This window comes from Pseudaquabacterium rugosum, assembly GCF_038066575.1.
GTDB lineage: Bacteria > Pseudomonadota > Gammaproteobacteria > Burkholderiales > Burkholderiaceae_C > Pseudaquabacterium > Pseudaquabacterium rugosum.
This window is the reverse complement of record NZ_JBBUTF010000017.1, coordinates 57,672-112,543: the sequence shown is the minus strand read 5'-3', so window position 1 is coordinate 112,543 and position 54,872 is coordinate 57,672. Positions and strand designations below refer to the sequence as shown.

The following is a 54,872-nucleotide window of genomic DNA, read 5'->3' as shown; positions in this document are numbered from 1 at the left end:
GTTCCTGAAGCTGCGCGAACGGCGGCTGGACCCGGGCTCGCAGCTCGACGGCGCCCGCCGCGCGATGCGCGCCAGCCTGACGCGCGAGCTCGACGCGATCGAGGGCAACGTCGGCTTCCTGGCCAGCGTCGGCTCGGTCAGCCCCTATGTCGGCCTGTTCGGCACCGTCTGGGGGATCATGCATGCCTTCGTCGGCCTGAGCCAGCTGCAGCAGGTCTCGCTGGCCACGGTGGCGCCGGGCATCGCCGAGGCACTGGTGGCCACCGCCATCGGCCTGTTCGCCGCCATCCCGGCGGTGATCGCCTACAACCGCTTCGCGCGCGACATCGACCGCATCGCGATCCAGCTCGAGAGCTTCATCGAGGAGTTCTCCAACATCCTGCAACGCAACGCCGGCGCGCAGACGCCGGCCGCGCGCTGAAGCCCGGCGCCGAGGTCCGATCCGATGCCCGCCGTCGTCAGCCGCTCGTCCGGCCGCCGCAGCCGCCGCGCCATGGCCGAGATGAACATGGTGCCCTTCATCGACGTGATGCTGGTGCTGCTGATCATCTTCATGGTCAGCGCCCCGTTGATCACCACCGGCGTGGTCGACCTGCCCAGCGTGGGCAAGGCCGCTGCCAGGCCGAGCGCGGTGATCGAGGTGCTGATCGAGTCCGACACCGGCTGGCGGCTGCGCCGCAACGACGATCCGCCCGCGGACGTGAGCCCGGCCGAGCTGCTGGCCCGCGTGCGCACGCTGCAGGACGGCGACGCCCAGGTGCCGGTGGTGATCTCGGCCGACAAGTCGGTGCGCTACGAGACCGTGGTCAAGGCCATGGACCGGCTGCAGCGCGGCGGCGTGGCCCGGGTCGGCCTGGCCGTGCGCCAGGGTGGATGAGCCGCGCCGCCACGGAGTCCGGACGATGAGTGCCGCGATGCCGGGGACGGCCACGTCGGTGGCCGCCGCCGCTGCCCTGAGCGCCCTGCCGGGTGGACCGCTGCAGCCGCCGCGCAGCGACCGCATGGGCACCGGTCTGCTGCTGGCGCTGCTGGCGCACGCCGGCCTGATCGGCGCGCTCAGCCTGCAGCTCGACTGGAAGCTCGACCGTCCCGAGCCGGTGGTCAGCGCCGAGCTCTGGGCCGCCGTGCCCAAGGTGGCCGCGCCGGGACCGCGGGCCGTCACGCCGGAGCCGGCGCCCAGTCCGCCGCCCGAGCCGTCCCCGGCGCCCACACCGCCACCGTCGCCGGTACCGCCGCCGCCCCCGGCACCGAAGGCGCCGCCCCGCCCGGCCCCGCCGCCACCGCCGCCGGTGCCCGACCGTCAGGCCGAGATCGCACGGGAAAAGGCCGAGAAGGCCGAGCAACGCGAACGCGAGCGCGAGGAAGCCGCGCGCGAGGCCAAGGCGAAAGCCAGGGCCGAGGCCCAGCGCCGCGACGCCGAGGCACAGGCCAAGGCCCGCAAGGAGGCCGAGGCCAAGGCAGAGGCCCGCAAGGAAGCCGACGCCAAGGCCCGGGCGGACGCGAAGAAGGACGCCGAGGCGAAGGCCAAGGCCGAGGCCCAGCGCGAGGCCGATGCGAAGGCCAAGGCCGACGCGAAGAAGGAAGCCGACGCCAAGGCCAAGGCCCGCCGCGAGGAAGAGGCCAAGGCCAAGGCGCAGGAAGAGGCGCTGGCGCGCCAGCGCGAGGAGAACCTCAAGCGCATCCTGGGCGCCGCGGGGGCGGCGGCCACGTCGGCCCAGGCCACGGGCAAGGCCGATGCCGGCAGCGGCGGTGGCGCCACGCCCGGCGGCACGGCCGACCGCGACGCGGCACCGTCGGCCGCCTACGCCGGCCGCATCCGCTCGGCGATCAAGCCCAACATCCGCTTCCCGGCGGACGACATCGGCAATCCGGTGGCCGAGGTCGAGGTGCGCACCGCGCCCGACGGCGCCATCGTCAGTCGCCGCCTGGTCAAGCCCAGCGGCACGCCGGCCTGGGACGCGGCCCTGCTGCGGGCCATCGACCGCACCGAGCGCCTGCCGCTGGACAACGGCCGCATCCCGGCCGTGATGATCCTGAGCTTCCGGCCGCGCGACTGAGGGCGGCCCGCGGAGGGCCGGCCCGCGGCGGGGCACCGAGGCCCCTGCCGCCGATCAGTGGTGCTCGCGCGCGTGGTTGATCGTGTACTTCGGGATCTCGACCACCAGGTCCTGGTCGGCGACGATCGCCTGGCAGCTCAGCCGCGACTGCGGCTCCAGGCCCCAGGCGCGGTCCAGCAGGTCCTCCTCGGTCTCGTCGGCCTCGTTCAGGCTGGCGAAACCCTGGCGCACGATCACGTGGCAGGTGGTGCAGGCGCAGGACTTGTCACAGGCGTGCTCGATCTCGACGCCGTGGTCGAGCAGCGCCTCGCAGACGCTGGTGCCGCGGGCGGCGCGGATTTCCTTGCCCTCGGGACAGAGTTCGGCGTGGGGCAGGATCTTGATGACGGGCATGGGCGATGGCTCCGGATGCGGAAGGCGGGGGTCAGGTCACGGGCAGCCGGGACGGGCCTGGGCCGGCCACCCCGGCGGTGCTCACAGCGCGTCGACGCGACGGCCGGTCAGCGCGACCTGGATGCTGCGGTTCATGCGGCGGGCCGCGAATTCCTCGGTGCCATGGGCCAGGGTCTCGACCGCGGTGTCGATGGCCGCATGGTCGTCGGCCGCGGCGGTGGTCGCCAGCGCTTCCAGCAGGCGCTCGACGGCCAGACGCTCGTCCTCGTCGAGCAGCGCGCCATCGGCCTCCAGCGCGGCGCGCGTGGCCAGCGTCATGCGCTCGGCCTCGACGCGGGCCTCGCGCAGACGGCGCGCGGCCATGTCCTGCTCGGCATGGCCGAAGCCCTCCTGCAGCATGCGGGCGATCTGGTCGTCGGCCAGGCCGTAGCTGGGCTTGACCGTGACCTCGGCCTGCACGCCCGAGGTCAGCTCCTCGGCGCGCACGCCGAGCAGACCGTCGGCATCGACCTGGAAGGTGACGCGGATGCGGGCCGCGCCGGCGGCCATCGGCGGGATGCCGCGCAGTTCGAAACGGGCCAGCGAGCGGCAGTCGGCCACCAGCTCGCGCTCGCCCTGCACCACGTGCAGCGCCATCGCGGTCTGGCCGTCCTTGAAGGTGGTGAAGTCCTGCGCCTTGGCCACCGGGATGGTGCTGTTGCGCTCGATGATGCGCTCGACCAGCCCGCCCATGGTCTCCAGACCCAGCGACAGCGGCGTCACGTCCAGCAGCAGCAGCTCGCCATCCTGGGCATTGCCGGCCAGCGCATTGGCCTGGATGGCGGCGCCGAGTGCCACCACCTCGTCGGGGTTCAGATCGGTCAGCGGCGCGCGGCCGAAGAGCTCGCCCACCGCCGTGCGCACGGCCGGCATGCGGGTCGAGCCGCCGACCATCACCACGCCCTCGACCTCGTCGCGCGCCACCTTGGCATCGCGCAGCACCTTGCGCACCGCCGACAGCGTGCGCGCGATCAGCGGCGCGCAGGCGGCGTCCAGTTCGGCCCGGCTGACGGGCACGGCGAGCGCTCCGTCCGCCAGCGTGCAGCGCAGCTCGACCGCATCGGCCGCGCTCAGCGCCTCCTTGGCGGCACGGGCGGCGACCAGCACCGCGCGCTTGTCCTGCGGCGTGACGGTCCGGCGGCCGGCGGCAGCCAGCGCCCAGTCGGCCAGCGCATGGTCGAAGTCGTCGCCGCCGAGCGCCGCGTCACCGCCGGTGGCCACGACCTCGAACACGCCGCGGTGCAGGCGCAGCAGGCTGATGTCGAAGGTGCCGCCACCCAGGTCGTAGACGGCGTAGAGGCCCTCGCGGCCGCTGTCCAGGCCGTAGGCCACGGCCGCGGCGGTCGGCTCGTTGATCAGGCGCAGCACGTGCAGGCCGGCCAGCTGCGCGGCGTCCTTGGTCGCCTGGCGCTGGGCATCGTCGAAATAGGCCGGCACGGTGATGACCACGCCGTAGAGCTCGTCGTCGAAGGTGTCCTCGGCGCGCTGGCGCAGCGTGGCCAGGATCTCGGCCGAGACCTCGACCGGCGACTTCACGCCGTCACGGGTGTCGATGGCCACCATGCCCGGCTGGTCGACGAAGCGGTAGGGCAGACGGTCGGCGCCGGCCACGTCGGCCAGACGGCGGCCCATCAGGCGCTTGACGCTGACGACGGTGTGCTCGGGATCCTCGGCCTGGGCCGCCAGCGCGTCGGCGCCGATCTGGCGCCGGCCGCCGTCCAGATAGCGCACGGCCGAGGGCAGGATCACCCGGCCCTGGCCGTCAGGCAGGCACTCGGCCACACCGTGGCGCACGGCGGCCACCAGCGAGTGCGTGGTGCCCAGGTCGATGCCCACGGCGATGCGACGTGCGTGCGGGTCGGGCGACTGCCCGGGTTCGGAGATCTGCAGCAGGGCCATCGGTCAGCGCTCGCGGGTCGGATACGGAAGGAAGACGGATCAGGGAATCGGGATCGGGCGGTGACGGTGCAGGCCGGGCTCAGGCGTCGTAGGCCTCCAGCCGGCGGCCGATGTCCTCGCGGAACTTCGCGACGAACATCAGCGCCCTCACCTGCTGGGCGGCCTGGGCCAGATCGACGCCGGGTTCGTCGAGCGTGCGGCCGAGAGCGGCCAGCAGCGCCTTCTCGTGCGCGGCGACCTGCCCGTCGATGTGCTCGACGGCCTCCAGGCCGCGCGCCTCGTCCAGCGCTTCACGCCATTCCATCTGCTGCATCAGGAAGGCCGGCGGCATCGCCGTGTTGCGCTCGGCATCGATCGCCCCGCCGCGCAGCTCGACCAGGTAGGCGGCCCGCTTCAGCGGATCGCGCAGGCGCTGGTAGGCCTCGTTGATGCGCACGGCCCACTGCATGGCCAGGCGCTGGGCCGCGGCGCCCTCGGAGGCGAAACGGTCCGGATGGGCGGCGGCCTGCAACTGGCGCCAGCGCTCGTCGAGCAGCGGGCGCTCCAGCGCGTGGCGCTGCGGCAGGTCGAACAGCGTGAAGTCGTCGTCGTCGAGTCTCATGTCGGTCACACCCGGGTGTCGCGGAAGCTGCAGGAGCGGGCCCCACGGCCCGCATCGCACTCAAGGCCAAGCAAGCCCGGGGCCGCCATGCCGGCCCGCGCACCCCGCCGCGTCAGACGCGGAACGACTCGCCGCAGCCGCAGCGGTCCTTCTCGCGCGGGTTGTGGAACTTGAAACCCTCGTTCAGCCCCTCGCGCACGAAGTCCAGCTCAGTGCCGTCCAGGTAGGGCAGGCTCTTGGGATCGATCAGCACCTTGACGCCCAGGTGTTCGAACACGATGTCCTCGGGCGCGATCTCGTCGGCGTACTCCAGCTTGTAGGCCAGACCCGAGCAGCCGGTGGTCTTGACGCCCAGGCGCACGCCCACACCCTTGCCGCGACGGCTCAGATAACGGGTGACGTGACGGGCGGCGGCTTCGGACAAGGTGACGGCCATGGCCGTGGACTCCTGGTTGGGCAAAAGAGCGGATGCGGTGCGATCCCGGACGACCTTCAGGCCGCGTCGGGCGCGCCGGCGTGGCGCGCGCGGTAGTCGTCGACGGCCGCCTTGATCGCGTCCTCGGCCAGGATCGAGCAGTGGATCTTGACCGGCGGCAGCGCCAGTTCCTCGGCGATCGCGGTGTTCTTGATCTCGAGGGCCTGGTCCAGCGACTTGCCCTTGACCCACTCGGTGACCAGCGAGCTCGACGCGATGGCCGAGCCGCAGCCGTAGGTCTTGAACTTGGCATCCTCGATCAGCCCGGTCGCCGGGTTGACCTTGATCTGCAGCTTCATCACGTCGCCGCAGGCCGGCGCGCCGACCATGCCGGTGCCGACGTCGTCGTCGCCCTTGTCGAAGGCGCCGACGTTGCGGGGATTCTCGTAGTGGTCGATGACCTTGTCGCTGTAAGCCATGAGCGGACTCCGGAAGTCAGGGGATCGTCAGCGGGACGCGTTCAGTGCGCCGACCACTGGATCGAGTTCAGGTCGATGCCGTCGCGGTACATGTCCCACAGCGGCGAGAGTTCACGCAGGCGCGCGACCTGTTCACGCAGCACGCGCACCGCCTCGTCGATCTCGGCCTCGGTGGTGAAACGGCCGATGGTCATGCGCAGGCTGGAATGGGCCAGTTCGTCGGAGCGGCCGAGCGCGCGCAGCACGTAGCTGGGCTCCAGGCTGGCCGAGGTGCAGGCCGAGCCCGAGCTCAGCGCCAGGCCCTTGACACCCATCAGCAGCGACTCGCCCTCGACGAAGTTGAAGCTGATGTTCAGGTTGTGGGGCACGCGGCGTTCGAGGTCGCCGTTGACGAAGGTCTGCTCGATGTCGGCCAGACCGTCGCGCAGGCGCTGGTGCAGCGCGCGGATGCGCGCGCCTTCGCTGGCCATCTCCTCGTGGGCGATGCGGAAGGCCTCGCCCATGCCGACGATCTGGTGCACCGGCAGCGTGCCCGAGCGCATGCCGCGCTCGTGGCCACCACCGTGCATCTGCGCTTCCAGGCGCACGCGCGGCTTGCGGCGCACGTACAGCGCGCCGATGCCCTTGGGGCCGTAGGTCTTGTGCGAGGCCAGGCTCATCAGGTCGACGGGCAGGTTCGCCAGATCGATGGCGATCTTGCCGGTGGCCTGGGCCGCATCGACGTGGAAGACGATGCCGCGCTCGCGGCAGATGCGGCCGATGGCGGCGATGTCCTGGATGACGCCGATCTCGTTGTTGACCAGCATCACCGAGACCAGGATGGTGTCGGGCCGCAGCGCGGCGGTGAACTTCTCCAGGTCCAGCAGGCCGTCGGGCTCGACGTCCAGATAGGTGGCCTGGAAGCCCTGGCGCTCCAGTTCACGCACGGTGTCGAGCACCGCCTTGTGCTCGGTGCGGACCGTGACGATGTGCTGGCCCTTGCCCTTGTAGAACTGGGCGGCGCCCTTGAGCGCGAGGTTGTTGGACTCGGTCGCACCCGAGGTCCAGACGATCTCGCGCGGGTCGGCACCGATCAGCTGGGCGACCTGCACACGGGCCTTCTCGACGGCTTCCTCGGCCTCCCAGCCCCAGGCATGGCTGCGGCTGGCGGGGTTGCCGAAGTGCTCGCGCAGCCAGGGGATCATCGCGTCGACGACACGCGGGTCGCACGGGGTGGTGGCGCCGTAATCGAGGTAGATCGGGAGATGCGGGGTCATGGCTCGGGCGCCGGAGGGGCGCAGTGCGGAAAACATCGGTCCGGGCCCGCACACAGACACGGACCGGACGGGGTCATCGGATGGCCGGCGCGGCGCGCCGGCCGGAACTCACTTGGTCAGCACGCTGCCGAGCGCGAACACCGAGTTCGGCGCGGTGACCTTGATCGGCTTGACGACCGGGACGCTGGAGATCGCGCGCTTGATCGGCGCCTCCTCGATCGACACGCCCTTGGCCAGCTGGTCCTCGACCAGCTTCTTCAGCGAGATCGAGTCCAGATACTCGATCATCTTCTGGTTCAGGCTGGCCCACAGGTCGTGCGTCATGCAGCGGCCGGCCTCGTCGCCCATGCAGTTCTCCTTGCCGGAGCAGCCGGTGGCGTCGATCGGCTCGTCGACGGCGACGATGATGTCGGCCACCGTGATCTCCTCGACCTTGCGGCCGAGGGAATAGCCGCCGCCGGGACCCCGGGTGGACTCGACCAGCTCGTGGCGACGCAGCTTGCCGAACAGCTGCTCGAGGTAGGACAGCGAGATCTGCTGGCGCTGGCTGATCGCCGCCAGGGCCACGGGCCCGTTGTTCGAGCGCAAGGCCAGATCGATCATCGCGGTGACGGCGAAACGGCCCTTGGTGGTCAGACGCATGGAATTCTCCTGTGGTGCTCCTGGACGAGCAGCCTGCGTGCCAACCCGCGGGAGGCGGGCTTGCGGCTGGCCTGACGACAGAAGCGGCCCCGCGGACGGTCATCCACGGGCGGCGGCCGGATCCCGACCGCAGGACTCAACTATACCATAGACCCACTAAAACACTCGACATTGATCCGGCTCAGCCGGCGTCGACGCGGGCCGTGGTGGCCGCCGGTTCAATCCGGCACGGCGGCGCGGGCCAGCGCCTCGATGCGGGGCATCCAGGCATCGCAGCCGGACTCGATCAGGGTCAGCGTACGGTCGAAACCGGCCTCGGTTCCGTAGTAGGGATCAGGCACCTCGGCGCCGCCCGCCGGCTCGCCGGGCAGGGCCGACAGCAGCAGCGCGACCCGGTCGAGCCGGTCCTGTGGCCAGCGGTCCTGCAGGGATTCCAGGTTGCGGCGGTCCATGCACAGCACGAGGTCGATGGTCGACGGATCGACCTCGCGCAGGCCGCGGGCGCGCTGGCCCTGCAGGTCGTAGCCGCGGGCCTCGGCGCGGGCGACCGCACGCGCATCCGGCGGCTCACCACGGTGCGACGAGGTGGTGCCGGCCGACTCCACCGCCACCACCGCGTCGAGCCCGGCCGCCTGCAGGCGCTGCCGCAACACGGCCTCGGCCATCGGCGAGCGGCAGATGTTGCCCATGCAGATCATGAGGACGCGCACGCGCGGCGCAGGAGAGCGACGGAACCACTGCCGAATCATGGCGTCGAGCATACCGTGACCGGGTTTTCACGGCCTGCCGCAGGATGCGCGGCTCCGCACGGTGGCTGTCAAGAATGTCCGACAGGCGACGGCTTGAGCGCGGGCCGTCGGCTGCCGATACCGCCAACAGGAACAGGCATGGCGGCGGCAGGGTCTTGCGCAGTGGTGGCAAGGGAGGCGCCGCATCGAGCCTGTCAGTTCATGTCCAGGAATCCACCACCATGCGCCACAACGGACCGGTCACCCAACGCGAGTACCTGCTGCCCGAAGGCACGACACTGGTTTCGACCACCGATCTGCAGAGCCACATCACCTACTGCAATCCGGACTTCGTGCGGGTCAGCGGCTACACGGTCGAGGAATTGATCGGACAGCCGCACAACCTGATCCGCCACCCGGACATGCCGCCGGAAGCCTTCCGCGACATGTGGGCCACGCTGAAGACCGGCGAGCCCTGGACCGCGCTGGTGAAGAACCGGCGCAAGGACGGCGACCACTACTGGGTCCGGGCCAACGTCACGCCCGTGCTGGAGCGGGGTCGCATCAGCGGCTACATGTCGGTGCGCACCACCCCGGGTCGCGACGAGGTGGCCGCGGCCGAACGGCTGTACGCCCAGATGCGCCAGGAGGCCGCCGACGGCCGCATCGTGCACCGCCTGAACCGTGGCGAGCTCATGCGCGACGGCTGGGGCCCGCGCCTGCGGCGCGCGCTGAGCCCGGACCACGGCCGCCTGCTGGGCGCCAAGGTGGTGGTCGGCACGCTGGCGGCGGTCGCGATCAGCCACGCCCTGGACCACAGTGGTCTGGGGGTCGGCCTGGGCACCGAGCTCGGTCTGGCGCTGCTGCTCGGTCTGGGTCTGGCGGCGTGGGTCCGCCAGCAGGCCATCGCGCCGCTGCACGAGGCGGTGGCCGTGGCCCGTCGCATGTCGGCCGGGGATCTGTCGCAGGCCCTGCCCCCGCGGCGCAACGACGAGGTCGGCCAGCTGACGCGGGCGCTGAACCAGCTCAACGTCAATCTGCAGGCCATCGTCGGCGATGTGCGGCGCCAGGTCGACGGCATCACGCTGGCGTCCGAGGAGATCGCCAAGGGCAACGCGGATCTGGGCTCGCGCACCGAGTCGCAGGCCAGCAGCCTGCAGCAGACGGCCGCGTCGATGGAGCAGATCACCGGCACCATCCGGCAGACCGCCGCGACGGCCCAGAGCGCGACGCAGCTGGCCCAGGAGGCCGCCACGGTCGCCGCGCGCAGCGGCCAGGCCGCCAGCGACGTGGCCGACCGCATGACCGAGATCCGCCAGTCCTCGCAGCGCATCGGCGAGATCATCGGCACGATCGAGGGCATCTCCTTCCAGACCAACATCCTGGCGCTGAACGCCGCCGTCGAGGCCGCCCGCGCCGGCGAGGCCGGCCGCGGCTTCGCGGTGGTGGCCGCCGAGGTGCGGGCCCTGGCCCAGCGCACCAGCGGTGCGGCCCGCGAGATCCGTCTGCTGATCGAGGACTCGTCGACCAAGGTCGAGGCCGGCAGCCGGCTGGCCGAGACCACGGGCGAATCGACGCGCCAGACGCAGGACGCGGTGCAGCGCGTGTGCACGCTGATCGGCGAGATCAGCAACGCGGCCGGCGAGCAGAGCAAGGGCGTGGCCCAGGTCAACGAGGCCGTGGCCGATCTGGACAACCTGACGCAGCAGAACGCCGCGATGGTCGAGGAGCTGGCGGCGGCCGCCTCCTCGCTGAACGGGCAGGCCGAGACGGTGGCCCGCTCGGTGCAGATCTTCGGTCAGGGCTGAGGCCATGCGTCAGGCTCCGGGCTCCGACGACGACGGCGGCCAACTGCCGCAGACCGCGCTCGCACGGCCGCTGGCCGCGACCAGCTGCCGGCTGTATCTGCTGGCCCGCCGGGGCCTGGCCCGCGACGCGCTGGCGCAGGTGCTGCAACGGGCCGGCCACCGCGTGATCGGCGCCGACGAGGACGCCGACATCGCGCTGCAGGAGCTCGGCGAACGCCAGACGGACCTGCTGCTGGCCGATCTGCGCTGGGGCACGGGCGCGCTGCTGCGCCTGCTCGGCCAGCTGGACGAGAACCAGGGCCCGCGGGTGCTGGTCTGGCGGCCGGAGAACCGGCCCGACGTGGTCGAGTCCCTGCTGCCGCGCGGCCGCATCTGGGCCTGGGTCGCACCGCTGGCCGGCGCCGGGCAACTGCTCGACGCGGTCCAGGACGTGGCCGACGGCCGCCGTCAGCCGCCGCCCTGGCCCGAGGCGACGGACGACGTCGCGCCGCCCAGCCTGAGCCCGCTCGACGAGACCCTGCTGCTGGGCATCGCCCAGGGCCTGAGCGCCGCCGACCAGGCCCTGGGCCTGGGCCTGACCGCGCGTCAGGTCGCCGAACTGCGGCGTGCGCTGACGCACCGCCTGAAGCTGCCGCACCTGGCGGCGGTGGTGCGCTTCGCGCTGCACCACGGGCTGATCACGTCGCGCTGAACCTGCGCGGCGGCATGACCGCCGGTGGCGCTCAAGCCGTGCGCCCCCCCGCCCCGACCAGCGGCACCACATTCGCGTCATGGGCCGCCCCGCCGCCGAAGGCCTGCTCGCGCAGCAGGGCGAGCTGGTCGCGGATGCGGGCGGCCTTCTCGAACTCCAGGTTCTTCGCGTGGTCGAGCATCTGCTTTTCCAGCGCCTTGATGCGCTTGGCCAGATCCTTCTCGTTCAGGCCCTCGACCTCGGCGGCCTCGACCATGGCCTTGACCTTGGAGCGGTCGTCGGCCTGCGAGACCACGCCGTCGATCAGCTCCTTGACCTGCTTTCTCACCGTGCGCGGCGTGATGCCCATCGCCAGGTTGTGGGCGATCTGCCGGGCGCGCCGGCGCTCGGTCTCGTCGATCGCGCGCCGCATCGAGTCGGTGATCCGGTCGGCGTAGAGGATGGCGTGGCCGTTGGCATTGCGCGCGGCGCGGCCGATGGTCTGGATCAGGCTGCGCTCGGCGCGCAGGAAGCCTTCCTTGTCGGCGTCGAGGATGGCCACCAGCGAGACCTCGGGGATGTCCAGGCCCTCGCGCAGCAGGTTGATGCCCACCAGTACGTCGAAGGTGCCCAGGCGCAGGTCGCGCAGGATCTCGACGCGCTCGACGGTGTCGACGTCCGAGTGCAGGTAGCGCACCTTGACCCCGTTGTCCGTCAGGTAGTCGGTCAGCTGCTCGGACATCTTCTTGGTCAGCGTGGTGATCAGCACGCGCTCGTTCTTCTCGACGCGGTCGCGGATCTCCTGCAGCACGTCGTCGACCTGGGTGCCGGCCGGGCGCACCTCGACGATCGGATCGACCAGGCCGGTCGGCCGCACCACCTGCTCGACCACCGCGTCGGCATGGGTCTTCTCGTAGTCGGCCGGCGTGGCGGTGACGAAGATGCACTGGCGCATCTTGCGTTCGAACTCGTCGAACTTCAGCGGCCGGTTGTCCATCGCGCTGGGCAGGCGGAAGCCGTACTCGACCAGCGTGGTCTTGCGCGCGCGGTCGCCGTTGTACATGCCGCCGAGCTGGCCGATCAGCACATGGCTCTCGTCGAGGAACATCAGCGCATCGCCCGGCAGGTAGTCGACCAGCGTGGGCGGCGGCTCGCCGGGCTTGGCGCCGCTGAGGTGGCGGGTGTAGTTCTCGATGCCCTTGCAGTGGCCGACTTCCTGCAGCATCTCGAGGTCGAAGCGGGTGCGCTGCTCGACGCGCTGGGCCTCGACCAGCTTGCCGGCGTTCACCAGCTCGGCCACCCGCTCGCGCAGCTCCTGCTTGATGGTCTCCATCGCGGCGACCACCCGCTCGCGCGGCGTCACGTAGTGGCTGGACGGGTAGATGACGAAGCGCGGGATCTTCTGCCGCACGCGGCCGGTCAGCGGATCGAGCAGGCTCAGGGACTCGATCTCGTCGTCGAACAGCTCGATGCGGATGGCCAGCTCGGAGTGCTCGGCCGGGAAGACGTCGATGGTGTCGCCGCGCACGCGGAAGGCGCCGCGGCTGAAGTCCACGTCGTTGCGCTGGTACTGCATGCGCACCAGCTGGGCGATCACCTCGCGCTGGCCGATCTTGTCGCCCACCCGCGCGATGAAGCGCATCTGCGTGTAGTCCTCGGGCTTGCCGATGCCGTAGATGGCGCTGACCGAGGCCACGATGATGGTGTCGCGCCGCTCCAGCACGCTCTTGGTGGCCGACAGCCGCATCTGCTCGATGTGCTCGTTGATCGAGCTGTCCTTCTCGATGAACAGGTCGCGCTGCGGCACGTAGGCCTCGGGCTGGTAGTAGTCGTAGTAGCTGACGAAGTACTCGACCGCGTTCTTCGGGAAGAACTCGCGGAACTCGGCGTACAGCTGCGCGGCCAGCGTCTTGTTGGGCGCGAAGACGATGGCCGGCCGGCCCGTGCGGGCGATCACGTTGGCCATCGTGAAGGTCTTGCCCGAGCCGGTGACGCCCAGCAGCGTCTGGTGCACCAGGCCGTCGGAGATGCCCTCGCACAGGGCCTCGATGGCGGTGGGCTGGTCGCCGGCCGGCGGATAGGGCTGGAACAGCTGGAACGGCGAATCGGGGTAGCTGACGAACTGGCCGGCGGGTGCGTCGGCGGCACCGGCGCTGGCATCGGTCACGGGGGCGGAACGGTCGTCGTCTGCAGGCATCGGGTTTCCCAGGGGGCGCCGGAAGGGGTGGCGCTAAAATCTCGCGCTTCGCGCCGGACGCGGCGGGCCTTCGGGCCCGCGCGGTGTCCGGCACCACAGCCGCCACAGCTTAAGGCCTGCGCGCCGTCCCTGCCGGGTGCAGCCCACCTGGCAGGCCGTGTGCCCGGGTCCCTCCAGCCGTCCTTCCTTCCCTCCCGCCACCGTCGAACGGATCTCCGCCATGACGCTCTTTGCCGCCGTCGAACTCGCCCCGCGTGACCCCATCCTGGGCCTGAACGAGCAATTCGCCGCCGACACCCACCCCGCCAAGGTCAACCTCGGCGTGGGCGTGTATTTCGACGACGCCGGCAAGCTGCCGCTGCTGGCCTGCGTCAAGGCGGCCGAAGCCGCGATGACCGAGGCCGCCAAGCCGCGCGGCTACCTGCCGATCGACGGCATCGCCGCCTACGACAAGGCGGTGCAGGGCCTGGTGTTCGGCGCCGACAGCGCCGTGCTGAAGGCCGGCCGCGTGGCCACCGTGCAGGCCATCGGCGGCACCGGCGGCCTGAAGGTCGGCGCCGACTTCCTGAAGAAGCTGAACCCGACGGCCAAGGTGCTGATCAGCGACCCGAGCTGGGAGAACCACCGCGCGCTGTTCACCAACGCCGGCTTCGAGGTCGGCACCTACGCCTACTACGACGCCGACAACCGCGGCGTGAAGTTCGACGCGCTGCTGGCCGACCTGGACGCGGCGGCCGCCGGCACCGTCGTCGTGCTGCACGCCTGCTGCCACAACCCGACCGGCTACGACATCACGCCGACCCAGTGGGACCAGGTCATCGCCACCGTCAAGGCCAAGGGCCTGGTGCCCTTCCTGGATATGGCCTACCAGGGCTTCGGTGACGGCATTGCCGAGGACGGCGCCGTGGTGCAGCAGTTCCTGGCCAACGGCGTCGACAGCTTCTTCGTCGCCACCAGCTTCTCCAAGAGCTTCAGCCTGTACGGCGAGCGCGTCGGCGCCCTGAGCGTGGTCTGCGCCGATGCCGATGAGCAGAAGCGCGTGCTGTCGCAGCTGAAGATCGCCATCCGCACCAACTACAGCAACCCGCCGACCCACGGCGCCCAGATGGTCGCCACCGTGCTGGACACGCCGGCCCTGCGCGCCCAGTGGGAAGAGGAGCTGGCCGGCATGCGCGTGCGCATCAAGCAGATGCGCACCCTGCTGGTCGAGAAGCTGGCCGCCGCCGGCGTCAAGACCGACTTCAGCTTCATCACCCGCCAGCGCGGCATGTTCAGCTACAGCGGCCTGAGCAAGGCCCAGATGGAGCGCCTGCGCGCCGAGTTCGGCGTCTACGGCGTCGATTCGGGCCGCATCTGCGTGGCCGCGCTCAACAGCAAGAACATCGACCACGTCGTCGCCGCGATCGCCGCGGTGGTCTGATCCCCGCCGGCGGCCAGCCCGCCGCCACCGTCCGGATCGGTCCGGACCCCGCGCACAGCCCGGCTCCGTCCGGGCTGTGTCGCATGCGCTGCTGCACGGCGGTCCTGCACGCGCGGGGGCCTGCGGGTCGATCCGCTGCCGCGCCGCGCGCCGCACGCGGTATCATCCGCCGCATTGCTGCACTGCAGCATGACGTTGACCGACGTCAGCCCACGTTCAGCGACGGCCGTACATGATGTGTTTCCCGGCCGCGCGACCACGCACCGGGTGATCCGTCGGCTGCCGCCCCCGCAGTCCTTGAAGCCCCGACGCGCGCTGCGCGGCAGGGACCGACCCCTCCGGAGACCGCCCCGATGCTCTACCAGCTCTACGAGACCCAACGCGCGCTGATGGCGCCGTTCGCCGAGTTCGCCGCCGCCTCGGCCAAGCTGTACGACCATCCGCTGTCGCCGTTCGCGCAGACGCCGATGGCCCAGCGCATCTCGGCGGGCTTCGACCTGCTGCACCGTCTGGCCAAGGACTACGAGAAGCCGGAGTTCGGCATCCGCACGGCCCAGGTCGGTGACCAGGAGGTGGCGGTGCAGGAGCAGCACCCGATCATCAAGCCGTTCTGCCGGCTGATCCGCTTCAAGCGCTTCACCGACGACACGGCGACGCTGGAGCGGATGAAGCAGCATCCGACGGTGCTGGTCGTCGCCCCGCTGTCGGGCCACCACAGCACGCTGCTGCGCGACACCGTGCGCCAGCTGCTGCAGGACCACAAGGTCTACATCACCGACTGGACCGACGCGCGCACCGTGCCGGCCGACATCGGCCCCTTCCACCTGAACGACTACGTCAAGTACGTGCAGGAGTTCATCCGCCACATCGGCCCCGACGTGCACGTGATCAGCGTGTGCCAGCCGACGGTGCCGGTGCTGGCCGCCGTCTCGGTGATGGCCACGCACGGCGAGTTCACGCCGCGCACGATGACGATGATGGGCGGGCCGATCGACGCCCGCCGCTCGCCGACGGCCGTCAACAACCTGGCGATGAACAAGAGCCTGTCCTGGTTCGAGAACAACGTCATCTACCGCGTGCCGCCGAACTTCGCCGGTGCCGGCCGCGCGGTCTACCCGGGCTTCATGCAGCACACCGGCTTCGTGGCGATGAACCCGGACCGCCACCTGAGCTCGCACTACGACTACTACCAGCACCTGATCCAGGGCGACGACGACTCGGCCGACGCCCACCGTTCGTTCTACGACGAGTACAACGCCGTGCTGGACATGCCGGCCGAGTACTACCTGGAGACCATCCACACGGTGTTCCAGGCCTTCAGCCTGGTCAACGGCACCTGGGACGTGGACGGCACGCGGGTCCAGCCGGCCGACATCTCGACCAGCGCGCTGCTGACGGTCGAGGGCGAGCTCGACGACATCTCCGGCGCCGGCCAGACGCGCGCCGCCCACGACCTGTGCACCGGCATCCCCAAGGACCGCCAGTTCCACTACGACGTGGTCGGTGCCGGCCACTACGGCATCTTCTCGGGCCGCCGCTGGCGCGAGATGGTCTACCCGCAGATCCGCGACTTCATCCGCCGCTTCGACGTCAGCGGCAAGCCCGCGGCCGATGCGCCGGCGGTGCCGGCCGCCCTCGTCGAGGCCGCGCCGGCCGCGGCGCCGCTGACCACCACCGCCGCCGTGGCCAAGGCCGCACCCGCGCCGGCCAGCCTGCCGGCCCGTGCGGCAGCCCCGGCGCGCTCGGTCGCACGTCCGGCCAGCACCGGACCGGCGGCCAAGAAGGCGGCCGCCCGCCGACGCAACGGGACCTGAGATGGACACGAGCGACCGGTCGGCCGCTCCGGCGGCCGGCCCGGTCGCCGTGACGCCGCTCTCCCCCGCCCAGGCCGCGCTCGCCGACGCGCTGGACGCGGCCCTGCCGCAGACCCAGTGCATGCGCTGCGGCTACGCGGACTGCCGGGCCTATGCCGAGGCGGTGGCCGTCGGCGAGGTCGGCATCGACCGCTGCCCGCCCGGCGGCGCCGAGGGCATCGCCCGTCTGGCGGCGATCGCCGGCCAGGCGCCGCGGCCGCTGGATCCAGCCTGCGGCACGGAAGGCCCGCGCCTGCTGGCGCGCATCGACGAGGCCTGGTGCATCGGCTGCACGCTGTGCCTGGACCCCTGCCCGGTCGACGCCATCGCCGGCGCCCACAAGCGCCTGCACACCGTCATCGAGGCCGACTGCACCGGCTGCGAGCTGTGCCTGCCGGCCTGCCCGGTCGACTGCATCGTGATGGTGCCGCGGCCGGCCGGTGACGCCGCGCCGTCGCCTGAGGCCAGCGGTTGGGCCGCCTGGAGCGCGGCGCTGGCGGAGCAGGCCCGCGCCGCCTACCAGCGCCACCGTGAGCGCCTGGCACGGCGGCCGGCCGAGGACGCCGCCCGCCTGGCCGACAAGGCCGAGCACAAGCTGGCCGACCTGGCCGCCGCCAGCCGCCTGACCGACGCCGACGCCCTGGCACGCAAGCGCAGCGTGATCGAGGCCGCGCTGGCCAAGGCCCGCGCCCGTGCGGCCGGCGGCCCGGGCTCCGGCCCTGCCGGCACCGACCGCGGATGAGCACGCCGACGCCCGGCCTGCACCGCTGGCAGGCCAATGCGCTGCTGCTGCTGGCGGCGGTGATCTGGGGCTCGGCCTTCGTCGGCCAGGCCCTCGGCATGGACGGCGTGGGCCCGCTGAGCTTCACCGCGCTGCGCTTCGCGCTCGGCACGCTGGTGGTCGCGCCGCTGGCCTGGCAGGAGCACCGGCGCCTGCGGGCGCAGCCGCGGCCCGCGGACAGCACGGCCGCCGGCCGCCTGGAGGGCCGCGCCGCGCTGCGCTGGATCCTGGCGCTGGGCACGCTGCTGTGCGCCGGCGTGGTGCTGCAGCAGATCGGCCTGATGTCGACCACGGTGACGAACGCCGGCTTCCTGACCGCGCTCTACGTGCCCCTGGTGCCGGTGGCCGGCTGGCTGCTGCAGCGCGTGCTGCCGCACTGGAGCGTGTGGCCGGCGGCCGTGGGCTGCGTGATCGGCACCTGGCTGCTGACCGGCGGCGCCGGCGCCGGCCCGCGGACGCTGTCGGCCGGCGATCTGTGGGTGCTGGCCAGCGCCCTGCCCTGGGCGCTGCACGTGCTGCTGGTCGGCCAGATCGCCAACCGACTGCGCGGCGCCTACCGCCTGGCCTGCGGGCAGTTCCTGGTCTGCACGCTGCTGTCGGCGGCGCTGGCCTGCGGGCTGGAGCAGATCACGGCCGACGGCCTGCAGCGCGCGGCCGGTGCGATCGTCTACACCGGCGTGCTGTCGGTGGGCGTCGGCTTCACGCTGCAGGTGATCGGCCAGCGCCATGCGCCGCCCGCCGATGCCGCCATCGTGCTGTCGTCGGAGACCGTCTTCGCCGCGCTGTTCGGCGCCTGGTGGATGGGCGACCGCCTGGGCCTGCAGGGACTGGCCGGCTGTGCCCTGATCCTGACAGGCATTCTGTGGGTGCAGCTGGCGCCGCTGCTGCGCCGTGCCGGCTGAGCGCAGGCCACGGGCCGGCCGCCCCGGCCAGGATGCAGACGGACACAAGCCGACACCCGGAACGAGGGGTCACGACAGGCCCTGGATATCGACAATCGCGCTCGACCATGCACGACGCCGACATCGAACCGTTCTTCGCCACGCTGGCCGCGGCCAATCCGCAACCGGCCAGCGAGCTGGAGTACAGCTCGGTGTTCGAGCTGCTGGCCGCCGTGCTGCTGTCGGCCCAGGCCACCGACGTCAGCGTCAACAAGGCCACGCGCCGGCTGTTCCCGGTCGCCCACACGCCGCAGGCCATCCTGGCCCTCGGCGAGGACGGGCTGGCCGAGTACATCCGCACCATCGGCCTGTACCGCAGCAAGGCGCGGCACCTGATCGCCACCTGCCGCATCCTGATCGAGCACCACGGCAGCCGGGTGCCCCGCAGCCGCGCCGAGCTGGAATCGCTGCCCGGCGTCGGCCGCAAGACGGCCAACGTGGTGCTCAACGTGGCCTTCGGCGAGCCGACGATGGCGGTCGACACCCACATCTTCCGCGTCGGCAACCGCACCGGCCTGGCGCCGGGCAAGACGCCGCTGGCCGTCGAGCAGCAGCTGGAGCGCCGCGTGCCGCAGGCCTACCGGCGCGATGCCCACCACTGGCTGATCCTGCACGGCCGCTACGTCTGCACCGCACGCAGCCCGCACTGCGGGGCCTGCATGGTCAGCCGCTGGTGCGACAGCGCGCCGGGCACGGCGGGATGACGGCCGCGAGGCTCGGCCTCAGGTGCCCGGCTGGCCGCTGATGGGCACGCGCATCAGGCGGGCGTAGCGCGGCGGCGCCGGCCAGTCGGCCGCCCGCTCGACCGTCGCGGGCAGGCCGTCGGCCCGGCGCTGCAGCAGGCGCATCGCGCCGGCATGGGCGACCACCCAGCGCCGGGCGCCGCCGTCCGTGCCGGCCGCCGCGAAGCTCCTCACCCAACCGTCCAGGCGCAGGGCCATCGCCTGCAGTGACTCGCCGCCGCCCGGGGCATGGCCCGCGAAGTCGGCCTCCCAGGCCGCGACCGCGGACCAGGGCACGGCCGACCAGGGCCGGCCGTCCCAGGCGCCGAAGTCCAGCTCCAGCAGCGCGGCATCGGTGCGCACCGTCCAGCCCCAGCGCCCCAGCCAGGCGGCAACATCGGCACAGCGCCGCAAGGGCGAAGTCCAGATCTCGGCCGGGCCACCGTGGCGACGCTGGGCGGCGCGGATGCGGTGGGCCAGCCGCTTGGCGCGGCGCGGATCGACCCGCACGTCGGTGCGGCCGATGCAGCGCCCGGCCACGCCGCGCGGCCGCGGATGGCGCCACAGCCACAGATCCAGCGTCGCGGCACCCGGCGACGATACCGACCACAACGGCCGCACCCTGCCCGCCCGGTCGCCGCTCATGCGGCCGCCAGTACCGCGTAGACGGCCAGCTCGGTCCACTGCTGGGTCGCGCCCAGGCCGTCGCCGGTGTAGCCGCCCAGGCGCCGCCGCAGCCAGCGCGCGCACAGCGCGGCCACCCACAGCACCGCGGCCAGCACCGCCGCCCAGCGCAGTGCGGACGGCCACAGCCACGCGACGGCCACCGCCGGGTCGGGTGCCGCAGCGCCGGCCTGCAGCACGGGTCCGCCCAGCGGTCCGGCCATCCCGTCGATCACCCCCTGAGCCAGCACCAGCCCGCCCCCCAGCACCGCGCACCAGCCCCAGGCCACGACCAAGCCGGCGCGCCGGATCGACTGCGCCAACGGCTTGGCCTTGGCATGGTCCGGATCACCGCCATAGGGCAGCACCGCCAGCAGCGAGACGGTGGCCGCCCGCGAGACGGTGTGGGCGACGACGAGGGCCAGCGCCGCCAGCGCCGGTGCGCGCGCGGCCAGCAGCCCCAGCAGCGCGACCTTGGCCGCCAGCGTCAGGCCCAGGCCGAGCGCGCCATAACTGCCCAGACGCGAGTCCTTCATGATCGTCAGCGCCCGTTCGCGGCTGACGGCGCCGCCCAGGCCGTCGCAGGTGTCGGCCAGGCCGTCCTCATGGAAGCCGCCGGTCAGCCAGACCGAGGCCGCCAGCGCGGCCAGCGCCGCCACCGTCGGCGACCACAGCGCGGCCGCCGCCAGCAGCACCAGGGCCGACACCGCGCCGATGCCCGCGCCGATCAGCGGGAAATGCCGCGCGCAGTCCTGCAGCCACTGCGGCTCGAAGTGGGCGAAGCGCACCGGCACCCGGGTCAGGAACTGCAGTGCGACACCGGCCAGCCGCAGCTCGTGCCGCAGCGCGGCCCAGGGCCCGCGGTGGGCGGGCGGCGGCGGCGGCGGCGGCGGCGGCGGCGGCGGCGGCGGCGGCGGTGGCGGCGGTGGCGGCGGTGGCGGCGGTGGCGGCGGTGGCGGCGGTGGCGTCAATGGCGTCGGCGGCGGGCGGCGGCCGCTCATGCGCGGTCGCTGACCTGGGCGGACTCGAAGCTGGCCATCTGGTCGAGCAGACGCAGCGACGATTCCAGCAGCGGCCAGGCCAGCGCCGCGCCCGAGCCCTCGCCCAGGCGCAGGCCCAGGCCCTGCAGCAGCGGCTGCGCGCCGAGCACCTGCAGCAGCGCCGCATGGCCCTGCTCGGCGCCGAGGTGGGCGAACACGCAGGCCTCGCGCACCGCCGGTGCCAGGCGCCAGGCCAGCAACACGGCCGCGCTGACGATGAAGCCGTCGACCAGCAGCACGCGGCGCTCGGCCGCAGCCTGCAGCGCGGCGCCGGCCATCATCGCGATCTCGAAACCACCGAACTCGGCCAGCACGGTCAGCGGGTCCTGCGCGTCGGGGGCGCGGTCGGCGCAGCGCTGCAGCACCGCGCGCTTGTGGGCCAGACCGGCGTCGTCCAGGCCGGTGCCACGGCCGGTGGCCGTCTCCAGCGGCACGCCGGCCAGGCGGTGCAGCAGCAGCGCGGCGCTGGCCGTGTTGCCGATGCCCATCTCGCCGAGCACCAGCGCCTGGCCCGGCCGCGCCTGCAGCAGGGCCGCGCCGGTGAGCAGGCCCAGCCGGGCCTGGCGCAGCGTCATCGCGGCCTGCGCGCTGGCGTCCTGGGTGCCGGCGCCCAGCTTGGCGTCGACCACGCCGTCGGGCAGGCCCGCGCCACGCGGCGCGCCCTGCACCGCCGCGCCCGGCAGCGCGGCGACGTCGTGCGCGACCCCGGCGTCGACCAGCGTCAGCGCCAGCGCGTGCTGGCGCGCCAGCACGTTGACGGCCGCGCCACCGCCCAGCATGTTGGCCACCATCTGCCAGGTGACCTCCTGCGGATAGGCCGACACGCCCTGCCGCGCCAGGCCGTGGTCGGCGGCGAAGACCATCAGCTGCGGATCCTCGATGCGCGGATGGGTGCGGCCCTGCAGCACGCCGATCTGCAGCGCCAGCGCCTCCAGTCGGCCGAGCGCGCCGGTGGGCTTGGTCAGGCGGTCCAGGCGCTGCTGCAGGCGCTGCGCCAGCGCCGCATCGGCGCGCGGCTGCACGCGGTCGAGCAGCGCGGCCAGACGGGCCTCCAGCGCCGCGTCGTCGAGCGCCTGCAGTTCGGTCAGCGGGGAAGTCATGGGCGAGGGTCTCCGGACGGGCAAGAAGAGGGAACGGGGGGCGGCCGCACGCACCGGCGGCGCGCACGGTCAGGACATCAGCGCAGCAGCCCCATCAGGGCACCGGGGCGGAAGCTGGCATCGAGCAGATCGGCCAGGTCGTCGAAGACCCGGTCCAGCGGCGGCACCGCACGGCCGAACAGCGCCTGCAGCACGGCCGGGTTCTCGAACAGGCCGTGCAGATAGACGGCCAGCACAGGGCCCTGCTGCCAGCCCAGATCGCCGCGGCCGGCGAAGGCCGGGCGCAGGGGTTCGGCCGGCTGCTCATCGCCGCTGGCCAGCGGCCGGGTCTGGCCGAGGTGGATCTCGTAGCCGTCGACGGCCAGGTCCGACAGCGGCGCCCAGGGCCCGTCGAGCCGGCCCAGGCGGTGCGCGGCACGGCTCAGGCCCTTGTGCGGCGCGTAGCGGGTGTGCAGCGGCAGCAGGCCCAGGCCGGCGGCGCTCCCGGCCGTCCCGCCCTCCAGGCCCTGCGGGTCGTCGACCACCGCGCCCAGCCACTGCAGCGCGCCGCAGACGGCCAGCAGCGGCCGCTGCGCAGCCACGTGGGCCCGGATCGCCTCGGCCATGCCGGTCTGCGCGCGCACCCAGGCCAGATCGGCCCGCGTGTGCTTGCTGCCGGGCAGCACCAGCCAGTGGCTGTCGGCCAGCGCCTCGCGCAGATCGGCGGTGCTGCGCACCCAGCGCAGGGCCAGACCGCAGCGCGCCAGCGGCTCGAACTCGTCGAGGTTGCTGGCATGCGGCGTGGCCAGGATCACCACCCGGCGCTGCGCGGGCAGGCCGTGGGCGCCGCGGGCGTCGGCCGGCACGGCGTCCTCCTCGGGCAGGCCGTGGCCACGGCGCATCGGGATCACGGCCAGCGTGGGCACGCCGGTGGCCGCCTCCAGCATCTCGGGCGCCGGTGACAGCAGGCGGGCGTCACCGCGGAACTTGTTCAGCACATAACCGGCCAGCTGCGTGCGCACCTGCGCGTCCATCAGCGCGGTCGTGCCGTGCAGGTGGGCGAAGGCGCCGCCGCGGTCGATGTCGGCCACCAGCAGGCAACGGGCCTGCGCCTCGATCGCGGTGAAGGTGTTGACGTAGTCGTTGGCGGCCAGGTTGATCTCGGCCGGCGAGCCGGCGCCCTCGATCACCAGCAGCTCGGCCTCGTCGCGCAACGCGTGCAGCGCGGCACGCGCCAGCGGCCACAGGCGGGCGCTGCGCTCACGCCAGGGCAGCGTCGTCAACGCGGGATCGACGCGGCCGCGCACCAGCACCTGGCTGCGCGTGTCGGCCTCGGGCTTGAGCAGGATGGGGTTCATGCGCACGTCGGGCGCGCAGCCGGCGGCCAGGGCCTGGAAGTACTGGGCCGAGCCGATCTCGCCCAGCTCGCCCGGCGCGCCGTCGTGCAGCGGCACGACCCGGGCATGGTTGCTCATGTTCTGCGCCTTGTACGGGCGCACGGTCAGGCCCTGGCGCGCATACCAGCGGCACAGCGCGGTGGCCAGCCAGCTCTTGCCGGCATCACTGGTGCAACCCAGCACCATCACGGCCTTGGCGGATCGGGTCATCGTGGCGGGGCGGCACGGGGCCGCGGCAGGGGGGTCGGATCGGCGGGGATGGTGAGCGGGGTGGCAGGCGCGGCGGACGCCGCGGTGGGTCGTGCCACGGCGGCCTCGTCCTGTCCCTGCCCGTCCGCCAGCAGCGCCGCCAGCGCTCGCAGCGCCCGCGGCGGGCGGGCGCACAGCCGCCAGGCGCCGGGCAGGCCCAGGCTGTCGGTGGCGCGCAGCGCGACGCCGGCGGCGCGGGCACGGTCCGCATCCCAGGGCCGGTCCACCGGCGCGCGCGCGACCAGGAAGGGGCTGACGCCATCGGGCTCGACCGACCAGCCGGCCCGCTGCAGCACACGCGCCAGATCGGCCCGCCAGCGCCGCACGCGGGCCAGGCTGGCGGCCAGCGCCTGCTGGGTGGCGGGCGCGGCCCAGGCCTGCAGCATCGCGCGGCCATCGGCCCCCAGCGGCCAGGACGGCTGGGCCGCCCGCAGCGCGGCAGCCACCGCCTGCGCGCCCTCGGGCGCCAGCGCATAGGCACCGCGCACGCCGGTCAGGCCGCAGGCCTTGTTCGGCGACCACAGTTGCCAGGCCCGGGCCGCGCCGTGCGGCAGACCGCGGGCCAGCCAGCCGGCGGGCGCCCAGGCGCCGGCGGCCATCGCCGCCTCGGCCGCCGGATCACCGTCCAGCCGCATCGGCTGATAGGCCAGATCCAGCAGCACCAGATCGTGCCCGGACGCGTCCAGCACGGCCCGCAGCGCGGCCGCATCACTGCGGCCGTCGGGGCTGGAGGGTTCGGCCCACAGGTGCAGGCGGTCGGGGTGGGGCCCGCCGGCGCGGAACGCCGCGGCCGCGACGCCCGCCGCCGCGCCCCATGCCTCGACCCGCCGCAGGCCGGCCGCGGCGCAGGCCGCGGCGTACTCGCCATAGCCGGGCGTCGGCCAGACCGCCTCGCCGAGGCCGGCCCAGTCGGCCGCCGCCCGCGCCAGCAGGTGCAGGCCGGCCGAGGCGCTGGGCAACAGCAGCACGCGGGCCTCGTCGACCGCGTGCAAACGGCCGATCGCCTGCCGCAGCGCAGGGTCGTCGGCCGGCGGATAGCGGTGGCGCGCGGCCGCGCGCACCGCCCGGGCGACCGCGGGCAGAGGCCCCGCAGGATGGGTGTTGGTCGAGAAATCGTGCGGCAGCGCATGCGCGCCGCCATGCAGCAGCGGCGCGCAGCGCTCGGGCAGGCGCCAGCGCAGGGCCTGTGGCGCGCGGGCGGCCGGGTCCGGGGTTTCAGGTGCGTCAGACAGGTCAGGCACGTCGAGCGCGTCAGGCGCGTCAGATGCAGCGGACACGTCAGGCCCGCCCTGCACGACGTGCACGTCGCACGCGTCCCGCAGCTCGCCGGCGTCGGGCGCACGGGACACAGCGGGCCGATCAGCGCGCGCAGGACGATCGGCCCCGCCAGCGCCAGCCGCGACGTCGGCGCCCACGCCACCATCGGCCCGGCCCGGGCGGTCCGACCGGTGGGCGCCGGCGATGTCGCCGCGCCTGCCCCGCGGCCGGCCGGGGCCGCACGGCCGATCGATCAGGCGATCCATGACGACACTCCGGACGCGGCCAGCCGCCACGCCGCCGACAGCGCGGTTCCCGGCACGCCGGCCCACAGGCCGCCGGCCAGCAGCGCCAGGCCCAGCAGCGGCACCAGGCTGCGCCGCAGCGCCCGCCGGGCCAGCTGCAGCGCGCGACCGATGTCGCCCGGCGCGGCGGCGCGGCCGGCGGCGTTCAGCACGTAGACACCGGGCTTGCCCAGGCGCACGCCGAGCACCAGCGCCATCGCCCCCATCGGCCAGCCGCCGTTGGGCGACGGCGTGCGGCGGGCCTCGGCGCGCAGCGCGGCGGCGCTGACCGGCCGGCCCGCGCCCGTCACCTGTGGCGGGGTGGACGCAGGATCCGCAGCCGCAGCGACCTCCTCGCCCGCACCGCCGGCCGATGCCGATGCCGATGCCGATGCTGGTGCCGGTGCCGACGCCGGACCCAGCCCCGCCGTGCGCAGCGCCCAGCCGGCCAGGCGCGCGGTCGGCGCACTGGCCACGTCGTCGCTGCGGGCGGCCCACTTGCCGGCCCATTCCCAGCGGCCGCGGTAGCCCCACATCGCGTCGGCGGTGTTCGCGTAGCGGTAGAGCGCGGCGCCGGGCAGGCCGGCCAGCGCGGCCCAGGCCAGCGGGGCCAGCACCGAGTCGTTGAGGTTCTCGGCCAGGGTCTCGATCGCGGTCTCGCGCACCTGCACCGCATCGAGCGCGGCGGTGTCGCGGCTGCACAAGCGGGCCACGCGGGCGCGGCCGGCGTCCAGCCCCTCGGCCAGCGCGGCCTCCACGGCCGCGACCTCGTCGTGCAACATGCGCCAGGCCAGCAGCGGCTTGAGCAGCAGGCCCTGCAGCAGCACGCCCAGCAGCACCGCCGGCCAGGGCCCGGCCCACAGCGCCCAGATGCCGATCTGCGCGGCCAGCGCCACGGCCAGCACCATCAGCGCGCCCGCCCACCAGGCCAGCAGGCCGCCGGTGAAGGCCAGGGCCGGCGCCCGGCCGGGCCAGGGCCGACCGGCCCAGCCCAGCCAGCGCCCCATCGCCACCACCGGATGCAGCGCCAGCGGCGGCTCGCCCCAGCGGCGATCGACCGCCAGCGCCAGCAGCAGCGCAGCCGGTGCGGCCAGGGCGACCACGGCCACGGGCGGAGCGACGACATCCAGGCTCATGGGCAGCAACGGCGCCTCAATCCTCGATGCCGCGCTGGGCCGGCACGCCGGCCTGGAAATGGTGCTTCTCGGCGCGCATCTCGGTCACGGTGTCGGCCAGCTCACGCAGCTCCTGCGGCGCCTGGCGGCCGGTCAGCACCACGTGGACATGGGACGGCCGCTCGCGCAGCGTGCGCAGCACCTCGTCCAGCGGGATCCAGCCGTAGCGCAGCGGATACATGATCTCGTCGAGCACGACCAGGAAGTGCTCGCCGGCGCTGATCCGTGCCGCGGCGCGGGCCCAGCCCTCGCGCGCCAGCTGCGCGCTGTGGTCGAGATCGCGGCTCTTCCAGCTGAAGCCGTCGCCCAGGCCCTCGATCGGCAGGCCGAGCTGGGCGAACACGCGGTGCTCACCGAAGCGCGCGCTCGGCACCTTCATGAACTGGTAGATGTGCACCGGCTTGCCGCGGCCATGGGCCCGCAGGGCCAGGCCGAAGGCGGCCGTGCTCTTGCCCTTGCCGTCGCCGGTGTGCACCAGCACCAGGCCGCGGCGCTCGCCATCGGGCTTGGGGGAGCTGCGTTCGGTGGGAGGCGTTTCGATCTGCATGGTGTGGCGCTCGGCAGCGGAGGGTTCGGGCCACCGGCATGACGCCCGTCCTCAGGGTCTGGAGGACGGCGGCACGGGGCCGGTGGGCAGGGGCATGAGGATGGACGTCAGAGACCGCGGCAAGACCGGCATCAGCCGGCGGATGGTGGCCGCATCGGCGGACCGTCGGCGGGCACGCATGGCGAGGATGGTGGCCACGGCGAGGGCGGCACGCCCCACGCGAGCTGCGGCACGACCAGCCAGCGGCAGGCTGTCGTCGCGGGGGTGGGCGCGGGGGTCGGTGCGGGGGTGGTCACGGAGCCCGCGGCGGCGGACGTGGTGGCCGCGAAGGACGCGCCGGCCACCTCGCTCTGCGGGTTGGGCACGATGGCGAAGGCATGGCGGAAGACGCTCACCAGGCGCGCCTGCACGGCCGGATCGGCAGGCGCACCGTCGGCCACCAGGCGGCCGGCCTCCAGCACCAGCAGGCGGTCGCACATCAGCGCCAGCGTCAGGTCGTGCAGCACGGCGGCCACGGCCGCGCCGGCGCGCGCGCGGCCCAGCAGGCTGCGCATCAGGGCCAGCTGGTGCGGCGGGTCGAGATGGGTGGTCGGCTCGTCGAGCAGCAGCAGCGGCGCCTGCACCGCCAGCAGCCGCGCCAGCAGCACGCGCTGGCGCTCGCCACCGGACAAGGCGCTGAGCCGGCGCTGCGCGAGCGCCGTGCACTCGGTCTCCGCCATCGCGGCAGCGACCACCGCGTCGTCCGCCGGCCCCGGGCTGCCGAGCAGGCCCAGCCGCGGCAGTCGGCCCAGCATCACCACGTCGCGCGCGGCCAGCTCGCCGCTGGCCTCGCCCTGCTGGGCCAGCCAGGCCAGGCGGACGGCCCGCTCGCGGGCGGGCCAGTCCGGCAGCGGCCGGCCGTCGAGCGCGACCGTGCCGGCGCCCGGCCGCTGCAGCCCGGCCAGCAGGCCGAGCAGCGTGGACTTGCCGGCCCCGTTGGGCCCGACGATGGCCACCGACTCGCCGCCGCACAGCGTCAGCGAGACGTCGTCGACGACCCGCCGTCCGCCCAGATCCAGTGTCAGGCCGCGGGCCTGCAGCCGCACGGCGGTGGCGGTGGTGCCGGTCGCGGCGTCCGGATACCGGTCGGCGGCGGCCTCGGCAGATGCCGGGGCCGGCCGGGCCGGCGACCCGCCACGTGCGTGCCCGGCCCTCATCCGGCCACCTCCTGCCGCCGCAGCAGCACCAGCAGGTACAGGCCGCCGAGGACGGCCGTCAGCACGCCCACCGGCAGCTCCTGCGGCGCGACCAGCCAGCGCGCGGCCAGATCGGCCCACAGCAGCAGGGCCGCGCCGGCGGCCGCCGACAGCGCCAGCAGCGGCCCGTGGGTGACGACCACCAGCCGCCGCACGATGTGGGGCGCGACCAGGCCGACGAAGGCCACCAGCCCGGCCTGCGACACCGCGCACCCGGTGCACAGCGCCAGCACCACGACCAGCGCCATGCGCAGCCGCGGCAGCGCCAGGCCCAGGCTGGCCGCCGTCTGCGGACCCAGCACCAGCGCATCGAGCACGCGCGCGCCGCGCAGGGCCAGCGGCAGCGACAGCAGCAGGACCCCGCCCAGCAGCCGCACCGCCTCCCAGCCGAGCAGCCCGGTCGAACCGAGCAGAAAGGCCTGCTTGCCGCGCAGGGCCTCGGGCGAGACCAGCATCAGCAGATCGGACAGCGCGCCCAGCAGCACGCCCACCACCACACCGCACAGCAGCAGTTTCAGCGGCCGCGCGGCGCCCCCGGCCAGCGCCAGCGTCAAGGCCACGCCGCCCAGCGCACCGACGAAGGCCGCGACCACCAGACCGGTGCCGGCCAGCAGCGGGCCCAGGCCGGCGGCCAGGCCGGCCGGCAGCCAGGCCGCGGCCGCACCGGCGGTCAGCGGCGCGGCCGCCAGCACCGCCACCACCCCCAGCCCGGCACCGGACGCGCTGCCCAGCAGATAGGGATCGGCCAGCGGGTTGCGGAACAGGCCCTGGGCCAGCGCCCCGGCCAGCCCCAGCAGCGCACCGGCCAGCGCCGAGCCCAGACCGCGCGGCGCGCGGATCTCGCCCAGCAACAGCCGGCGCGCCTCGGCATCCAGCGCCCACGGCGGCTCCAGCCCCAGCGGACCGACCGCCAGCCCCAGCGCCAGACCGGCCAGCAGCAAGGCCGCCAGCAGGGCGCCCAGGCGCGTCGAGGTGCCGGTCAGGCGGGCCGTCCAGGCCATCAGCGCCCCCCGGCCGGCGGCGCCAGCCGCTGCAGGCACTGCTGCAGATGGCCGGCGGCTTCAGCCAGCCGCGGACCGGGGCGCACCAGCGTGTCGTAGGCCGCTTCGTCGAAGCCGCAGAACCGGCCGTCGCGCAGGGCCGGCAGCGCAGCCCAGCCCGGACGCCCGGCCATCGCCTCGACCGCCCGGCGCGAGCCCAGCATCAGATCGGGTCGCGCCCGCACCACGTACTCGGGGCTGAGCTGGGGGAACGGCCCCAGCTCGGGCGGCACGATGTTGCCGACGCCGAGAACCGCCAGCAGCTCGCCGATGAAGCTGGCCGTGCCGGCCGCGTGCGGCGAGGACGAGACCTCGAAATACGCCTTGCGGCCGCGCCAGCCGGCCGGCACCCGGGCCGCCAGCGCCTGCAGCCGCTGCTGGATGCGCTGCACCTGGGCCTGCGCCGCCGCCTCGCGGCCGAGCGCGCGGCCGACCACGCGCATCACGCGCTGCGCATCGGCCAGGGTGCGCGCCTCCAGCGCCAGCACCGGCACGCCGAGGGCCTCCAGCCGCTCGACGGCCCGCGCCGAGCCCGAGGCCAGCACCAGATCCGGCTTCAGCGCGACGATGCGTTCGAGCTGCGCATCGTCGAGCCCGCCGAGCCGCGGCAGCGCGGCGATCGCGGCCGGCCAGTTCGAATAGCGGTCGGTGCCGACCAGCCGGTCGCAGGCTTCGAGCACGCACACCGTCTCGGTCAGCGAGGGCAGCAGCGTGACGATGCGCTGCGGCGCCCGCGGCAGCGTCAGACGGTGGCCGCGGTCGTCGCGCAGCGTCAGTGGCCAGACGGGGGCGGACGCCTGCCGCGCGGTGGCCGGCGCGACAGGCGGAGCCTCCGGTGCGGCCAGGGCGGCACCGGCCACGGTGGCCAAGGCGACCACGGCGGCCCAGGCCAGGACGCCGGCCTGCAGCGCACCGCGCAGGCGACCCGCCCGCCCGCCGCTCATGCCGGCGCCTTCACCACCAGCGGGCAGCCGGCGACCATCAGCGTGACCCGGCCGCAGGCGGCCGCCAGGCGCTGGTGCAGGCGGCCCAGCGCATCGACCCAGGCCCGCGTCTCGGCGCCCATCGGCATCACGCCCAGGCCGATCTCGTTGGACACCAGCACCACCGGCGCCGGGGCGGCGGCCAGCGCCTCCAGCAGCGCCTGCTGCTGCCGGGCCCAGGCCTGCGCATCGGGCTGCAGCGGCGGCAAGGGCATCAGCCAATTCGTCAGCCACAGCGTCAGGCAGTCGACGACGATCAGGCGCCGCGGATCGGCCAGCCGGCGCAGTGCGGCGGCCAGCTCGCGCGGCTCCTCGACGGTCACCAGGCCCGGCACGCGGACGGCGCGGTCGGCCTGATGGCGCGCGATGCGCGCGGCCATCTCGGCATCGCCGGCCTGGGCGGTGGCCAGCAGCACGGCCTCGCGCGGCACGCCGTCGGCGGCCGTGCCGGCCAGCCACTGCGCGGCCCGGTCCTCGGCCCGGCGCGACTTGCCGCTGCGCTGGCCTCCGAGCAGCAGCTCATGCATGGTCGGCTCCTGATCCTGAGGGCCGGTCCGGCACCGGCGCAGGACCGCCGTCCGGCAGGAACAGTCGCGCGGCCAGCGACGGCGACGAGGCGAACCACGGGTGGAAGTAGCTGCAGCGCAGCGCACCGTGGACGTAGAAGGCCTCGCCGTCCGCCGCCGCACCGACCGCACCGCCCCGCGCCGGCCGGGTGCGCGCCCGCGGTGCCAGCGGCGTCTGCAGCGTCGAATGGTGGAAGGTGTGGCCCCTCAGTCCGGGCGTCGGGTCCGTGGTCTCGGTCTCGGTCTCGGGCTGGGCCTCGGCCTGGGCATCAGCAGGCTGGCGGGTCGCGCCCGCCTGCAGCTGCGCCGTCGCCGGCCACGGTGCCAGCGCCTGCGGCCCGAGCGCGGCCAGCCGGCGGCCCATGCTCACCCGCCCCGGCAGCAGGCCCCAGAGCCGGTGGACGCCTCCGTCGAGGTCGACCAGTTCGTCGGCCAGCGCCATCAGGCCGCCGCACTCGGCCCACAGCGGACGCCCGGCGGCCAGGTGCGCGGCCAGCTGGGCCGCCAGATCGCGGCGGGCGGCCAGCGCGGCGGCATGCAGCTCGGGATAGCCGCCGGGCAGCCACACGGCGTCGCAATCGGGCAGCGGATCACCGGCCAGCGGCGAGAAGAAGACCGTCTGCGCCCCCAGCGCATGCAGCGTGCGCAGATTGGCGTCGTAGATGAAGGCGAAGGCCGCGTCACGCGCGACCGCCACCCGGCGGCCGGCCAACAGGCGCGGCACCGCCGGCACGGCCGAGGGGCCGCCCGCAGCACCGGACGTCGCCACGGCCGGCGACGCCTCAGCCGGCAGCAGGGCCGGAGACCCCACCGGCAGCGGCCAGCGCGGCCAGTCGGCCAGCGGTCGCGCGCCCAGCGGCGTGGCGGCCAGCGCATCGGCCAGCGCGTCGAGGCGGACCCGCGCGTCGGGCAGCTCATCGCTGGACAGCAGACCGAGGTGACGGCCGGGCAGCGCGCCGGCGGCCACCCGCGGCAACGCGCCGGCCCAGCCATCGTCGGCGCGCAGCGCCTCGGCCAGCATCGCCGCATGGCGCGCGCTGCCCACCCGGTTGGCCAGCGCACCGGCCCAGGGCAAGGGCCCGTGCTCGGCCGCCTGGTAGTGGCGCAGGCCGTGCACCAGCGCGCCGAAGGTGCCGGCCATCGCCCCGGCATCGATGACGGCCAGCACCGGCAGGCCGAAACGCCGGGCCAGATCGGCCGCGCTCGGCTGGCCGTCGTACAGGCCCATCACGCCCTCGACGATCACCAGATCGGCCGTCTCGGCCGCCGCCCGCAGCCGCTGCGCGCAGTCGGCCTCGCCGTTGATCCACAGGTCCAGAGCATCGACCGGCGCCCCGCTGGCCAGCGCCAGCCAGGCCGGATCGAGGAAATCAGGCCCGCACTTGAAGGCCCGCACCCGCGCCCCGGCACGCGCATGCAGCCGCGCCAGCGCGCAGGCCACGCTGGTCTTGCCCTGGCCGGAGGCCGGGGCGGCGACGAGGACGACGGCGGCGCCCGCGCTCATGGTCAGAAGGCGATGCGGGCAGAGCCGCCGACCGCACGGCCCGACTCCGGATAGATCGACGTCGTGCGACCGGTGGACACCTCGCAGCCGTAGGCCTGGGTGTAGTACCTGCGGTCGGTGAGGTTGCTCACGTCGACGGCCCACTCCACGTTCGACACGGCCCAGGCCCAGCGGGCATCGAGCACCGTGTGGCCCGGCACCCGGCAGGCATTGGCGATGTCCGGATGCGTCGTGCCGCCTTGATGCCGCACCGACGCACCCAGCGTCTGCTGTCCGCCCGGCACACCCAGGGGGCCGAGCTTCCAGAACGTCCCGACGGAGGCCGAGCGGCTCGGCACCAGCGGCACGTCCTTGCCCGCGTGCGCGCCGCGGGTGAAGGTCGCCTCGCGCCAGGCCAGCGTGGCCCGCAGATCCAGCGTACGGGAGACCGCGCGGGTGCCCTCGAACTCCACGCCGCGGCGACGCGTCGGGTCGAAGTTCACGTTGGCACCGGAGCCGTTCCAGGCATTGCTGTTGGCCACCGTCGGGTCGTAGCCGATCTCGTCGCGCAGCCGGCTGCGGAAGACCCGCACTTCCGCACGATCGCCCCCCTGCGCCCAGCGCAGGCCGAGCTCGACGTCGCGCGAGCGCTGGGGCCGCAACAGCACGCCGGGCTGGGTGAAGCTGAACTCGTCCGCATTGGCCAGCCGCCAGCTGGTGCCCATGCGACCGAAGGCGCGCAGGTTCGCACCCAGCGGATGCATGACGCCCAGCTCCCAGACATCGCTGCGGTCGTCCTGGCGCAGGCTGCTGTAGTCGTCCACCAGGGACTTCACACTGCGGTTCCAGCGCGCGCCGGCGCTGAACTCGGTGCCCTGCGGCAGCTTCAGCACATCGCGCAGGAACCAGGCATGGCTGCTCTGGCGTGCGATGCCGGGGTAGGACCGGATGTCGCGCTTCCACCACTGGTGTTCGTTGCCGAAGGTGACGGCATGGCGCAGGCCGGGCGCGATCACGGACTCGTGCTGCGCGCGCAGGCCGACCTCACGGGCATCGACATCGTGGTCATAGCCATGGCTCGCACTGCGTTGCTCGGCCGCCCGCAGGCCCCCGTCCGCGGACAGGGTCCAGCCCGCGACGCGGGTCTGGGCCTGCAGGGTCGTGCGCCGCCCCAGGCTGCGACCCCAGTCGGACGGCGACGACGCCTGGGCCGGATCGGCCGCGTACTGGTCGGCCGTCAAGGCGCCCGGCCAGCCCGAGCGCACCTCGTCCTGCGCGTGGCGCAGCGCCACCCGATGCGCACCACGCTGCCATTGCGCGGCCACGGCACCGGTGCTGACACCGGAGGCGAAGTTGTCGCGGTGGCCGTCGCTGAGCTTGCGGCTGCCGGACGCCTCCAGCGTGAGCTCGCCCAGATTCGCGTGCACGTTGCCGCGCAGCTGTCGCAGGTGATCCGAGCCGAAGCCGACCAGCACCTCGCCCCCGTCGGCCTGACGGTGACCGCGGCCCGCACGGGTGACGATGTGGATCACACCGCCCGTCGCGCCCTCGCCATAGAGCACCGCACCGCTGCCGCGCAGCACCTCGATGCGCTCGATCGCATCGATCGCGACACCGGCCAGACGGGTCGTGCCCAGATCCGCCTCGTTGACCCGCATGCCGTCGATCATGACGACCTGGTTCTGGCCCGCGGTGACCCCGTAGCCGCGCAGATCGAGCTGGTATTCCCCGCCGCCGGCCAGATCCATCCGCCCGGTGATGCCCAGCAGGCGCATCAGCGCCTCATTGACCGTGGTCGCGCCCGAACGCGCCAGCTCGCCCGCCGTGATCACGCTGACCCCGAAAGGCAGGCTGGAGAGCTCCTCGGCCGAACGGGTGGCCGTCACGACGACCCGCTCGGCGGGGGCCTGGGCGCGGGCCGGCATCGCGGCGAAGGCCAGCGCGACGCTCAGGGCCAGCACGGTGCGATCGGCAAGGCGGAGCCGCACGCCAACGGCATGGAAGTCAGGAATCATGGGAACGACACGGAAGATCTGGACAGGCCGACCGCTTCCCCGCGGGCACCTGCGACGCAGCCGGAACCCGCCCCGACGCACTGCCGGAACCGGACCGATCTGACCTTGCTGGCCGGTATCCGGGCTGGCGGAGACGACCCTCGCGGCCTTCCCGGTCGCCGCCCCAGAAGGCGGCCACCAGTGGCATGGAACACGAGAGCGGGCGCGGGCTCCGGATGGAGCCTGCACCGTCCGCTTACCGTTGCGGGGGCAGCGCAGGTTGGGCCGTGGCCCGTGGGGCCTGACCTTCCTGCTTCCCGTTTAACCCGGCGCGCGGAACACGCACCGGAGCACCAGCAGAAGCCGTCATCCTAACAGCCCCGCCCCGACGCCAATCTGACACCCGGGCGCCTACAATCGCGGGCATCCGCTCAGCCCCAGGGCGGCCGGGCCCGGCCCCCAGGCCTCCCGGGCGACCGCCGTGCCGGGTCGCCGACCGCCCGGCCCCCCAGACTCCTCCCCCATGAACCGACTCGACGAACTGGCCGAGCGCATCGAGCGTCTCGTGCAGCGCCACGACCTGCTGCGCGCCGAGCGCGACAGCCTGGTGCAGCAGCGCGACGCGCTGCAGCAGCAGCTCGACCACCTCCAGCGCGACCGCGACAGCCTGCAGTCGCGCCTGGCCGCCGCCCGCGCGCGCATCGACATGCTGGTGCAGCTGCTGGCCGCGCCGGGCGACGGCAGCACACGCCCGGTCGTCAGCCCGGCCATCCTGTCGCCCGCCGACCGCCCGGAGCCCCGATGAGCAGCGCGCCCGCCCCGACCTCGCTCGAAGCGACCATCCTCGGCCAGAGCTACGCACTGGCCTGCCCCCCCGGCCAGGAAGCCCAGCTGCGCGACGCCGCCGGTCTGGTCGACCGCGAGATGTGCGCGATCCGCGACGCCGGCCGCGTCAAGGCCCGCGAGCGCATCGCCGTGCTGACGGCCCTGAACCTGGCCTGGCAGCAGATCGAACTGCAGGCCCGGCTGAACGTGGCCGCCCGTCCGGTCGCCGCACCGGTGGCCGTCGCGGCGCCGGCCGCACAGCCCGCGACCGACACCGATGCCGATGCCGGCCGCAGCGCCATCGATGCCGCCACCGAACGCCGCATCGGCGCGCTGATCGACCGGCTGGACGCCGCGCTCGCCGCGATCTGAGCCCGCCGCGGGGGGCCGGCTCCACCGCCGTCCCGATCAAGCCCCCCGCACACGTGCGGTCGCTCCACAGAGCCGCTGCGCGTGGCTATACTGGATTCGTCCGTCGCGGTCCTGTGGGCTTGATTCCTTGAACCGATGCTCATTGAGCCAGGGCTTGGAACATTGCGGAGCTGGTGTGATCGTCTCGCGTCAGATGAACCCGAAGCACCGCTGACCTCGCCCACCTGAATCCGACCAACTAGGGTTCAGGATGCGGCCTCCGGGGCCGTGACGGACACCCCCCTTCCTCCTGCCGCGGCGCCCGCCGTCGCGGCTCCGGCCTGACGCCCACGGTGCGCGTCGGCCACCCCTCATGTCCGACGTCACTTCCACCGCCCACCCGGCCCCTCGGGTCGAGGCCCATGGCCACGGTCTGTGGCTGATGAAGAGCGAGCCCGACGACTGCTCGATCGATGACCTGGCGGCCGCCCCCGGCCAGTGCGTGCCCTGGGTCGGCGTGCGCAACTACCAGGCCCGCAACTTCATGCGCGACGCGATGCGCATCGGCGATGGCGTGCTGTTCTACCACTCGTCCTGCGCGCAGCCCGGCATCGCCGGTCTGGCCGAGGTGGCCAGCGCGCCCCATCCGGATCCGACGCAGTTCGATCCGGCCAGCCGCTGGCACGACCCCAAGGCCACGCCCGCGGCACCGCGCTGGATGCTGGTCGACGTGCGCCTGCGCGCACGCACCCGCCTGCTGCCGCTGACCGAGATGCGTCAGCGGCCGGAGCTGGCCAGCCTGCAGATCCTGCAGCGCGGCAACCGGCTGTCGATCACGCCGGTGACGCCCGCGCAGTGGCAGGCGGTGTGCGCGCTGCTGGGCCAGCCGGCCCGCTGAGCGACGCGCTCAGGCGCCGAAGTCGCAGCGGCCCTCGGCGGCCAGCGCGGCGAGCGGCAGACGGGCATTGGGCTGTTCGCGCGCCCGCAGCGCCTCCGGCAGCACGGCCGGATCACCACGGCGGCCGATCGCCACCACGGCCTCGATGGCCATGTGCGCCGGCACCTGCAGTGCGGCATCGAGCACCGTGCGCTCGAAGCCGCCCATCGCGTGCGTGTCCCAGCCGCTGGCGCGGGCCTGCAGCGCCAGGCTCATCCAGGCCGCACCGGCATCGAAGCTGGCCCAGGGATTGGCCTTGGGCTCGGTCTGGCCGGCCGGCACCTGGCTGCGCACCGACAGCACGACGACCAGCGCCGAGGCCTGGGCCGCCCAGCCCTGGTTGCCCGCCATCAGGCCGGCGTGGATGGCGTCGAAGGCCGGCGTGCCGGCCAGCGCCCAGACGAAGCGCCAGGGCTGCTGGTTGGAGGCCGAGGGCGCCCAGCGCGCGGCTTCCAGCAGGCTCATCAGCTGCTCGCGCGGCAGGGCCTCGCCGGTGTAGCCGCGCGGCGACCAGCGCTCGGTGAACTGGGGATCGACGGGGTGTTCGGCGGTACGGGCAGTGCTCATGGGGGGGGCAAGGTCAGGGTCCAGGGAAGGCGGAGCGCGCGGCGCGCGGAGAGGCGCCGCAGCGCCGGCGATGTTGCCAGCCCGCACAAGACCTTGCCGTGGCGCGGCAGCGTGCAGGGCCGCGCCTCGGGCCATGGCATCCCGACCAGAGATCCGGCGGACGCCGCGCGCGCGGGCCTCACGCCGCGCCCGCCCGCAGGCCGTCCCGCCGCCCGCTATAGTGCGCGCGGCCACCGCCGGCCCACGGCCCGGGCGGTGACCCGCGGCCGCCCGATGCCGCCTCCGTCGTCGTCGTGGAGTTCCGTCCTTGGATTACCTCAGCCAGCAGCGCCGTCCAGCAGGCCGCCAGGCCGTCGGCATCGGTGCCGTGCTCGCCCTGCATGCCCTGATCGGCTGGGCCCTGGTCAACGGCCTGCACCGCAAGATCGCCCAGCAGGTCTGGACGCCCGTCGAGGCGGTGCTGATCCAGGAACTGCCTCCCCCGCCACCGCCGCCTCCCCCTCCGCCACCGCCCGCCCCGGTGCCCCCGCCGGCCGCTCCCGCTCCCGCTCCTGCGGCCGCCCGGCCGCCGCCCGCGCCCGTTCCGCCCGTGGCACCGCCGCCACCGCCCACCTTCGTGCCACCGGCCGAGGTGCGGCCTGCCGCGGCGCCACCGGCCCCGCCGCTGACGGTCAGCCGCGAGGCGCCACCGCCCGCACGGACCGAGCCGCCCCCGGCGGCGGCCGCACCACCCGCGCCGGCACCGGCCCCGGCGGCGCCCCCCGCCCCGCCGAAGCAGCGGCCGGTCGGCGCCCGGGTCAACAACCTCTCGCAGTGCGTCTCGCGGGACGACTACCCGCCGGCCGCCGCCCGCGCGGAGGTCAGCGGCGTGACCCGCCTGCGCCTGACGATCGACGCCAGCGGACGCATCGTCAAGGCCGAGGTCATCGGCAGCTCGGGCCCGTCCCGCGAACATCGCCTGCTCGACCGCACCGCGGCCGAGAAGCTGAGTGCAGCCGGATGCGGCGCGACCGCCGCGCGCGACGACAGCGGTCATGCGGTAAGCTCCAGCACCGACGTCGAAGTGGCGTGGAGACTCGACGAGTGATCTCCGCACCCGCCGCGTGCGGCCCCTGGCATCCGGCCGGGGCCGTACCGCGGCCGCTGGACCAGCCATCGCCCGTGTCCAGCGACGACCGCGCAGCGCCTGCCGCTGCACGCGTTCCCGCGGGCACTCCGCCGCCGCTCGTGCCCCGTCCCGCCGCGATCCTGCACCCCCCACGCCACCGGCGTGGCGGTGCGCGCGTGCGGGTCCGAGACCTCGTCCGTACCGTACCGATCGTTCCTGGAGTGACCATGCCCCTCTCGACCCCGACCCGCACCGTCACCGCACGCCTGCGCCGCTGGGCCGCCCCGCTGCTGCTGAGCCTGGGCACCGCCCTGGCCTCCGGCGCCCTGCTGTGGCCGACGGCCGCCACCGCCCAGGCCTCCGAGCCGGCCATGACGGCCGCCAGCGCCACCAGCGCCGCCCCTGCGGTCGAGGCCGCCATGGCCTCCGCCCCCGAAGCCGCACCCGCCAAGATCGACAACCCCTACGGCCTGGAAGCGCTGTGGAAGCAGGGTGACTTCGTCGCCCGCGGCACGCTGATCATCATGATCATCATGTCGATGGGCAGCTGGTACATCATCATCACCAAGCTGATCGAGCAGCAGAAGCTGTTCAGGAGCGCCGCGGCCATCGGCGACAACTTCTGGAAGGCCGGCAACGTGCGCGCCGCCGCCGCCACGCTGGAGTCGACCAGCGCCTTCCGCTACATCGCCGAGACCGGCGTCAAGGCCGTCGACCACCACGAGGGCACGCTGGTCGAGGCCATCGACCGCCACACCTGGATCACGATGAGCGTCGAGCGCGCCGTCGGCACCGTGCAGTCGCGCCTGCAGGACGGTCTGGCCTTCCTGGCCACCGTCGGCTCGACCGCGCCGTTCATCGGCCTGTTCGGCACCGTCTGGGGCATCTACCACGCGCTGACGGCCATCGGCATCGCCGGCCAGGCCTCGATCGACAAGGTCGCCGGCCCGGTGGGCGAGGCGCTGATCATGACCGCCTTCGGCCTGGCCGTGGCCGTGCCGGCGGTGATGGGCTACAACTGGCTGATCCGCCGCAACAAGCAGGTGATGGAGCGCGTGCGCGCCTTCAGTGCCGACGTGCACAACGTGCTGCTGGCCGGCCCGCGCGCCTGATCGTCACCGGGGCCGCAGCGGCCGCACCGGATCGCCCACGCGGGCGGCCGGTCCGACGGCCGGTCGGCCCAGACCGCACAGGAGAGCGCCATGGCCATGTCCCTGGGGTCGCCCGACGGCGACGACGACGAGATGAACTCCGCCATCAACACCACGCCGCTGGTCGACGTGATGCTGGTGCTGCTGATCATCTTCCTGATCACGATTCCGGTGGTCACGCAGAGCATCGAGCTCAAGCTGCCGAAGGAACGCAACGAGGCGACGCAGACCAAGCCGGAGAACATCCTGCTGGCCGTCGCCCGCAACGGCGACATCTACTGGAACACCCGCCGCATCCCCGACGCCGCCACGCTGCTGGCCGAGCTGAAGAAGGAGAGCGTCAAGGTGCCGCAGCCCGAGGTCCACATCCGTGGCGACGAGGCCGCCGCCTACGAAGGCGTGGGCCGCGTGGTGGTGGCCTGCCAGCGCGCGGGCATCGCCAAGGTCGGCTTCATCACCGAACCTCCGGCCAACAACTGAGCGTCCCCAACGCCACATCCGAGGAGCCTGAACATGGCGATGCAAGTGGGACAGAACGACGACGACGGCGTGATGATGGAGATCAACACCACGCCGCTGATCGACGTGATGCTGGTGCTGATCATCATGCTGATCATCACCATCCCGGTCCAGACCCACGCGGTCAAGATGAACATGCCGGTGGGCCAGAACACGACCCAGCCCAAGCCGCCGGAGATCGTGCGCATCCACGTCGATGCCGGCGGCACGATCCACTGGAACGGTGAGGCGCTGGCCGACCGCGCGGCGCTCGAAGCCCGGCTGGGCCAGGTCGCGGCCCTGGCCGAGCAGCCCGAGCTGCACCTGCGCCCGGACCGCGCCGTGCCCTACAAGGTGGTGGCCATGATCATGGCCAGCGCCCAGCGCCTGGGCGCGAAGAAGATCGGCCTGGTCGGCAACGAGCAGTTCATGTGAGCGACGGCGGCATGCGCTGCGGCCGTGCCCACGGCGCGGGCAGCCACGCCGCCCGCCGCACGGCGGCGCGGCCGCCGCCTGCCGGCTAGACTGCGGGCCACGCCACCCGCTGCCGCCACGGCCCGCCGTCATGAACCTGCCCGACTGGCTCGTCCCGCTGTCCGACGGTGTCTTCCAGATCGACACCTTCTTCCACGGTGACCATTTCGACGCCGCCTACCTGATCGTCGAGCAGGGCCGCGCGGCCTTCGTCGACACCGGCACCAACCACGGCGTGCCGCGCCTGCTGGCCGCGCTCGACGCGCTCGGTCTGGCCGCCGAGGCGGTCGACTGGGTGATCCCGACCCACGTCCACCTCGACCATGCCGGCGGCGTCGGCCTGCTGATGCGGGCGCTGCCGGCCGCCACGCTGGTGGTGCATCCGCGCGGCGCGCGGCACCTGATCGATCCGACGGCGCTGTTCCAGGGCGCGCTCGCCGTCTACGGCGCGACCGCGATGGCGCGCGACTACGGCGTGCTGCTGCCGGTGGCCGCCCACCGCGTGCGCGAGGCCGGCGCCGACGAGACCCTGCCGCTGGCCGGCCGGCCGCTGCGTCTGCTCGACACCCCCGGCCATGCGCGCCACCACCTGTGCGTGTGGGACGCGGCCAGCGGTGGCTGGTTCACCGGCGACACCTTCGGCCTGAGCTACCGCTGCCACGACACGGCCGCCGGGCCCTGGATCCTGCCGACCTCCAGCCCGGTGCAGTTCGAGCCCGATGCACTGCACCGCTCGCTCGACCGCCTGCTGGAGACCACCCCGCGCTGGATGTACCTGACCCACTTCGGCCGCGTCGGCGACGTGCCGCGTCTGGCCGGCCTGCTGCACGAGCAGATCGACGCCATGGTGGCGCTGGCGCGCCCGCTGGCCGCCCTGCCCGCCACCGAGCGCCATGCCGCGCTCAAGCAGGCGCTGGCCGAGCTCTACCGCGCGCAGCTGCAGCGCCACGGCCTGCCCGATCTCGATCAGGGCCTGCGGGCGCTGAAGGTCGACATCGAGCTCAATGCCCAGGGCCTGGCCGTCTGGCTGGACCGCGAGCGCGGCGCCGCGCGCTGAACCCTCTTCCACCCGCTCCGCCCGACCGGGCGACCCCCCACGATGCGATTCCTCCACACCATGCTGCGCGTCGGCGACCTGCAGCGCGCGATCGACTTCTACACCCAGGTGCTGGGCATGACGCTGCTGCGCACGACGCGCCGCCCCGAGCAGCAGTACGACCTCGCCTTCCTCGGCTATGCCGGCGGCAATCCGGAGCAGGCCGAGCTGGAGCTGACCTACAACTACGGCGTCGAGCGTTACGAGCCGGGTACGGCCTACGGCCACATCGCCATCGGCGTACCCGACGTGGCGGCGACCTGCGCGGCGCTGCGCGAGAAGGCGGCCGCGCTCGGCGGCGCGATCACGCGCGAGCCGGGCCCGGTCAAGGGCGGCACGACGGTGATCGCCTTCATCACGGATCCCGACGGGTACAAGGTTGAATTGATACAGGACGGGACCATGCAGTGACCCTGCGGCGGCCGGCGTCCGCACGCCGGCCCCACCGCGTCACACGAGCCCCCCAACAGGCACCAGGCGCGGAAGAGCCGCAGGGGCTTCAAGGGCTCAGGGGCTCACGGCCACGGACAGGGCCGCAGGGCCTCAGCCGCGCAGCGCCGAGGCCTCGCGGGCCAGCGCCGTGATGCGCCCCCAGTCGCCGGCGGCCACCGCGTCGGCCGGCGTCAGCCAGGAGCCGCCGACGACCTTGACGTTGGGCTGGGCCAGGAACTGCGGCGCCGATTCCAGCGAGATGCCACCGGTCGGGCAGAAACCCACGTCCGGGAACGGACCGGCCAGCGCCTTGAGCATCGGCAGCCCGCCGGCCTGCACGGCCGGGAAGAACTTCAGGAAGGACAGGCCGTCGGCGTTGGCGGCCATCACCTCGCTGGCCGTGGCCACGCCCGGCAACAGCGGCAGACCGATGCGGCGGCACTCGGCGCCGATGGCGCTGGTGTAGCCGGGGCTGACAGCGAAGCGGCTGCCGGCGTCCAGCGCGGCCTGGGCATCGGCGGCCGAGCGGATGGTGCCGGCGCCGACCACGGCTTCGGGCAGCGCCTTGGCGATGGCCTCGATGCAGGCCAGCGCAGCCGGGGTGCGCAGCGTCACCTCCAGCACCTTGACGCCACCGGCCAGCAGGGCCTCGGCCAGGGGCACGGCGTCCTCGACGCGCTGCAGGACGATGACGGGGATGACGGGGCCGAGGCTCGGCAGGGTGGCCAGCAGGTCAGAGCTCATGATGGACGGAATCCGGGGGTTGCAGGGATCAGGGTAGGCAGGCCGCGACCGGAAACGGATCCGGATCGCGGTGCGGGGACTCCGGCGTCAGGCCGGCAAAACGGATGTCGCGCGCGGACGGCAGGACCGCGGAGACGGCGCCATGACACGGGACGCGTGCAGGACCGGGGCGCATCGCACGGCGCCTTCCGGGCGGTTCGCCCCGTCAGATCCAGGTGACGGCACCTTCCTCGGCGCTGCGCACGGTGCGGCGCATGCCGCCGAACAGCTCGCGGCCCAGGCCGTGGGCATTTTCCTCGGCCGCGGCCGGGTCGATCACGGCCAGCGCCCGGGCGTCCCAGTCGGCCGCATCGACCAGCGCCTGCAGCGTGCCGGCCACCGCGTCGAGGCGGATCAGATCGCCGTCGCGCACCTTGGCCAGCGGGCCGCCGGCCAGCGCCTCGGGGCTGACGTGGATGGCCGCCGGCACCTTGCCGGAGGCGCCGCTCATGCGGCCGTCGGTGACCAGCGCCACGCGCTGGCCCTTGTTCTGCAGCACGGCCAGCGGCGGCGTCAGCTTGTGCAGCTCGGGCATGCCGTCGGCCTGCGGGCCCTGGAAGCGCACGACGGCGATGAAGTCACCGGTCAGCGTGCCGGCCTTGAACGCGACCTGCAGCGCCTCCTGGCTGTCGAAGACGCGGGCCGGGGCCTCGATCACGTGGCGGTCCTCGGGCACGGCCGAGGCCTTGATCACCGCGCGGCCCAGATTGCCTTGCAGCAGCTTCAGGCCCCCGGTGGTCGAGAACGGCTGCGCGGCCGGCCGCAGCACGGCCTCGTCACCGCTGGCCACGGGCAGCGGCTCGAAGCGCACGCCGCCGCGCGCATCGCCGGCCGCCGCCAGCCGCGGCACCAGGCCGTAGGCCGACAGGCCGTCCCGGCCGCAGCGCGCGTTCTGCGCGACCGTCATCACCTCGCCGTGGGCCAGACCCGCGTCGACCAGCTCGCGCAGCACGAAGCCCGGGCCACCGGCGGCCTGGAACTGGTTGACGTCGGCGCTGCCGTTCGGATAGACGCGGGCCAGCAGCGGCACCACCGAGGACAGCTCGGAGAAGTCGGTCCAGTCGATCAGGATGCCGGCCGCACGCGCCACCGCCACCCAGTGGATCAGGTGGTTGGTCGAGCCGCCGGTGGCCAGCAGCGCGACCATCGCGTTGACGATGGTGCGCTCGTCGACCAGCCGGCCGATCGGGCGGAAATCACCGCCCTCGCGCGTCAGGCCCAGCACCGTAGCCACGCTCTCGCGCGTCAGCGCCTCGCGCAGCGGATCGTGCGGGTGGACGAAGGCGGCGCCGGGCACGTGCAGGCCCATCGCCTCCAGCAGCATCTGGTTGGAGTTGGCCGTGCCGTAGAAGGTGCAGGTGCCGGCCCCGTGGTAGGCCGCCTGCTCGGCCGCCAGCAGCTCGTCGCGGCCGACCAGGCCCTGGGCGGCCTGCTCGCGCACCTTGGACTTCTCGTTGTTGCTCAGGCCCGAGGCCATCGGGCCGGCCGGCACGAAGACGCAGGGCAGATGCCCGAAATGGAGCGCGCCGATCAGCAGCCCGGGCACGATCTTGTCGCACACGCCCAGCAACAGGGCGCCGTCGAACACGTCGTGGGTCAGCGCCACGGCAGTGGCCTGGGCGATCACGTCGCGCGAGAACAGGCTGAGCTCCATGCCGGGCAGGCCCTGGGTCACGCCGTCGCACATCGCCGGCACGCCACCGGCGACCTGCAGCGTCGCGCCCTGGCGCAGCGCCTCGGCGCGCAGCAGCTCGGGATAGCCGGCATAGGGCTGATGGGCCGACAGCATGTCGTTGTAGGCCGTGACCACGGCCAGGTTCGGCGCACGCCTGGCCACGATGCGCAGCCGCTCGTCCTGCGGCAGCGCCGCGAAGGCGTGCGCGACGTTGGCACAGCCCATGCGTTGGGCCCCGGGCGCGCGGCCGGCCAGGCGATCGACGCGCTGCAGATAGGCGCTGCGCAGCGATGCGCTGCGCTCGCGGATGCGGTGGGTGACCTGGTCGACGAGAGCGTGCATGGGACTCCGGGGCGCCTGGAGCGCGTCAGTAACTTGACATCCGATTATTGAGTAACCTGGTTACATCGTCAATCCGAGACGATGCCGGGCCGATCGCGCAGCCCGGCACGCTGGTGCACACTCGATCGCGCCGGCCCCTGCACGCCCACCCTGCCCTTGCCCCTCCTCCGGCCTGCCGCATGACCCTGCCGCCCAGCGCACGCCCCGTCCCGGATCTGCCGACCCTGCTCACACAGGCCGGCAGCCTGGTGCGCGACGAGGGCATCTGGATCCTCGGCTACGCCTCGCTGATCTGGCGGCCGGAGTTCGAATCGGTCCAGGCCCATGCGGTGACGGTCCATGGCTGGCACCGCGCACTGCGCATGCGCTCGACGCTGTGGCGTGGCACGCCGGAGCGGCCCGGCCTGGTCTGCGCGTTGATGCGCGGCGGCACCTGCCGGGCCATGGTCTACCGCCTGAGTGCCACGCAATGGGCGGACTCGCTGACGCAGCTGTGGGCGCGCGAGATGCCGCAGGACGTCTACCAGCCGCGCTGGCTGCGCTGCCGCTGCGCCGACGGCCCGGAACGGCGCGCGCTGGCCTTCACCCTGGCACACGACCACCCGGCCCATGTGCGCGGCCTGTGCGAGGCCGAACTGCACCGGCGCCTGCAGGCCTGCGGCCGGGCCGGCAGCACGGCCGAGTACCTGCGCCGTACAGCCGAAGCCCTGCGCCAGCACGGTCTGCGTGACCGCGGCATCGAGCGCCTGCACGCGCTGCTGCTCAAGCGCAGCGGCGGCCCGGACGGCGCCGGCTGAACGCGCCCCGCCGGCAGGACCGAGCGTTCAGCGCACGCCGCCCGCCGGACCTTCGCCCTGCGGCCGGTCGAGGGCCGGCCAGGACGCCGGGGCCTGAAGCATCCGCGGCAGATCCGCCACATCGAGCGTGACGCCCGGGTCATCCACCTCGACCGGGTCAGCCGGGAAGCGCGCCAGCATGCGCTGCAGGTCGTCATCGGCCCGCAGCCGCATCAGATCCGAATAGAACTCGGCCGCGAAACCCAGCGGCTGGCCGCCGATGCCCTGGTAGTGCGCACGCACCAGCGGCTGGTGCTCGAGTGCCCGCGCCACCGCACACAGCGTGGCGGCCTGGACCATCGGCGCATGGCTGGCCCACAGCAGCCAGCCGCGGGCCTGCGGACAGTGGCCCAGGCCGGCCGCCAGCGCCACGCCGAGCGATGGCGTGCCATCGCCCATGTCGGGCAGCGCGACGATGTCGCGCCGGGCCAGCCAACGCGCGGCCACCGTCAACTGTGATTCGGCGATCAGCGCCACCACCGGCAGGCCACTGAGCACCGCCTGCTGCAGGCACAGCTCGATCGTCTGCGTCGTCGGCAGGGGGCGCGCCTGGCCCCGGCGCACGGCGCCACGCCAGACCGAGGCCAGCACCAGCAACACCGGCGACGCGGCCTGCCCGGTCAACAGTGCGCTCATGGCCGCGGCGCCCGGCGTCACACGACGGCCGGCGGACAGATCGGTCATCACGGGAGCTGCCGGCATACGCTCATCATGGCCATCAGCATCGCGGCCGGCCGCACACGCGACAAGCGGACCGCCCCCTAGGGTCGAACACGCACACGACCCGCCGTGCGCTCCAGTCCGGCACAGCCACCGCACAACGGCATACTTCAGCCCCATGGATTCCCGCATTGCCGATCTGCGCAAGAGCTACGAGCGCGACACCCTCGACGAGAGCGCCAGCCAGGCCGACCCGCTGCAGCAGTTCGAACACTGGTGGCAGCAGGCGGTGGCCGCCGAAGTCCCGGAACCCAACGCGATGACGCTGGCCACCGTCAGCCCCGAGGGCCGGCCGTCGACCCGCATCGTGCTGATCAAGGGCTGGGACGCCCGCGGCCTGGTCTGGTACACCAACTACGACAGCCGCAAGGGCCACGAGTTGGCCGGCAACCCGTACGCCGCACTGCAGTTCCACTGGGTCGAGCTGGAGCGGGTGGTGCGCATCGAGGGCCGGGTGAGCCGCGTCGAGGCGGAGGAATCCGATGCCTATTTCCACAGCCGGCCGCTGGACTCGCGCATCGGCGCCTGGGCCTCGCCACAGAGCCAGGTGATCCGTTCACGTGCGGTACTGGTCACGCAGGCCGCACGTTATGCGGCGCAGTTCGCGCTGCAGCCGCCACGACCTCCGCACTGGGGCGGCTACCGCCTGCAGCCGACGGCCTGGGAGTTCTGGCAGGGCCGCAAGAGCCGCCTGCACGATCGGCTGCACTACCGCCTGGAGGCGGACGGAACCTGGCTGCGGGAGCGCCTGGCGCCATGAACGACCGCCTGCGGCACGGCCGGAGGTCCGGCCGATGAACGATCTGCTCGCCGGCGTCGGCACCTGGAAGCCGGTGCTCGCCGCCCTGCTGCTGCCCCCGGTCTCGCTGCTGCTGCTGCTGCTGGCCGGCTTCCTGCTGCGCTTGGCTCAGCGCCCGGTCAGCGGCCTGGCGCTCATCGTCACGGCACTGTTCGGGCTGTGGTTCAGCCACTGCACGGCCACCGGCGAATGGCTGGAACAGCGCTTCCTGCAACCGGCATTGCCCTTGACCGCCGAAAGCCTGCCCGGCCTGCGGCGCGAGCTGGCCGGCAACCGCGCGGCCGTGCTGGTGCTGGGCGCCGGGCGCGAGCTGTATGCGCCCGAGTACGGCGAGGCGATGCTCGACGACGCCTCGCTGCGGCGCCTGCACTACGGCCTGTGGCTGGCACGCCGCATCGAACAACCGGTGATGGTCAGCGGCGGCATCCGCCTGGCCGATCGCGGCGAACGCCCGACCGCCGAGATCGCCGAGCGGATGGCCCGCCAGGACTACGGCCGTCCGTTGCGCTGGATCGAGGCGCAATCGCGCGACATGCGCGGCATGGCGCGCAACACGCTGCCGGTGCTGGCCCGCCAGCAGATCGGCACCATCGTGCTGGTCACCGACCGGGCACAGATGCGGCGAGCCCGGCGCGCACTGGAGGACGCCGCGGAGATCGCCGGCCTGACGATCACCGTGCTGCCGGCCCCCCTGGGCAATGCCCAGAGCAGCCGGCAACACCTGCTCGACTGGCTGCCTTCGGCCGAAGGGTATGTCCGGGTCCACACCGCGCTGTACGAGCTCGGCGCCTGGTGGACCGGCTCCTGATCCGCACACGAAGACGAAGACGAAGACGAAGGCCGCCCCCGGAAAAGCGAAACCCCTCCTGGAAAGCCCTTCGAGCTCTTCAGGAGGGGTCGGGTGGCGACACGCACCACCATGCGGATATCCGGAGGGTGATGTCCGGAAACCCTGCTCGCACAGCAGACTGTGCGGATGGGATGACCTTCGTTTGAAGGCGTCTCGAAGATACCTGCGAGTGGCCCGGCGCGCAAGCGCGGCCTACCCCGATGGCCGCTCCGATCACGGGTCAGGACGGACCGGGAACAGCGCCCGCCTCAGGCCCTGGATCCCCCTCCGCCCGGCCCCATCAACGCATCGAACAGGCCGTCCACGCGATCACGCACCGCCTGCGGCATCGTGATCACGCGGCCCCACTCGCGGCTGGTCTCACCCGGCCACTTGTTCGTCGCGTCCAGCCCCATCTTGCCGCCGAGGCCGCTGACCGGCGAGGCGAAGTCGAGGTAGTCGATCGGCGTCGAATCGACCAGCGTGGTGTCGCGCACCGGGTCCATGCGGGTGGTGATCGCCCAGATCACCTCCTGCCAGTTCCGCACGTCCACGTCGTCGTCGGTGATGACGATGAACTTGGTGTACATGAACTGCCGCAGGAAGCTCCAGAGACCGAACATCAGCCGCTTGGCATGCCCCGGATAGGCCTTCTTCATCGAGATGACGGCCATGCGGTAGCTGCATCCCTCGGGTGGCAGGTAGAAGTCGACGATCTCGGGAAACTGCTTGCGCAGGATGGGCACGAAGACCTCGTTGAGCGCGACGCCCAGCACCGCCGGCTCATCCGGCGGCTTGCCCGTGTAGGTCGAGTGGTAGACCGGATCACGCCGGTGGGTCAGGCGCGAGACCTCGAACACCGGGAACCAGTCCTGCTCGTTGTAGTAGCCGGTGTGGTCGCCGAACGGGCCTTCCAGCGCGTGCAGATAGCCGCCGCGCTCGGCCAGCGGCACACCCATCTCGCTCTCACCACGGAAGCCGGGCGCGGCCGTCGGAATGTGGCCTTCGAGCACGATCTCGGCCGTGGCCGGCACCTGCAGCATCAGGCCACCATCGCCGACCGCGCAATCCACCAGCTCGGTCGGGCTGCCACGCAGCAGGCCGGCGAACTGGTACTCGCCCAGACTGTCGGGCACCGGCGTGACGGCGCCCAGCGTGGTCGCCGGATCGCAACCCAGCGCCACGGCGATCGGGAAGGCCTCGCCCGGACGGGCGAGCGCGAACTCGCGGAAGTCGAGCGCCCCGCCGCGGTGGGCCAGCCAGCGCATGATCAGCTGGCGCGGCCCGATCAGCTGCTGCCGGTAGATGCCCAGGTTCTGGCGCGCACGCGGCCGCTCGACGTTCTGCGGCCCGCGGGTGACGACCAGGCCCCAGGCCAGCAGCGGTCCGGCGTCGCCAGGCCAGCAGGTCTGGATCGGCCAGCGGCGCAGATCGATCTCGCTGCCCCCCAGTTCGACCTCCCGACAGGGACCGTCACGGCGGCGCTGCGGCTTCATGTCCCACAGCGCCTTGCCCATCTGCCACAGACGCGAGGCGTCCTTCAGACCACGCGGCGGCTCCGGCTCCTTCAAGCTGGCCAGCAGCTGGCCGATATCCCGCAGCTGGTCGACCGAATCGGCCCCCATGCCCAGCGCCACCCGGCGCGGCGTGCCGAAGAGGTTGGCAAGCACCGGAACCGTGTGGCCGGTCGGCCGCTCGAACCACAACGCGGGCCCGCCGGCACGCAGCACCCGGTCCCCGAGAGCCGTCATCTCAAGCTGGGGGGAGACCGGTTCGGACACACGCCGTAGCTCACCCAGGCGGTCGAGTTGGGCGCAGAAATCTCGCAGATCCCGGTACTTCATATCAAAAATGCCATAAGACCAGAGAACATCATGGTTGACCGGTTATTTCCAGGCTTCCTAGAATGCCGGCACTACGGGATGATCCCGTCGTCAGTTCACGTCCGGGAACCCGGCCCTCCGGCCCATCGTTCCCGCGCCACCGGCCAAGGTCACCAGTCCATTGAGGAGGACTGACCGCCGGGGCGGCACCATTATCGGCGTCGGGATGTCCGCGGTCAGGCCACGCCGACCGACATCGACCGGTGCCACAACAATCGAGGTCAACTGGATGTCAGCGTACGCTCATCTGCGCGCTGTGGCGCTCTCCTGCGCCCGTTCGGCGCAGGTCTTCGCCCGCGATGTCGGCGCGGGTCTGCTTGAAGTCAGCCATCACTCACTGGCCACGGTCGGCCTGTGCGTGGTCGCCGTCGCCATCTTCATGTCCGGCAAGGACGAACTGCGGCTCGACATCGAGCGCGAAGCCCTGTCCTGGCTGAAGGAGCGCGAGATCGCGCGCACCCCGGTGATCGCCGCCATCGTCGAGCAGGCCGAACTGAAGATGTCCGAGCCGGACGCGGTGACACGCGCCACCGCAGCGGATCCGCGCAGCCTGACGCGCCAGCAGGCGGCCGTCGCCAACTGGCTGTCGAAACGGTACAAGGTCGCGCCTGAACCCGTCAGCCGGCTGGTGCAGGAAGCCTGGAGCGTGGGAGAGCGCGCCCGCCTGGAGCCGACCCTGATCCTGGCGATCATGGCCATCGAGTCCAGCTTCAACCCGTTCGCGCAAAGTCCGGTCGGCGCCCAGGGCCTGATGCAGGTGATGACCCGCATCCACAACGACAAGTACGAGGCCTTCGGCGGCGAGCGCGCGGCCTTCGATCCGGTGACCAACCTGCGCGTCGGCGTGCTGGTGCTCAAGGAGTGCATCGCGCGGGCCGGGGGTGTCGAAGCCGGACTGCGCTACTACGTCGGCGCGGCCAATCTGGAGAGCGACGGCGGCTATGCACGCAAGGTGCTGGCCGAGCAGGATTTCCTCAAGCGTGTGGCATCCGGCAAGGCGGTGGCCTGGAACACGCCTCTGCCGACTCCGGCACCGCAGGTCCTCCGGACCCAGGCGCCCACCGGTGAAGGCGGACAGGGCGGCGGAGACATCAACACCCCCACCGGCACGCCCGGCAGCGCCGCAGAGACGGCCGCACAGGCCCACGATGACGCCCACCCGGTGCGGGTGGCCTACACCGCGCGCTGACCCGGCGACGATCCAGATCGAGACCTGCTGCCCGCGACAGCTGCCACACCGCCGCGGCGGCCAGCTTGCTACACTCCGGCCCGACGGGCGAACAGCGCCCGGGACCGGTGCAGAGCCGGTCCGGCGACCGGCGCCGCCGGTCGCCCGTGAACCTGCGCGACTGGCGATAAGGGCATTCCGCCCGAGGTGGATCACCACCGGGAAGCGCAGGCGTGGATGCCCCTCATTCCAGGGGGATCATCCGCGCGACAGCCGTGCGCCTGGGCAGCCCTGCAGCGATGGTCCCTGACGGTCCGCACGCCGTCCGCGACCCGCCCGCCGTGGCCAACACTCCCTTCCGGACTGCCCTCCATGTTCGACCGTTCCGTCTCCACGATCGCCAACACCGACCCCGCCCTGTGGGCCGCCATCCAGGCCGAGACCGCGCGCCAGGAAGATCACATCGAGCTGATCGCCAGCGAGAACTACACCTCGCCCGCCGTCATGGCCGCGCAGGGTTCGCAACTGACCAACAAGTACGCTGAAGGCTACCCGGGCAAGCGCTACTACGGCGGCTGCGAGCATGTCGACGTCGTCGAGCAGCTGGCCATCGACCGCGCCAAGCAGCTGTTCGGTGCCGAGTACGCCAACGTCCAGCCCAACAGCGGCTCGCAGGCCAACCAGGCCGTGTTCTTCGGCCTGCTGCAGCCCGGCGACACGATCATGGGCCTGAGCCTGGCCGAAGGCGGCCACCTGACGCACGGCATGCCGCTGAACATGTCGGGCAAGTGGTTCAAGGTCGTCTCCTACGGCCTGAACGCCCAGGAAGACATCGACTACGACGCGATGGAGCGTCTGGCCCACGAGCACAAGCCGAAGCTCATCATCGCGGGCGCCTCGGCCTTCGCGCTGCGCATCGACTTCGAGCGCTTCGCCAAGGTGGCCAAGGCCGTCGGCGCCTACTTCATGGTCGACATGGCGCACTACGCCGGCCTGATCGCCGCGGGCGTCTACCCGAACCCGGTGCCGCACGCCGACGTCGTCACCACCACCACGCACAAGACCCTGCGCGGCCCGCGCGGCGGCCTGATCCTGATGCGCGGCGAGGACGTCGCCAAGAAGATCAACAGCGCGATCTTCCCCGGCATCCAGGGCGGCCCGCTGATGCACGTCATCGCCGGCAAGGCCGTGGCTTTCCAGGAAGCCCTGAGCCCCGAGTTCAGGGCCTACCAGGAGCAGGTCGTCAAGAACGCCGCCGTGATGGCCGAGACCCTGACCCAGCGCGGCCTGCGCATCGTCAGCGGCCGCACCGAGAGCCACGTCATGCTGGTCGATCTGCGCCCCAAGGGCCTGACCGGCAAGGAAGCCGAGGCGCTGCTGGGCCGTGCCCACATGACCTGCAACAAGAACGGCATCCCCAACGACCCGCAGAAGCCGATGGTCACCAGCGGCATCCGCCTGGGCTCGCCGGCGATGACCACCCGCGGCTTCAAGGAAGAGCAGTCACGCAAGGTCGCCAACCTGATCGCCGACGTGCTGGAAGCGCCGAATGACGCGGCCGTCCTCGAACGTGTCAAGGCCGATGTCGCCCAGCTGACGCGCGACTTCCCGGTCTACCGCTGACCCACCCGCGCGGACCCCGCCGATGCGCCGCAGGCGCGTGGCGGCGGTCCGCGTCCCCGCGAGACCCCGTGTCCGCCCCTCGTGCGCGGCAGCCTGACGGCCGCAGCGCCGACCGCCCCCACAAAGCCCGATGCGCTGCCCCTACTGCGGCCACCGCGAGAGCCAGGTCGTCGAGACCCGCGAATCCGATGAAGGCGACGTGGTGCGCCGGCGTCGCAAGTGCCTGACCTGCGACAAGCGCTACACCACCTATGAACGGCCCGAGGTGGCCCTGCCGGCCGTCGTCAAGAAGGACGGCTCGCGGGTCGATCTCGACCTGTCCAAACTGCGCGCCTCGATGATGCTGGCGCTGCGCAAGCGCCCGGTCAGCGTCGAGCAGGTCGACGCCGCGCTCGACCGCATCCAGGAAAAGCTGATGGCCAGCGGCGTGCGCGAGATCGCCAGCGCCCGCCTCGGCGAGCACGTGATGCGCGAACTCAAGCGCATCGACAAGGTCGCCTACGTGCGCTTCGCCTCGGTCTACCGCAGCTTCGAGGACGTCGACGAGTTCCGACAGCTGATCCGGGACATCTGATCCCGCTGCCCCCCCCCCCCCCGCGAACGGGGGCCCTCCTCGGGACCGCCGCGGCGCCCGCTGAAGGGTGACGACACGTGCAGGGGCGCTGCCTAGAGTCTGGTCATCCCGGACCGACAGGAGCGCCCGATGGAGCCGAACACCGCAATCCGCTGCCGCGCAGTCGGCGCGCTCGACCGGCACGGGAAGAAAGCGGCCCGCGGCCTGGGCAGCATCGAGATCTACGCCAGCTTGTGCTGTTCGGCGCTGCTGGTCAGTCAGGCACTGCCGAGAATCGACGCCATCCGTGACCGCCAGGCAGTGCAGGTCGTCGCCGGCGAACTCGACCAGCAACTGCGCATGGCGCGCCAGACCGCCATCGCGCTCGACACCCCCGTGCGCCTGACCCTGAGGGCATTGACCGGCGGTGGCGGCCACTGCACGCTGACGCACACCGGTGATCCACAGGCCTGCCGCTGCGCCGATCCCACGACCGGAGCGCCGGCAGCCTGCGATGCACCCGCGCGCCTGCTGCAGGCCAGCAGCACCCGCCTTGCCGAGGCCGGCGCCACCGTCACGACCGTGAACCGGACCCTGATCTTCGCCCCGGACCATGGCACGGTGACGCCGACGGCCACCTTCGAGATCCGCTCGCGACAGGGACTGCGCGTGCGCAAGATCATCAACATCCTCGGCCGGGTGCGCGGGTGCGCGGTGACGCCGTTGCCGGGGTGGAGTACTTGCGCCTGAGCGCTGTCGTGCCCGGCGATCGCGGAATCGCCCTCGGCAGTTCGATGCCCGTCGACAAAACTGCCGAACCACGGCTGACTCGAACTGCACGACCAACGGTACTGAGTCACCGACGAGCGGTCAGGTCCCCCGGCAACGAGGCCGCGTCGCCCCGCCGATAATCGAAGGCATGATCGCCCATGCCATCCGCCCCTACCGCACCACGGACGCCCTGCGGCCCATCGTCAGATCGATCCCGCACGGCGTCACGCTGCTTGAACTGCTCATCGCAGTCGTGGTGGTGGGCATCATCTCCGCGATCGCCTACCCCTCCTTCACCGGCGCGATCCGCAAGAGCCGCCGCGCCGACGCGATGGCCGCACTGACCCAGGTCATGCAGGCCCAGGAGCGCTGGCGGGCCAACAACACCACTTACCACGACGACATCGCGACCTTGACCGGTGCCCCGACGCAGTCGCACCCCCCTCCGGGGGAGCTGAACGGACATTACGACATCAGCATCACCAGCGGATCTGCGACATCGAGTGGATATACGGCAGTTGCGCAGGCACGGTCTGACAGCAGCCAGTACGCGGACACGAATTGCCGCTCGCTGCGTGTGACCATGAGCGGCGGGGGCATTCCCAGCTACACGTCGACCAACGCCAGCGGTACCACCAACAGCCCGGACATCTGCTGGGTGAAGTGATGCCAAGGACCCCAACATCCCGGATCCAGGTGCAGGCAGATCGGCGCGAAGGCCGCCCACGAGGCCTGACCCTCATCGAACTGCTGCTGGTCGTGGCCCTTTTCGGCGTGCTGGCGGCCGTGTCGGCCCCATCCATCGCCACCTATCTGGCGCGGAAGCGGGTCGACGGCACGGCGCAGGAATTCGCGACGACGGTACGGTACGCACGTGCATTGCAACTGCAATCACCACAGCGCGCACTGCGCGTTTTTCTCGGGATCAGCAGTGGCACGGGCTTCAGCTGTGCGGGCGTCTACATGGCCAACGACCATTCAACATGCGATTGCGGTCGGGCTACCAACCTCTGCAACACGATCGCGCTCTTTACCGTGCAACCTGAAATGCTGCGGATGATCCGGCTGCCAACTGCCGATGGTGTGTCGATTGCCAACGCCGGCACGGACAGCTTCCTGCGCTTTGACGAACTGACGGCCCTGCCTTATCCGATCGGAGCGAATTCGATCATGATGAGCTCGATCATCTCCTCGAGCCGCGGCGGATCACTGCGGGTGGACATCGGACCAACCGGCATGCCTGTCATCTGCGAGATCCGTACGACCGGCCAGCCAGTGCTTCACCCCACCTATGGGGCGTGTACATGACTGAATCTTTCCTCGCCAGAATGGCACCCCGACCGTCCCGCGGCATGTCGCTGGTCGAAATGATGATCGGCATCACGCTCGGTCTGGTTATTCTGGCCGGCGCAGTCATTGTGTCGACATCCCAACTGGCCGATCACCGCAGACTACTGCTGGAGGCCCAGGTGCAGCAAGATCTGCGCGTGACAATGGATTTGATCGTGCGAGATCTACGACGTGCTGGCTACTGGGCCGCTTCGCCGCAGACGGTCAA

At 72.9% G+C, this 54,872-nt stretch carries 56 protein-coding genes and 2 riboswitches (2 of these 58 cut by a window edge); of the genes, 29 read left to right on the top strand and 27 right to left on the bottom strand.

The window, feature by feature from the left end; translation table 11 throughout:
* The 3 genes in view from tolQ to tolA are tightly spaced (at most 25 nt apart) and all read left to right on the top strand, a layout consistent with a single transcriptional unit that may run on beyond the window.
* Window positions 1-421 carry the 3' portion of a protein TolQ gene (gene tolQ, locus AACH11_RS18175; protein ID WP_341375671.1) on the top strand. Its footprint begins 302 nt before the window's first position, so the window shows 421 of its 723 coding nt (coding positions 303-723); its start codon lies off the left edge, out of view; the stop codon is at window positions 419-421.
* Window positions 422-445: 24 nt separating this feature from the next.
* A complete protein-coding gene (locus tag AACH11_RS18170; protein ID WP_341375670.1) occupies window positions 446-877 on the top strand; it encodes an ExbD/TolR family protein in 432 nt (143 codons plus the stop codon).
* A 25-nt stretch (window positions 878-902) separates the two neighbouring features.
* Window positions 903-2,057 carry a cell envelope integrity protein TolA gene (tolA, locus tag AACH11_RS18165; RefSeq protein WP_341375669.1) on the top strand — a complete coding sequence of 385 codons (1,155 nt, stop codon included), beginning with the start codon at window positions 903-905 and terminating at the stop codon, window positions 2,055-2,057.
* 54 nt (window positions 2,058-2,111) lie between these two features.
* Here tolA and fdx read toward each other — a convergent pair whose 3' ends face one another.
* The 8 genes from fdx to AACH11_RS18125 form a co-directional block, all read right to left on the bottom strand.
* A complete protein-coding gene (fdx, locus tag AACH11_RS18160) occupies window positions 2,112-2,450 on the bottom strand; it encodes an ISC system 2Fe-2S type ferredoxin (protein WP_341375668.1) in 339 nt (112 codons plus the stop codon).
* Between the two features lie 81 nt (window positions 2,451-2,531).
* Window positions 2,532-4,388, bottom strand: coding sequence for a Fe-S protein assembly chaperone HscA (gene hscA, locus AACH11_RS18155; protein WP_341375667.1), 1,857 nt, complete (start codon window positions 4,386-4,388; stop codon window positions 2,532-2,534).
* A gap of 79 nt (window positions 4,389-4,467) precedes the next feature.
* Window positions 4,468-4,989, bottom strand: a complete 522-nt coding sequence (gene hscB, locus AACH11_RS18150) for a Fe-S protein assembly co-chaperone HscB (protein ID WP_341375666.1) — start codon at window positions 4,987-4,989, stop codon at window positions 4,468-4,470.
* A gap of 112 nt (window positions 4,990-5,101) precedes the next feature.
* On the bottom strand, window positions 5,102-5,425 hold the full coding sequence (gene iscA, locus AACH11_RS18145) for an iron-sulfur cluster assembly protein IscA (protein ID WP_341375665.1): 324 nt from the start codon (window positions 5,423-5,425) through the stop codon (window positions 5,102-5,104).
* Window positions 5,426-5,481: 56 nt separating this feature from the next.
* On the bottom strand, window positions 5,482-5,883 hold the full coding sequence (iscU, locus tag AACH11_RS18140; RefSeq protein WP_341375664.1) for a Fe-S cluster assembly scaffold IscU: 402 nt from the start codon (window positions 5,881-5,883) through the stop codon (window positions 5,482-5,484).
* A 41-nt stretch (window positions 5,884-5,924) separates the two neighbouring features.
* Complete coding sequence (locus AACH11_RS18135; protein ID WP_341375663.1) at window positions 5,925-7,139, bottom strand: IscS subfamily cysteine desulfurase; 1,215 nt, start codon at window positions 7,137-7,139, stop codon at window positions 5,925-5,927.
* Between the two features lie 108 nt (window positions 7,140-7,247).
* Window positions 7,248-7,781: a Fe-S cluster assembly transcriptional regulator IscR gene (gene iscR / locus AACH11_RS18130; protein WP_341375662.1), complete on the bottom strand. Its 534-nt coding sequence runs from the start codon at window positions 7,779-7,781 to the stop codon at window positions 7,248-7,250.
* 218 nt (window positions 7,782-7,999) lie between these two features.
* Window positions 8,000-8,491, bottom strand: coding sequence for a low molecular weight protein-tyrosine-phosphatase (locus AACH11_RS18125; protein WP_341375661.1), 492 nt, complete (start codon window positions 8,489-8,491; stop codon window positions 8,000-8,002).
* A gap of 260 nt (window positions 8,492-8,751) precedes the next feature.
* Between AACH11_RS18125 and AACH11_RS18120 the strand changes: the two genes are divergently transcribed.
* On the top strand, window positions 8,752-10,317 hold the full coding sequence (locus AACH11_RS18120) for a methyl-accepting chemotaxis protein (protein WP_341375660.1): 1,566 nt from the start codon (window positions 8,752-8,754) through the stop codon (window positions 10,315-10,317).
* Window positions 10,318-10,321: 4 nt separating this feature from the next.
* The gene (locus AACH11_RS18115) at window positions 10,322-11,008 is read left to right on the top strand and encodes a hypothetical protein (protein WP_341375659.1); all 687 of its coding nucleotides are present in this window, start codon (window positions 10,322-10,324) and stop codon (window positions 11,006-11,008) included.
* Window positions 11,009-11,039: 31 nt separating this feature from the next.
* On the opposite strand, the gene uvrB is transcribed toward AACH11_RS18115, so the two are convergent.
* Window positions 11,040-13,184, bottom strand: coding sequence for an excinuclease ABC subunit UvrB (uvrB, locus tag AACH11_RS18110; RefSeq protein WP_341375658.1), 2,145 nt, complete (start codon window positions 13,182-13,184; stop codon window positions 11,040-11,042).
* 220 nt (window positions 13,185-13,404) lie between these two features.
* Here uvrB and AACH11_RS18105 point away from each other — a divergent pair, with 220 nt between their 5' ends.
* From AACH11_RS18105 to nth, 5 genes are all read left to right on the top strand, one after another.
* Entirely contained in the window at window positions 13,405-14,604 is a 1,200-nt protein-coding gene (locus AACH11_RS18105; protein WP_341375657.1) for an amino acid aminotransferase, read from the top strand.
* A 353-nt stretch (window positions 14,605-14,957) separates the two neighbouring features.
* On the top strand, window positions 14,958-16,418 hold the full coding sequence (locus AACH11_RS18100) for a polyhydroxyalkanoate depolymerase (protein ID WP_341375656.1): 1,461 nt from the start codon (window positions 14,958-14,960) through the stop codon (window positions 16,416-16,418).
* A 1-nt stretch (window position 16,419) separates the two neighbouring features.
* Window positions 16,420-17,199, top strand: a complete 780-nt coding sequence (locus AACH11_RS18095; RefSeq protein ID WP_341375655.1) for an RnfABCDGE type electron transport complex subunit B — start codon at window positions 16,420-16,422, stop codon at window positions 17,197-17,199.
* Window positions 17,196-18,140, top strand: coding sequence for a DMT family transporter (locus tag AACH11_RS18090; protein WP_341375654.1), 945 nt, complete (start codon window positions 17,196-17,198; stop codon window positions 18,138-18,140). The genes AACH11_RS18095 and AACH11_RS18090 overlap by 4 nt, the downstream gene beginning before the upstream one ends.
* A gap of 107 nt (window positions 18,141-18,247) precedes the next feature.
* On the top strand, window positions 18,248-18,883 hold the full coding sequence (gene nth / locus AACH11_RS18085; protein WP_341375653.1) for an endonuclease III: 636 nt from the start codon (window positions 18,248-18,250) through the stop codon (window positions 18,881-18,883).
* A gap of 18 nt (window positions 18,884-18,901) precedes the next feature.
* Here nth and AACH11_RS18080 read toward each other — a convergent pair whose 3' ends face one another.
* The 13 genes from AACH11_RS18080 to AACH11_RS18020 form a co-directional block, all read right to left on the bottom strand.
* Window positions 18,902-19,513, bottom strand: a complete 612-nt coding sequence (locus tag AACH11_RS18080; RefSeq protein WP_341375652.1) for a histidine phosphatase family protein — start codon at window positions 19,511-19,513, stop codon at window positions 18,902-18,904.
* A gap of 29 nt (window positions 19,514-19,542) precedes the next feature.
* Window positions 19,543-20,565 carry an adenosylcobinamide-GDP ribazoletransferase gene (locus AACH11_RS18075; protein WP_341375651.1) on the bottom strand — a complete coding sequence of 341 codons (1,023 nt, stop codon included), beginning with the start codon at window positions 20,563-20,565 and terminating at the stop codon, window positions 19,543-19,545.
* Window positions 20,562-21,704: a nicotinate-nucleotide--dimethylbenzimidazole phosphoribosyltransferase gene (cobT, locus tag AACH11_RS18070; protein ID WP_341375650.1), complete on the bottom strand. Its 1,143-nt coding sequence runs from the start codon at window positions 21,702-21,704 to the stop codon at window positions 20,562-20,564. Before cobT ends, AACH11_RS18075 begins: the two co-directional genes overlap by 4 nt.
* A 77-nt stretch (window positions 21,705-21,781) precedes the next feature.
* Entirely contained in the window at window positions 21,782-23,290 is a 1,509-nt protein-coding gene (locus AACH11_RS18065; protein WP_341375649.1) for a cobyric acid synthase, read from the bottom strand.
* A complete protein-coding gene (locus tag AACH11_RS18060) occupies window positions 23,287-24,570 on the bottom strand; it encodes an aminotransferase class I/II-fold pyridoxal phosphate-dependent enzyme (protein WP_341375648.1) in 1,284 nt (427 codons plus the stop codon). The genes AACH11_RS18065 and AACH11_RS18060 overlap by 4 nt, the downstream gene beginning before the upstream one ends.
* A gap of 269 nt (window positions 24,571-24,839) precedes the next feature.
* Window positions 24,840-26,006, bottom strand: a complete 1,167-nt coding sequence (locus tag AACH11_RS18055) for a CobD/CbiB family cobalamin biosynthesis protein (RefSeq protein ID WP_341375647.1) — start codon at window positions 26,004-26,006, stop codon at window positions 24,840-24,842.
* 16 nt (window positions 26,007-26,022) lie between these two features.
* Entirely contained in the window at window positions 26,023-26,592 is a 570-nt protein-coding gene (gene cobO / locus AACH11_RS18050; RefSeq protein ID WP_341375646.1) for a cob(I)yrinic acid a,c-diamide adenosyltransferase, read from the bottom strand.
* 131 nt (window positions 26,593-26,723) lie between these two features.
* Window positions 26,724-27,788, bottom strand: a complete 1,065-nt coding sequence (locus AACH11_RS18045) for an ABC transporter ATP-binding protein (protein WP_341375645.1) — start codon at window positions 27,786-27,788, stop codon at window positions 26,724-26,726.
* The gene (locus tag AACH11_RS18040) at window positions 27,785-28,828 is read right to left on the bottom strand and encodes a FecCD family ABC transporter permease (RefSeq protein ID WP_341375644.1); all 1,044 of its coding nucleotides are present in this window, start codon (window positions 28,826-28,828) and stop codon (window positions 27,785-27,787) included. The genes AACH11_RS18045 and AACH11_RS18040 overlap by 4 nt, the downstream gene beginning before the upstream one ends.
* Window positions 28,828-29,811 carry an ABC transporter substrate-binding protein gene (locus AACH11_RS18035; RefSeq protein ID WP_341375643.1) on the bottom strand — a complete coding sequence of 328 codons (984 nt, stop codon included), beginning with the start codon at window positions 29,809-29,811 and terminating at the stop codon, window positions 28,828-28,830. Before AACH11_RS18035 ends, AACH11_RS18040 begins: the two co-directional genes overlap by 1 nt.
* The gene (locus AACH11_RS18030) at window positions 29,808-30,377 is read right to left on the bottom strand and encodes a bifunctional adenosylcobinamide kinase/adenosylcobinamide-phosphate guanylyltransferase (RefSeq protein WP_341375642.1); all 570 of its coding nucleotides are present in this window, start codon (window positions 30,375-30,377) and stop codon (window positions 29,808-29,810) included. Before AACH11_RS18030 ends, AACH11_RS18035 begins: the two co-directional genes overlap by 4 nt.
* On the bottom strand, window positions 30,370-31,920 hold the full coding sequence (locus AACH11_RS18025) for a cobyrinic acid a,c-diamide synthase CobB (RefSeq protein WP_341375641.1): 1,551 nt from the start codon (window positions 31,918-31,920) through the stop codon (window positions 30,370-30,372). Before AACH11_RS18025 ends, AACH11_RS18030 begins: the two co-directional genes overlap by 8 nt.
* A gap of 2 nt (window positions 31,921-31,922) precedes the next feature.
* Window positions 31,923-33,914 (bottom strand): TonB-dependent receptor, encoded by a 1,992-nt coding sequence (locus AACH11_RS18020; RefSeq protein ID WP_341375640.1) that lies wholly within the window; start codon window positions 33,912-33,914, stop codon window positions 31,923-31,925.
* Window positions 33,915-34,007: 93 nt separating this feature from the next.
* Window positions 34,008-34,266: riboswitch (cobalamin riboswitch) on the bottom strand.
* 150 nt (window positions 34,267-34,416) lie between these two features.
* Here AACH11_RS18020 and AACH11_RS18015 point away from each other — a divergent pair.
* The 3 genes from AACH11_RS18015 (at window position 34,417) to AACH11_RS18005 (ending at window position 35,967) form a co-directional block, all read left to right on the top strand.
* Complete coding sequence (locus tag AACH11_RS18015; RefSeq protein WP_341375639.1) at window positions 34,417-34,698, top strand: DUF904 domain-containing protein; 282 nt, start codon at window positions 34,417-34,419, stop codon at window positions 34,696-34,698.
* Window positions 34,695-35,090, top strand: a complete 396-nt coding sequence (locus tag AACH11_RS18010) for a cell division protein ZapA (RefSeq protein WP_341375638.1) — start codon at window positions 34,695-34,697, stop codon at window positions 35,088-35,090. The genes AACH11_RS18015 and AACH11_RS18010 overlap by 4 nt, the downstream gene beginning before the upstream one ends.
* Before the next feature lie 421 nt (window positions 35,091-35,511).
* Complete coding sequence (locus AACH11_RS18005) at window positions 35,512-35,967, top strand: EVE domain-containing protein (RefSeq protein ID WP_341375720.1); 456 nt, start codon at window positions 35,512-35,514, stop codon at window positions 35,965-35,967.
* 9 nt (window positions 35,968-35,976) lie between these two features.
* On the opposite strand, the gene AACH11_RS18000 is transcribed toward AACH11_RS18005, so the two are convergent.
* Window positions 35,977-36,573, bottom strand: coding sequence for a nitroreductase family protein (locus AACH11_RS18000; protein WP_341375637.1), 597 nt, complete (start codon window positions 36,571-36,573; stop codon window positions 35,977-35,979).
* Window positions 36,574-36,880: 307 nt separating this feature from the next.
* On the opposite strand from AACH11_RS18000, the gene AACH11_RS17995 reads away from it, so the two are divergent.
* The 6 genes from AACH11_RS17995 to gloA all read left to right on the top strand — a co-directional run bounded on the left by AACH11_RS17995 (window position 36,881) and on the right by gloA (window position 41,311).
* Entirely contained in the window at window positions 36,881-37,660 is a 780-nt protein-coding gene (locus AACH11_RS17995) for a TonB family protein (RefSeq protein ID WP_341375636.1), read from the top strand.
* 248 nt (window positions 37,661-37,908) lie between these two features.
* A complete protein-coding gene (locus AACH11_RS17990) occupies window positions 37,909-38,793 on the top strand; it encodes a MotA/TolQ/ExbB proton channel family protein (RefSeq protein WP_341375635.1) in 885 nt (294 codons plus the stop codon).
* Window positions 38,794-38,883: 90 nt separating this feature from the next.
* On the top strand, window positions 38,884-39,312 hold the full coding sequence (locus tag AACH11_RS17985; protein WP_341375634.1) for an ExbD/TolR family protein: 429 nt from the start codon (window positions 38,884-38,886) through the stop codon (window positions 39,310-39,312).
* 33 nt (window positions 39,313-39,345) lie between these two features.
* Window positions 39,346-39,765, top strand: a complete 420-nt coding sequence (locus AACH11_RS17980; protein WP_341375633.1) for an ExbD/TolR family protein — start codon at window positions 39,346-39,348, stop codon at window positions 39,763-39,765.
* Between the two features lie 130 nt (window positions 39,766-39,895).
* Window positions 39,896-40,861 (top strand): MBL fold metallo-hydrolase, encoded by a 966-nt coding sequence (locus tag AACH11_RS17975; RefSeq protein ID WP_341375632.1) that lies wholly within the window; start codon window positions 39,896-39,898, stop codon window positions 40,859-40,861.
* A gap of 42 nt (window positions 40,862-40,903) precedes the next feature.
* On the top strand, window positions 40,904-41,311 hold the full coding sequence (gene gloA, locus AACH11_RS17970) for a lactoylglutathione lyase (RefSeq protein ID WP_341375631.1): 408 nt from the start codon (window positions 40,904-40,906) through the stop codon (window positions 41,309-41,311).
* Between the two features lie 132 nt (window positions 41,312-41,443).
* Here the strand turns inward: gloA and eda are convergent, their stop codons facing one another.
* Window positions 41,444-42,076: a bifunctional 4-hydroxy-2-oxoglutarate aldolase/2-dehydro-3-deoxy-phosphogluconate aldolase gene (gene eda / locus AACH11_RS17965; protein ID WP_341375630.1), complete on the bottom strand. Its 633-nt coding sequence runs from the start codon at window positions 42,074-42,076 to the stop codon at window positions 41,444-41,446.
* Window positions 42,077-42,281: 205 nt separating this feature from the next.
* A complete protein-coding gene (gene edd / locus AACH11_RS17960; protein ID WP_341375629.1) occupies window positions 42,282-44,132 on the bottom strand; it encodes a phosphogluconate dehydratase in 1,851 nt (616 codons plus the stop codon).
* Window positions 44,133-44,311: 179 nt separating this feature from the next.
* On the opposite strand from edd, the gene AACH11_RS17955 reads away from it, so the two are divergent.
* Window positions 44,312-44,929 carry a gamma-glutamylcyclotransferase gene (locus AACH11_RS17955; protein WP_341375628.1) on the top strand — a complete coding sequence of 206 codons (618 nt, stop codon included), beginning with the start codon at window positions 44,312-44,314 and terminating at the stop codon, window positions 44,927-44,929.
* Between the two features lie 27 nt (window positions 44,930-44,956).
* Here the strand turns inward: AACH11_RS17955 and AACH11_RS17950 are convergent, their stop codons facing one another.
* Window positions 44,957-45,604 (bottom strand): NTP transferase domain-containing protein, encoded by a 648-nt coding sequence (locus tag AACH11_RS17950; RefSeq protein ID WP_341375627.1) that lies wholly within the window; start codon window positions 45,602-45,604, stop codon window positions 44,957-44,959.
* Window positions 45,605-45,806: 202 nt separating this feature from the next.
* Here AACH11_RS17950 and pdxH point away from each other — a divergent pair, with 202 nt between their 5' ends.
* Together pdxH and AACH11_RS17940 are read left to right on the top strand one after the other, a co-directional pair.
* A complete protein-coding gene (gene pdxH / locus AACH11_RS17945; protein WP_341375626.1) occupies window positions 45,807-46,448 on the top strand; it encodes a pyridoxamine 5'-phosphate oxidase in 642 nt (213 codons plus the stop codon).
* A gap of 34 nt (window positions 46,449-46,482) precedes the next feature.
* Entirely contained in the window at window positions 46,483-47,295 is an 813-nt protein-coding gene (locus AACH11_RS17940) for a YdcF family protein (RefSeq protein ID WP_341375625.1), read from the top strand.
* Between the two features lie 290 nt (window positions 47,296-47,585).
* On the opposite strand, the gene AACH11_RS17935 is transcribed toward AACH11_RS17940, so the two are convergent.
* The gene (locus tag AACH11_RS17935; protein ID WP_341375624.1) at window positions 47,586-49,160 is read right to left on the bottom strand and encodes a UbiD family decarboxylase domain-containing protein; all 1,575 of its coding nucleotides are present in this window, start codon (window positions 49,158-49,160) and stop codon (window positions 47,586-47,588) included.
* A 268-nt stretch (window positions 49,161-49,428) separates the two neighbouring features.
* Here AACH11_RS17935 and AACH11_RS17930 point away from each other — a divergent pair, with 268 nt between their 5' ends.
* The 7 genes from AACH11_RS17930 to AACH11_RS17900 all read left to right on the top strand — a co-directional run.
* Entirely contained in the window at window positions 49,429-50,388 is a 960-nt protein-coding gene (locus tag AACH11_RS17930) for a lytic transglycosylase domain-containing protein (protein ID WP_341375623.1), read from the top strand.
* Window positions 50,389-50,534: 146 nt separating this feature from the next.
* A riboswitch (ZMP/ZTP riboswitch) is annotated at window positions 50,535-50,661 on the top strand.
* Window positions 50,662-50,739: 78 nt separating this feature from the next.
* Window positions 50,740-51,990 (top strand): serine hydroxymethyltransferase, encoded by a 1,251-nt coding sequence (gene glyA / locus AACH11_RS17925; RefSeq protein WP_341375622.1) that lies wholly within the window; start codon window positions 50,740-50,742, stop codon window positions 51,988-51,990.
* A gap of 130 nt (window positions 51,991-52,120) precedes the next feature.
* Window positions 52,121-52,564, top strand: coding sequence for a transcriptional regulator NrdR (nrdR, locus tag AACH11_RS17920; protein ID WP_341375621.1), 444 nt, complete (start codon window positions 52,121-52,123; stop codon window positions 52,562-52,564).
* Between the two features lie 129 nt (window positions 52,565-52,693).
* A complete protein-coding gene (locus AACH11_RS17915; protein WP_341375620.1) occupies window positions 52,694-53,293 on the top strand; it encodes a pilus assembly FimT family protein in 600 nt (199 codons plus the stop codon).
* 169 nt (window positions 53,294-53,462) lie between these two features.
* Window positions 53,463-53,981: a type IV pilin protein gene (locus tag AACH11_RS17910; protein ID WP_341375619.1), complete on the top strand. Its 519-nt coding sequence runs from the start codon at window positions 53,463-53,465 to the stop codon at window positions 53,979-53,981.
* Window positions 53,981-54,622 carry a pilus assembly FimT family protein gene (locus AACH11_RS17905; RefSeq protein WP_341375618.1) on the top strand — a complete coding sequence of 214 codons (642 nt, stop codon included), beginning with the start codon at window positions 53,981-53,983 and terminating at the stop codon, window positions 54,620-54,622. Before AACH11_RS17910 ends, AACH11_RS17905 begins: the two co-directional genes overlap by 1 nt.
* Window positions 54,619-54,872 carry the 5' end (the start) of a PilW family protein gene (locus AACH11_RS17900; RefSeq protein WP_423228773.1) on the top strand. 508 nt of this gene lie beyond the right edge of the window, so 254 of the gene's 762 nt are visible here — the first part of the coding sequence; it begins with the start codon at window positions 54,619-54,621; the stop codon falls past the right edge of the window. Before AACH11_RS17905 ends, AACH11_RS17900 begins: the two co-directional genes overlap by 4 nt.

Bases quoted from the DNA above. Each gene is read 5' to 3' on its own strand.
- AACH11_RS18055 (WP_341375647.1), bottom strand. From the start codon at position 26,006: ATGAGCCTGGATGTCGTCGCTCCGCCCGTGGCCGTGGTCGCCCTGGCC.
- AACH11_RS18095 (WP_341375655.1), top strand. From the start codon at position 16,420: ATGGACACGAGCGACCGGTCGGCCGCTCCGGCGGCCGGCCCGGTCGCC.
- AACH11_RS18005 (WP_341375720.1), top strand. From the start codon at position 35,512: ATGAAGAGCGAGCCCGACGACTGCTCGATCGATGACCTGGCGGCCGCC.
- gloA (WP_341375631.1), top strand. From the start codon at position 40,904: ATGCGATTCCTCCACACCATGCTGCGCGTCGGCGACCTGCAGCGCGCG.
- iscR (WP_341375662.1), bottom strand. From the start codon at position 7,781: ATGCGTCTGACCACCAAGGGCCGTTTCGCCGTCACCGCGATGATCGAT.
- tolA (WP_341375669.1), top strand. From the start codon at position 903: ATGAGTGCCGCGATGCCGGGGACGGCCACGTCGGTGGCCGCCGCCGCT.
- AACH11_RS18135 (WP_341375663.1), bottom strand. From the start codon at position 7,139: ATGACCCCGCATCTCCCGATCTACCTCGATTACGGCGCCACCACCCCG.
- AACH11_RS18035 (WP_341375643.1), bottom strand. From the start codon at position 29,811: ATGAGCGGCGGGCGGGCGGGTCGCCTGCGCGGTGCGCTGCAGGCCGGC.
- pdxH (WP_341375626.1), top strand. From the start codon at position 45,807: ATGGATTCCCGCATTGCCGATCTGCGCAAGAGCTACGAGCGCGACACC.
- AACH11_RS17915 (WP_341375620.1), top strand. From the start codon at position 52,694: ATGGAGCCGAACACCGCAATCCGCTGCCGCGCAGTCGGCGCGCTCGAC.
- AACH11_RS18000 (WP_341375637.1), bottom strand. From the start codon at position 36,573: ATGAGCACTGCCCGTACCGCCGAACACCCCGTCGATCCCCAGTTCACC.
- AACH11_RS17905 (WP_341375618.1), top strand. From the start codon at position 53,981: ATGCCAAGGACCCCAACATCCCGGATCCAGGTGCAGGCAGATCGGCGC.
- AACH11_RS18120 (WP_341375660.1), top strand. From the start codon at position 8,752: ATGCGCCACAACGGACCGGTCACCCAACGCGAGTACCTGCTGCCCGAA.
- nth (WP_341375653.1), top strand. From the start codon at position 18,248: ATGCACGACGCCGACATCGAACCGTTCTTCGCCACGCTGGCCGCGGCC.
- edd (WP_341375629.1), bottom strand. From the start codon at position 44,132: ATGCACGCTCTCGTCGACCAGGTCACCCACCGCATCCGCGAGCGCAGC.
- AACH11_RS17910 (WP_341375619.1), top strand. From the start codon at position 53,463: ATGATCGCCCATGCCATCCGCCCCTACCGCACCACGGACGCCCTGCGG.
- AACH11_RS18040 (WP_341375644.1), bottom strand. From the start codon at position 28,828: ATGGCCTGGACGGCCCGCCTGACCGGCACCTCGACGCGCCTGGGCGCC.
- AACH11_RS18025 (WP_341375641.1), bottom strand. From the start codon at position 31,920: ATGAGCGCGGGCGCCGCCGTCGTCCTCGTCGCCGCCCCGGCCTCCGGC.
- fdx (WP_341375668.1), bottom strand. From the start codon at position 2,450: ATGCCCGTCATCAAGATCCTGCCCCACGCCGAACTCTGTCCCGAGGGC.
- iscU (WP_341375664.1), bottom strand. From the start codon at position 5,883: ATGGCTTACAGCGACAAGGTCATCGACCACTACGAGAATCCCCGCAAC.
- cobO (WP_341375646.1), bottom strand. From the start codon at position 26,592: ATGCAGATCGAAACGCCTCCCACCGAACGCAGCTCCCCCAAGCCCGAT.
- AACH11_RS18010 (WP_341375638.1), top strand. From the start codon at position 34,695: ATGAGCAGCGCGCCCGCCCCGACCTCGCTCGAAGCGACCATCCTCGGC.
- AACH11_RS17990 (WP_341375635.1), top strand. From the start codon at position 37,909: ATGCCCCTCTCGACCCCGACCCGCACCGTCACCGCACGCCTGCGCCGC.
- AACH11_RS17980 (WP_341375633.1), top strand. From the start codon at position 39,346: ATGGCGATGCAAGTGGGACAGAACGACGACGACGGCGTGATGATGGAG.
- iscA (WP_341375665.1), bottom strand. From the start codon at position 5,425: ATGGCCGTCACCTTGTCCGAAGCCGCCGCCCGTCACGTCACCCGTTAT.
- AACH11_RS18015 (WP_341375639.1), top strand. From the start codon at position 34,417: ATGAACCGACTCGACGAACTGGCCGAGCGCATCGAGCGTCTCGTGCAG.
- hscB (WP_341375666.1), bottom strand. From the start codon at position 4,989: ATGAGACTCGACGACGACGACTTCACGCTGTTCGACCTGCCGCAGCGC.
- AACH11_RS18100 (WP_341375656.1), top strand. From the start codon at position 14,958: ATGCTCTACCAGCTCTACGAGACCCAACGCGCGCTGATGGCGCCGTTC.
- AACH11_RS17930 (WP_341375623.1), top strand. From the start codon at position 49,429: ATGTCAGCGTACGCTCATCTGCGCGCTGTGGCGCTCTCCTGCGCCCGT.
- AACH11_RS17950 (WP_341375627.1), bottom strand. From the start codon at position 45,604: ATGAGCGCACTGTTGACCGGGCAGGCCGCGTCGCCGGTGTTGCTGGTG.
- AACH11_RS18170 (WP_341375670.1), top strand. From the start codon at position 446: ATGCCCGCCGTCGTCAGCCGCTCGTCCGGCCGCCGCAGCCGCCGCGCC.
- AACH11_RS17985 (WP_341375634.1), top strand. From the start codon at position 38,884: ATGGCCATGTCCCTGGGGTCGCCCGACGGCGACGACGACGAGATGAAC.
- AACH11_RS17935 (WP_341375624.1), bottom strand. From the start codon at position 49,160: ATGAAGTACCGGGATCTGCGAGATTTCTGCGCCCAACTCGACCGCCTG.
- AACH11_RS17955 (WP_341375628.1), top strand. From the start codon at position 44,312: ATGACCCTGCCGCCCAGCGCACGCCCCGTCCCGGATCTGCCGACCCTG.
- AACH11_RS18075 (WP_341375651.1), bottom strand. From the start codon at position 20,565: ATGAGCGGCCGCCGCCCGCCGCCGACGCCATTGACGCCACCGCCGCCA.
- hscA (WP_341375667.1), bottom strand. From the start codon at position 4,388: ATGGCCCTGCTGCAGATCTCCGAACCCGGGCAGTCGCCCGACCCGCAC.
- AACH11_RS18090 (WP_341375654.1), top strand. From the start codon at position 17,196: ATGAGCACGCCGACGCCCGGCCTGCACCGCTGGCAGGCCAATGCGCTG.
- AACH11_RS18020 (WP_341375640.1), bottom strand. From the start codon at position 33,914: ATGATTCCTGACTTCCATGCCGTTGGCGTGCGGCTCCGCCTTGCCGAT.
- eda (WP_341375630.1), bottom strand. From the start codon at position 42,076: ATGAGCTCTGACCTGCTGGCCACCCTGCCGAGCCTCGGCCCCGTCATC.
- AACH11_RS18065 (WP_341375649.1), bottom strand. From the start codon at position 23,290: ATGACCCGATCCGCCAAGGCCGTGATGGTGCTGGGTTGCACCAGTGAT.
- nrdR (WP_341375621.1), top strand. From the start codon at position 52,121: ATGCGCTGCCCCTACTGCGGCCACCGCGAGAGCCAGGTCGTCGAGACC.
- glyA (WP_341375622.1), top strand. From the start codon at position 50,740: ATGTTCGACCGTTCCGTCTCCACGATCGCCAACACCGACCCCGCCCTG.
- AACH11_RS17940 (WP_341375625.1), top strand. From the start codon at position 46,483: ATGAACGATCTGCTCGCCGGCGTCGGCACCTGGAAGCCGGTGCTCGCC.
- AACH11_RS18115 (WP_341375659.1), top strand. From the start codon at position 10,322: ATGCGTCAGGCTCCGGGCTCCGACGACGACGGCGGCCAACTGCCGCAG.
- uvrB (WP_341375658.1), bottom strand. From the start codon at position 13,184: ATGCCTGCAGACGACGACCGTTCCGCCCCCGTGACCGATGCCAGCGCC.
- AACH11_RS18045 (WP_341375645.1), bottom strand. From the start codon at position 27,788: ATGAGGGCCGGGCACGCACGTGGCGGGTCGCCGGCCCGGCCGGCCCCG.
- AACH11_RS18030 (WP_341375642.1), bottom strand. From the start codon at position 30,377: ATGCATGAGCTGCTGCTCGGAGGCCAGCGCAGCGGCAAGTCGCGCCGG.
- AACH11_RS18105 (WP_341375657.1), top strand. From the start codon at position 13,405: ATGACGCTCTTTGCCGCCGTCGAACTCGCCCCGCGTGACCCCATCCTG.
- cobT (WP_341375650.1), bottom strand. From the start codon at position 21,704: ATGACTTCCCCGCTGACCGAACTGCAGGCGCTCGACGACGCGGCGCTG.
- AACH11_RS17975 (WP_341375632.1), top strand. From the start codon at position 39,896: ATGAACCTGCCCGACTGGCTCGTCCCGCTGTCCGACGGTGTCTTCCAG.